Source organism: Sphingobacterium sp. UBA6317, assembly GCF_002440385.1.
Lineage (GTDB): Bacteria > Bacteroidota > Bacteroidia > Sphingobacteriales > Sphingobacteriaceae > Sphingobacterium > Sphingobacterium multivorum.
In genome coordinates this window covers 9,718-67,388 of record NZ_DJTD01000005.1, presented here as the reverse complement: position 1 = coordinate 67,388, position 57,671 = coordinate 9,718, and the positions used below count along the sequence as shown (strand labels likewise).

Annotated in this window: 59 protein-coding genes (1 of these 59 running past the window's edge); 39 read left to right on the top strand and 20 right to left on the bottom strand. The window is 39.1% G+C overall.

The features are described from left to right. On the bottom strand, positions 1-257 hold the 5' portion of the coding sequence (locus B3E92_RS00880) for a winged helix-turn-helix transcriptional regulator (protein ID WP_201303552.1). 40 nt of this gene lie to the left of the window's left edge; only the first 257 of its 297 coding nucleotides appear in the window; the start codon lies at positions 255-257; the stop codon falls past the left edge of the window. A gap of 142 nt (positions 258-399) precedes the next feature. Between B3E92_RS00880 and B3E92_RS00875 the strand changes: the two genes are divergently transcribed. After that, positions 400-999 (top strand): nitroreductase family protein, encoded by a 600-nt coding sequence (locus tag B3E92_RS00875; RefSeq protein ID WP_112376174.1) that lies wholly within the window; start codon positions 400-402, stop codon positions 997-999. Between the two features lie 41 nt (positions 1,000-1,040). On the opposite strand, the gene B3E92_RS00870 is transcribed toward B3E92_RS00875, so the two are convergent. The 3 genes from B3E92_RS00870 to B3E92_RS00860 all read right to left on the bottom strand — a co-directional run bounded on the left by B3E92_RS00870 (position 1,041) and on the right by B3E92_RS00860 (position 5,235). Further along, complete coding sequence (locus B3E92_RS00870) at positions 1,041-1,985, bottom strand: MBL fold metallo-hydrolase (RefSeq protein WP_286894901.1); 945 nt, start codon at positions 1,983-1,985, stop codon at positions 1,041-1,043. 63 nt (positions 1,986-2,048) lie between these two features. After that, positions 2,049-3,542 (bottom strand): hypothetical protein, encoded by a 1,494-nt coding sequence (locus B3E92_RS00865; protein WP_286894900.1) that lies wholly within the window; start codon positions 3,540-3,542, stop codon positions 2,049-2,051. Continuing rightward, positions 3,502-5,235: a TonB-dependent receptor gene (locus B3E92_RS00860; protein WP_286894898.1), complete on the bottom strand. Its 1,734-nt coding sequence runs from the start codon at positions 5,233-5,235 to the stop codon at positions 3,502-3,504. The genes B3E92_RS00865 and B3E92_RS00860 overlap by 41 nt, the downstream gene beginning before the upstream one ends. Positions 5,236-5,517: 282 nt before the next feature. On the opposite strand from B3E92_RS00860, the gene B3E92_RS00855 reads away from it, so the two are divergent. The 4 genes from B3E92_RS00855 to B3E92_RS00840 all read left to right on the top strand — a co-directional run bounded on the left by B3E92_RS00855 (position 5,518) and on the right by B3E92_RS00840 (position 7,636). Beyond that, entirely contained in the window at positions 5,518-6,030 is a 513-nt protein-coding gene (locus B3E92_RS00855) for a DUF4269 domain-containing protein (RefSeq protein WP_286894896.1), read from the top strand. A gap of 17 nt (positions 6,031-6,047) precedes the next feature. Beyond that, positions 6,048-6,605, top strand: a complete 558-nt coding sequence (locus tag B3E92_RS00850) for a Crp/Fnr family transcriptional regulator (RefSeq protein ID WP_070565449.1) — start codon at positions 6,048-6,050, stop codon at positions 6,603-6,605. Positions 6,606-6,682: 77 nt separating this feature from the next. Continuing rightward, on the top strand, positions 6,683-7,000 hold the full coding sequence (locus B3E92_RS00845; RefSeq protein WP_046674567.1) for a DMT family transporter: 318 nt from the start codon (positions 6,683-6,685) through the stop codon (positions 6,998-7,000). Between the two features lie 165 nt (positions 7,001-7,165). After that, positions 7,166-7,636 carry a hypothetical protein gene (locus B3E92_RS00840; protein ID WP_286894894.1) on the top strand — a complete coding sequence of 157 codons (471 nt, stop codon included), beginning with the start codon at positions 7,166-7,168 and terminating at the stop codon, positions 7,634-7,636. 91 nt (positions 7,637-7,727) lie between these two features. Here B3E92_RS00840 and B3E92_RS00835 read toward each other — a convergent pair whose 3' ends face one another. Further along, a complete protein-coding gene (locus B3E92_RS00835) occupies positions 7,728-8,459 on the bottom strand; it encodes a 3-keto-disaccharide hydrolase (protein WP_286753825.1) in 732 nt (243 codons plus the stop codon). Positions 8,460-9,142: 683 nt separating this feature from the next. On the opposite strand from B3E92_RS00835, the gene B3E92_RS00830 reads away from it, so the two are divergent. The 9 genes from B3E92_RS00830 to B3E92_RS00795 all read left to right on the top strand — a co-directional run bounded on the left by B3E92_RS00830 (position 9,143) and on the right by B3E92_RS00795 (position 18,279). After that, the gene (locus B3E92_RS00830; protein WP_256604641.1) at positions 9,143-9,265 is read left to right on the top strand and encodes a hypothetical protein; all 123 of its coding nucleotides are present in this window, start codon (positions 9,143-9,145) and stop codon (positions 9,263-9,265) included. 27 nt (positions 9,266-9,292) lie between these two features. After that, the gene (locus B3E92_RS00825) at positions 9,293-9,670 is read left to right on the top strand and encodes a DUF7674 family protein (protein ID WP_112376186.1); all 378 of its coding nucleotides are present in this window, start codon (positions 9,293-9,295) and stop codon (positions 9,668-9,670) included. Next, positions 9,671-9,748, top strand: a complete 78-nt coding sequence (locus tag B3E92_RS24305) for a potassium-transporting ATPase subunit F (RefSeq protein WP_084823209.1) — start codon at positions 9,671-9,673, stop codon at positions 9,746-9,748. A 141-nt stretch (positions 9,749-9,889) separates the two neighbouring features. Next, entirely contained in the window at positions 9,890-11,575 is a 1,686-nt protein-coding gene (gene kdpA / locus B3E92_RS00820) for a potassium-transporting ATPase subunit KdpA (RefSeq protein WP_286894893.1), read from the top strand. 26 nt (positions 11,576-11,601) lie between these two features. Next, positions 11,602-13,611: a potassium-transporting ATPase subunit KdpB gene (gene kdpB, locus B3E92_RS00815; RefSeq protein WP_286894892.1), complete on the top strand. Its 2,010-nt coding sequence runs from the start codon at positions 11,602-11,604 to the stop codon at positions 13,609-13,611. Between the two features lie 25 nt (positions 13,612-13,636). After that, positions 13,637-14,203 carry a K(+)-transporting ATPase subunit C gene (locus tag B3E92_RS00810; protein WP_070565439.1) on the top strand — a complete coding sequence of 189 codons (567 nt, stop codon included), beginning with the start codon at positions 13,637-13,639 and terminating at the stop codon, positions 14,201-14,203. Positions 14,204-14,250: 47 nt separating this feature from the next. Next, positions 14,251-15,336 (top strand): porin, encoded by a 1,086-nt coding sequence (locus B3E92_RS00805; RefSeq protein ID WP_286894891.1) that lies wholly within the window; start codon positions 14,251-14,253, stop codon positions 15,334-15,336. Between the two features lie 60 nt (positions 15,337-15,396). Then, positions 15,397-16,518 (top strand): histidine kinase, encoded by a 1,122-nt coding sequence (locus B3E92_RS00800; RefSeq protein WP_070565435.1) that lies wholly within the window; start codon positions 15,397-15,399, stop codon positions 16,516-16,518. 24 nt (positions 16,519-16,542) lie between these two features. Then, positions 16,543-18,279 (top strand): HAMP domain-containing sensor histidine kinase, encoded by a 1,737-nt coding sequence (locus B3E92_RS00795; RefSeq protein WP_070565433.1) that lies wholly within the window; start codon positions 16,543-16,545, stop codon positions 18,277-18,279. 127 nt (positions 18,280-18,406) lie between these two features. On the opposite strand, the gene B3E92_RS00790 is transcribed toward B3E92_RS00795, so the two are convergent. Further along, entirely contained in the window at positions 18,407-19,408 is a 1,002-nt protein-coding gene (locus B3E92_RS00790; protein ID WP_286894889.1) for an aldo/keto reductase, read from the bottom strand. A gap of 82 nt (positions 19,409-19,490) precedes the next feature. Next, complete coding sequence (locus B3E92_RS00785) at positions 19,491-20,399, bottom strand: helix-turn-helix domain-containing protein (RefSeq protein ID WP_286842605.1); 909 nt, start codon at positions 20,397-20,399, stop codon at positions 19,491-19,493. Positions 20,400-20,584: 185 nt separating this feature from the next. Here B3E92_RS00785 and arsC point away from each other — a divergent pair, with 185 nt between their 5' ends. The 6 genes from arsC to B3E92_RS00755 all read left to right on the top strand — a co-directional run bounded on the left by arsC (position 20,585) and on the right by B3E92_RS00755 (position 24,307). Further along, positions 20,585-20,938, top strand: a complete 354-nt coding sequence (gene arsC / locus B3E92_RS00780; protein ID WP_286894888.1) for an arsenate reductase (glutaredoxin) — start codon at positions 20,585-20,587, stop codon at positions 20,936-20,938. A gap of 700 nt (positions 20,939-21,638) precedes the next feature. Continuing rightward, positions 21,639-22,286 carry a hypothetical protein gene (locus B3E92_RS00775; protein WP_286894887.1) on the top strand — a complete coding sequence of 216 codons (648 nt, stop codon included), beginning with the start codon at positions 21,639-21,641 and terminating at the stop codon, positions 22,284-22,286. A gap of 33 nt (positions 22,287-22,319) precedes the next feature. Continuing rightward, positions 22,320-23,057 carry a DUF1266 domain-containing protein gene (locus B3E92_RS00770; protein ID WP_286894885.1) on the top strand — a complete coding sequence of 246 codons (738 nt, stop codon included), beginning with the start codon at positions 22,320-22,322 and terminating at the stop codon, positions 23,055-23,057. 1 nt (position 23,058) lies between these two features. Then, on the top strand, positions 23,059-23,256 hold the full coding sequence (locus B3E92_RS00765) for a hypothetical protein (protein WP_115045789.1): 198 nt from the start codon (positions 23,059-23,061) through the stop codon (positions 23,254-23,256). A 138-nt stretch (positions 23,257-23,394) separates the two neighbouring features. Continuing rightward, positions 23,395-23,769 carry a hypothetical protein gene (locus B3E92_RS00760; protein ID WP_286894883.1) on the top strand — a complete coding sequence of 125 codons (375 nt, stop codon included), beginning with the start codon at positions 23,395-23,397 and terminating at the stop codon, positions 23,767-23,769. 91 nt (positions 23,770-23,860) lie between these two features. Then, positions 23,861-24,307 (top strand): hypothetical protein, encoded by a 447-nt coding sequence (locus B3E92_RS00755; RefSeq protein WP_112376194.1) that lies wholly within the window; start codon positions 23,861-23,863, stop codon positions 24,305-24,307. A 1-nt stretch (position 24,308) separates the two neighbouring features. Here B3E92_RS00755 and B3E92_RS00750 read toward each other — a convergent pair whose 3' ends face one another. Further along, on the bottom strand, positions 24,309-24,758 hold the full coding sequence (locus tag B3E92_RS00750; protein WP_286894882.1) for a hypothetical protein: 450 nt from the start codon (positions 24,756-24,758) through the stop codon (positions 24,309-24,311). A 303-nt stretch (positions 24,759-25,061) separates the two neighbouring features. Between B3E92_RS00750 and B3E92_RS00745 the strand changes: the two genes are divergently transcribed. Beyond that, positions 25,062-25,496 (top strand): SRPBCC domain-containing protein, encoded by a 435-nt coding sequence (locus B3E92_RS00745; protein ID WP_070565417.1) that lies wholly within the window; start codon positions 25,062-25,064, stop codon positions 25,494-25,496. A gap of 45 nt (positions 25,497-25,541) precedes the next feature. Then, complete coding sequence (locus B3E92_RS00740) at positions 25,542-26,318, top strand: alpha/beta fold hydrolase (protein ID WP_286894881.1); 777 nt, start codon at positions 25,542-25,544, stop codon at positions 26,316-26,318. Positions 26,319-26,361: 43 nt separating this feature from the next. Here the strand turns inward: B3E92_RS00740 and B3E92_RS00735 are convergent, their stop codons facing one another. Continuing rightward, positions 26,362-26,562, bottom strand: a complete 201-nt coding sequence (locus B3E92_RS00735; protein WP_046674694.1) for a YqaE/Pmp3 family membrane protein — start codon at positions 26,560-26,562, stop codon at positions 26,362-26,364. Between the two features lie 284 nt (positions 26,563-26,846). On the opposite strand from B3E92_RS00735, the gene B3E92_RS00730 reads away from it, so the two are divergent. Beyond that, complete coding sequence (locus tag B3E92_RS00730) at positions 26,847-27,050, top strand: hypothetical protein (RefSeq protein WP_139144971.1); 204 nt, start codon at positions 26,847-26,849, stop codon at positions 27,048-27,050. Between the two features lie 106 nt (positions 27,051-27,156). Here B3E92_RS00730 and B3E92_RS00725 read toward each other — a convergent pair whose 3' ends face one another. Further along, positions 27,157-27,702 (bottom strand): hypothetical protein, encoded by a 546-nt coding sequence (locus tag B3E92_RS00725; RefSeq protein ID WP_115049336.1) that lies wholly within the window; start codon positions 27,700-27,702, stop codon positions 27,157-27,159. Between the two features lie 248 nt (positions 27,703-27,950). On the opposite strand from B3E92_RS00725, the gene B3E92_RS00720 reads away from it, so the two are divergent. Beyond that, complete coding sequence (locus B3E92_RS00720) at positions 27,951-28,397, top strand: GNAT family N-acetyltransferase (protein WP_115049334.1); 447 nt, start codon at positions 27,951-27,953, stop codon at positions 28,395-28,397. Positions 28,398-28,597: 200 nt separating this feature from the next. Here the strand turns inward: B3E92_RS00720 and B3E92_RS00715 are convergent, their stop codons facing one another. Beyond that, a complete protein-coding gene (locus B3E92_RS00715; protein ID WP_286894880.1) occupies positions 28,598-29,800 on the bottom strand; it encodes a transglutaminase-like domain-containing protein in 1,203 nt (400 codons plus the stop codon). Positions 29,801-30,125: 325 nt separating this feature from the next. On the opposite strand from B3E92_RS00715, the gene B3E92_RS00710 reads away from it, so the two are divergent. Both B3E92_RS00710 and B3E92_RS00705 read left to right on the top strand, forming a co-directional pair. Continuing rightward, entirely contained in the window at positions 30,126-30,923 is a 798-nt protein-coding gene (locus B3E92_RS00710) for a hypothetical protein (RefSeq protein ID WP_286894878.1), read from the top strand. 105 nt (positions 30,924-31,028) lie between these two features. Beyond that, positions 31,029-32,168: an acyltransferase family protein gene (locus tag B3E92_RS00705; protein ID WP_286894876.1), complete on the top strand. Its 1,140-nt coding sequence runs from the start codon at positions 31,029-31,031 to the stop codon at positions 32,166-32,168. A 136-nt stretch (positions 32,169-32,304) separates the two neighbouring features. On the opposite strand, the gene B3E92_RS00700 is transcribed toward B3E92_RS00705, so the two are convergent. From B3E92_RS00700 to B3E92_RS00690, 3 genes are all read right to left on the bottom strand, one after another. After that, positions 32,305-32,805 (bottom strand): hypothetical protein, encoded by a 501-nt coding sequence (locus B3E92_RS00700; protein WP_070565406.1) that lies wholly within the window; start codon positions 32,803-32,805, stop codon positions 32,305-32,307. A 47-nt stretch (positions 32,806-32,852) separates the two neighbouring features. After that, positions 32,853-33,536: a dihydrodipicolinate reductase C-terminal domain-containing protein gene (locus tag B3E92_RS00695; RefSeq protein ID WP_112376204.1), complete on the bottom strand. Its 684-nt coding sequence runs from the start codon at positions 33,534-33,536 to the stop codon at positions 32,853-32,855. Positions 33,537-33,676: 140 nt separating this feature from the next. Further along, positions 33,677-34,732, bottom strand: a complete 1,056-nt coding sequence (locus B3E92_RS00690; RefSeq protein WP_286753834.1) for an SDR family oxidoreductase — start codon at positions 34,730-34,732, stop codon at positions 33,677-33,679. 88 nt (positions 34,733-34,820) lie between these two features. On the opposite strand from B3E92_RS00690, the gene B3E92_RS00685 reads away from it, so the two are divergent. The 7 genes from B3E92_RS00685 (at position 34,821) to B3E92_RS00655 (ending at position 40,402) form a co-directional block, all read left to right on the top strand. Further along, positions 34,821-35,609: an AraC family transcriptional regulator gene (locus B3E92_RS00685; RefSeq protein ID WP_286894874.1), complete on the top strand. Its 789-nt coding sequence runs from the start codon at positions 34,821-34,823 to the stop codon at positions 35,607-35,609. Between the two features lie 140 nt (positions 35,610-35,749). After that, entirely contained in the window at positions 35,750-36,316 is a 567-nt protein-coding gene (locus B3E92_RS00680; protein ID WP_286894871.1) for a DUF6624 domain-containing protein, read from the top strand. A 32-nt stretch (positions 36,317-36,348) separates the two neighbouring features. Continuing rightward, the gene (locus B3E92_RS00675) at positions 36,349-36,936 is read left to right on the top strand and encodes a TetR/AcrR family transcriptional regulator (protein ID WP_286767099.1); all 588 of its coding nucleotides are present in this window, start codon (positions 36,349-36,351) and stop codon (positions 36,934-36,936) included. 139 nt (positions 36,937-37,075) lie between these two features. Then, on the top strand, positions 37,076-37,378 hold the full coding sequence (locus B3E92_RS00670) for a hypothetical protein (RefSeq protein ID WP_286753839.1): 303 nt from the start codon (positions 37,076-37,078) through the stop codon (positions 37,376-37,378). A 7-nt stretch (positions 37,379-37,385) separates the two neighbouring features. Further along, positions 37,386-37,616 (top strand): hypothetical protein, encoded by a 231-nt coding sequence (locus B3E92_RS00665; protein WP_046674596.1) that lies wholly within the window; start codon positions 37,386-37,388, stop codon positions 37,614-37,616. A 273-nt stretch (positions 37,617-37,889) separates the two neighbouring features. Continuing rightward, complete coding sequence (locus B3E92_RS00660; RefSeq protein WP_112376208.1) at positions 37,890-38,945, top strand: NAD(P)-dependent alcohol dehydrogenase; 1,056 nt, start codon at positions 37,890-37,892, stop codon at positions 38,943-38,945. Positions 38,946-39,103: 158 nt separating this feature from the next. Further along, positions 39,104-40,402, top strand: a complete 1,299-nt coding sequence (locus tag B3E92_RS00655) for a cryptochrome/photolyase family protein (RefSeq protein ID WP_204991070.1) — start codon at positions 39,104-39,106, stop codon at positions 40,400-40,402. Between the two features lie 79 nt (positions 40,403-40,481). On the opposite strand, the gene B3E92_RS00650 is transcribed toward B3E92_RS00655, so the two are convergent. Further along, positions 40,482-41,264 (bottom strand): alpha/beta fold hydrolase, encoded by a 783-nt coding sequence (locus B3E92_RS00650; RefSeq protein WP_204991071.1) that lies wholly within the window; start codon positions 41,262-41,264, stop codon positions 40,482-40,484. 221 nt (positions 41,265-41,485) lie between these two features. Here B3E92_RS00650 and B3E92_RS00645 point away from each other — a divergent pair, with 221 nt between their 5' ends. Continuing rightward, positions 41,486-42,040 (top strand): cysteine hydrolase family protein, encoded by a 555-nt coding sequence (locus tag B3E92_RS00645; RefSeq protein WP_046674600.1) that lies wholly within the window; start codon positions 41,486-41,488, stop codon positions 42,038-42,040. A gap of 85 nt (positions 42,041-42,125) precedes the next feature. On the opposite strand, the gene B3E92_RS00640 is transcribed toward B3E92_RS00645, so the two are convergent. Continuing rightward, on the bottom strand, positions 42,126-42,977 hold the full coding sequence (locus B3E92_RS00640) for a helix-turn-helix domain-containing protein (protein WP_286894870.1): 852 nt from the start codon (positions 42,975-42,977) through the stop codon (positions 42,126-42,128). Positions 42,978-43,537: 560 nt separating this feature from the next. Next, on the bottom strand, positions 43,538-44,299 hold the full coding sequence (gene map, locus B3E92_RS00635) for a type I methionyl aminopeptidase (RefSeq protein WP_112376211.1): 762 nt from the start codon (positions 44,297-44,299) through the stop codon (positions 43,538-43,540). Positions 44,300-44,636: 337 nt separating this feature from the next. On the opposite strand from map, the gene B3E92_RS00630 reads away from it, so the two are divergent. Next, positions 44,637-45,272, top strand: a complete 636-nt coding sequence (locus tag B3E92_RS00630) for an NAD(P)H-dependent oxidoreductase (RefSeq protein WP_070565384.1) — start codon at positions 44,637-44,639, stop codon at positions 45,270-45,272. A gap of 67 nt (positions 45,273-45,339) precedes the next feature. On the opposite strand, the gene B3E92_RS00625 is transcribed toward B3E92_RS00630, so the two are convergent. Then, complete coding sequence (locus B3E92_RS00625; protein WP_286894868.1) at positions 45,340-47,751, bottom strand: TonB-dependent siderophore receptor; 2,412 nt, start codon at positions 47,749-47,751, stop codon at positions 45,340-45,342. 248 nt (positions 47,752-47,999) lie between these two features. Further along, positions 48,000-50,237 carry a glycosyl hydrolase family 95 catalytic domain-containing protein gene (locus B3E92_RS00620; protein ID WP_286894867.1) on the bottom strand — a complete coding sequence of 746 codons (2,238 nt, stop codon included), beginning with the start codon at positions 50,235-50,237 and terminating at the stop codon, positions 48,000-48,002. A 515-nt stretch (positions 50,238-50,752) separates the two neighbouring features. Between B3E92_RS00620 and B3E92_RS00615 the strand changes: the two genes are divergently transcribed. The 4 genes from B3E92_RS00615 (at position 50,753) to B3E92_RS00600 (ending at position 57,469) form a co-directional block, all read left to right on the top strand. Further along, positions 50,753-53,509 carry a DUF1553 domain-containing protein gene (locus tag B3E92_RS00615; protein WP_286894866.1) on the top strand — a complete coding sequence of 919 codons (2,757 nt, stop codon included), beginning with the start codon at positions 50,753-50,755 and terminating at the stop codon, positions 53,507-53,509. A gap of 174 nt (positions 53,510-53,683) precedes the next feature. Then, the gene (locus B3E92_RS00610; RefSeq protein WP_286753847.1) at positions 53,684-55,183 is read left to right on the top strand and encodes a DUF1501 domain-containing protein; all 1,500 of its coding nucleotides are present in this window, start codon (positions 53,684-53,686) and stop codon (positions 55,181-55,183) included. Positions 55,184-55,187: 4 nt separating this feature from the next. Further along, complete coding sequence (locus B3E92_RS00605; RefSeq protein ID WP_112376214.1) at positions 55,188-56,060, top strand: sugar phosphate isomerase/epimerase family protein; 873 nt, start codon at positions 55,188-55,190, stop codon at positions 56,058-56,060. Then, positions 56,057-57,469, top strand: a complete 1,413-nt coding sequence (locus B3E92_RS00600; RefSeq protein ID WP_286894864.1) for a c-type cytochrome domain-containing protein — start codon at positions 56,057-56,059, stop codon at positions 57,467-57,469. Before B3E92_RS00605 ends, B3E92_RS00600 begins: the two co-directional genes overlap by 4 nt. Here B3E92_RS00600 and B3E92_RS00595 read toward each other — a convergent pair. Further along, positions 57,459-57,671 (bottom strand): hypothetical protein (locus B3E92_RS00595; protein ID WP_286894863.1); only part of this gene is annotated, 213 nt, incomplete at its 5' end. The genes B3E92_RS00600 and B3E92_RS00595 overlap by 11 nt on opposite strands.

The window sequence follows — 57,671 nt, the reverse complement described above, 5'->3', positions numbered from 1 at the left end:
CGTCCCCATTCTGCAATAGATTCTAATAGCGGAATAAGCGTCTTGCCGAATGGTGTAAGTTCGTAATCTACTTTCAAAGGAGCTTTTTCGGTATGTACTGTACGCTTTACTAAACCATCAGCCTCAAGTTCCTTTAATTGTAAGCTTAATGTACGCTCGGTAATTAATGCACATTCTTTTCTTAATTCATTATAACGTTTTTTTTCAATTAGATGAATCAAAATTACTGCTTTCCATTTTCCGCCTATGTATTTCATAGTTAGGCTGGTACTGCATGGGTATTGTTTGTTGTCTATCAAATACATCTGTTACTATCAAGTTTGACCGTTATTGCAAATATATAATACTATATTTAAGTTTGCAACTATAAAATATATAGTTAATTTAATCTTGTATGTTATGGCTTTTTTAGAAACTGCAAAGCAACGTTACACAACGAAAAAGTATAATTCAGAAGCGCTAATTCCGGAGGAGAAAATCGCTGAATTAAAGGAAATAATCCGATTGAGTCCATCTTCCATCAATAGCCAGCCATGGAAATTCTTCTTTGTCTCTTCTGGGGAGATGAAACAAAAACTCGCTGCCGCATCCTATTGGAACGCACAGAAGATAAATGAGGCAAGCCATCTGGTTGTCTTTAGCGCACTTACCGATGTAGATCGCTTTGAAGAGCAGATCGCAAACACGCTTCCAGAGGGATCGATTAATTACTATAAGCAATTTTTGCAGTCGAAAGGGGAGGTCCATGTTCAATCCTGGATGAAGCAACAGGTGTATCTTTCTTTGGGATTTTTCCTTGCAGCCTGTGCTGCAAATCATATTGACGCAACCCCAATGGAAGGAATTGAAAATTCCGTCTACGATGAAATACTGGAACTCGATGGCTATCAGACGCTGTTTGCAGTTGCTATTGGCTATCGACATGTGGAGGATGCAAATCAGCCTGCAATTACCGCAAAATCACGTTTGACAATTGCAGATATAATTGAAGAGTTCTAGGTAAAAAAGATGAAACCAATAGTGGTTTCATCTTTTTTACATTAGTTTAAACTTATCTTTTTGCCCTGTTCGGGGAAAACATAATTTATTTTAAGTGGATTATTGTTGAGCAATTCGTTTTTAATGATTTCAGGGTTGTTACCAGTTGGTTTTCGGTGTGTGACCACTATGCTTAGCCCTTCCAAGTTTTTTAGTCCCGTTTTTTCTTTGAGCTTTACGAGTTCTTCTAGCAGCAAATTGGGGGTTAGGTGACCGAAGAGTAAATTTTCTGGCTGATTATTTGGGAAGGAGACTTCAATCAATATGCTGTTTAATTGTTTATTTTTGATCAGTGGGGTAATCTTATTCCAGAGCTTATCTAGCTGATCGGATTTTTCCACCCGGTCCGCGCCAGTATCGCCGAGGTAAAGGAGGTAGTGATTATCATGGCGGACAAGTGCTGCACTACTTTTATATGGATTTACATGGCTCAGCTCATATGCCGTCAAAGATAATGCTGTATTTGGTACTTGCATTTCCAGCCCCTCCTGTAAACTGTTGTAATGATACTTTCCTAGTATGGGTTTTTGGCCCTGATCCCCAAAATTGATCCAGGTATCCGTGATGAAATAGTGATTTTGTAGAATTTGAAGGACCGGATCAATAGCGAAAATGTTCTTTTTGCTATCGGCAGGAGAATTAATAATAAGACCCGATAGATGATCGAGATGTCCATGGGAAATGAAATATCCCTTTATTTGGTTATGCAAAATTGTTTCGACCGATCCATTTAGACTTTTCAACACAATAGCTTTTCTAATCCCCGTATTTATGGTTCCGGCGTCGAGGCAAAGGAAGGCCGTATCTCTTGGAGTGCCTACTAAATAAGCAGAAAGATTGTCTTCTTGTTCGCCACCATCTATTCCCAGCGGGACAAGGTCAAAATGCTGTGCCTGACAGGTCATGGTCACAAGAAATGTAAAAATGGAAAGCGCTAGTTTTTTCATGATTATTAAACTAAAAACCCATCCGTTGTTATAGGATGGGTTCAAATTTACGTTATTTTTTGTTTATTGGTTGAATCGGTAACGTACACCCAGCTGAATTCTCCAGCGTGAAGTTTCATCCACACTGTTCGAGAAAGTGTTGGTTAAAGGAATCTGATTTGTTGCATCTAAATACGGGAATGAGAATGTTGGTTGTCCCTGCGCATTCAATCCTTTGTAATTTAAGATACCGTTCGCTTTGTTGGCAAATTGGGCAACTCCCCAGCTTTTGTTGATCATATTACCGAAATTAAATACATCAAAAGTAATCTGCAATTGATGTTTCTTTCCGCTGGTATTTAAAAATACATCTTGCGCGATGCGGATATCCAGTGTTCCGATCATTTTTCCTACCAATGCGTTACGTTTCGCGTATTGGCCTCTGTGCGCGTTCAGGTAATTGTCCTGATTAATGTATCCGTTCAATTGAGACCATAATTGATCAGCTGTCCGAGTGTCTTGCGCATTGTCGCCAACAAGTGCAATTTCAGCTTTACTATTTGGAATGTAGATCAAGTCATTACCAGACAAACCATCATTGTTCAGGTCACCGCCATAAGTATAAGAGTAGCGAGGCCCGTCCTGCAGTTGATAAAATAAGGAGAATGTCGTTCCTAAATGATCCAGGTATTCTTTACGGTAAGAGAAGTTGGCAATAAATCTATTTTTAACCAAATAAGTTGAATAAGATAGGTCAGCGCTATTTGGATTACCCGACACATAGCGATCACGCCACATGGATTGAGCAATAGATCCTCCATCGTTCACAGATCTTGAATCTGTATAGGTATAACCGATATTTGCAAAAAATCCACCTTTGAACTCTTTCGACAATGTTCCTGTCAAGGTATAACTATAACCTTTTGATGTATTGGACATCACAATGGCGTCGGAAATATTCGGATTTTCGGGAGTAGGTTGAGCAGCACCATAAATACGTGGAGTATTGTAACGCATACGGTTATCGGCACCAACTAAAGCTTTACCGTCCGTCGTATTTAGATTGACGTTACGGAAATAGACCGAATTGATATCTTTTGAATACATGGCTTCAAAAGTACCAATAACACCGCCTGGTAATTTTTGGTCAATGGCAAGGTTCGTTCTCCAAAGCTGCATAAATTTGAAGTTATTATCCGTTACCGCCAAGTTATAACTCGAGTTGTTGGCTGCAGTTTGGTGGTTCACATTGCGATAAGCATCTACATCAGGTGTAAATGGGCGGTTTGTAGGATTATTAATAGATTCAGAACCAAACATAACACCATTATTGCCGGCCTGATTAGAAATCCATACTAATGGCGGACGACCCGTAAAGATTCCCGATCCACCACGTACCTGCGTTTGATTTGTTCCATTGACATTCCAATTAAATCCAATTCGTGGCGACCAAAGAATTGCACTCTTTGGATATTTTGATACATCGATCTTTTCACCTTGATCAAAATTCAACTTGGTTACATTATCATTTTTCAGTTCATTGGGGGATGATATGCATACGTGCTGAAATTTCTGCATAAGGAAATGACCCATCAGGTAAAACAGAATATTGGATTTGGTATTTGGTTGCGTTGGAAACATTATTTTTTGCAGAGTTGTAGAAGTCATCTAAACTGGCAAATGTATAGGCTCCATAATAGTTCGGTGCAAATCCATTGGTGGTTTTGTAATTTTCAAAATTGGCTCCCAAGGTAATCTCATGCTTTCCGGCATAAATATTAAAGTTGTTGGTTGCTTGAAATACCTTCGTCTTTAAGCTATTAAATGCTGTAAATGGTTCGTAACCAAATGCTGTCATGCTACTACCGTCGGGGTTCATGATGTCTACCAAAGGAAATGGTTGGCCACCTTTCGACTCTCTATAGTCGTTCATGACATTGTATCCTACGGTCAATGAATTAGAATATTTGCTACTGATACGCGTACGTAATTCTAAATTCACATTGTCCATGTTGTTGTTTATACCGTAGCCTGCTGAGCTGAAAGGTAGGCCAAGGTTGGACGGTTGCCGATTATTTTTGGGCGCACCACTATTGGACGGTAAGATGTCGCGATAGGAACGAAAGTAGAAATATTTAGCGCTTAAGGTATTTTTTTGATCGATATTGTAATCTAATTTAACGGAAAATTTGTCACTGCGTGTATCCAAAGGATAATCTTGATAAGATCCAGGATTATACCCGATCGATTTAAGGTAGTTGGCTAGCTCATCAAGTTTCTCCGCAGATACGGTTGAAACATTCGGCCCCGTATTTCCTCCGCGTGAAGCTATAAAATTTGTTCCTGGGTCTGTTCTTCGCTCAAGCTCGCCGCTTGCAAAAAAGAATAGCTTGTTTTTGATAATTGGTCCCCCCACGGTAAAACCATAGCCTTTTAAGCTGAAGTTGTTGACTGGTGCTCTTAGTCCGGCCGAATTGTATTTGTTGACTAAATTCTGATTTCTGAAATAATAATTTAACGAACCTTGTACTTCGTTGGTACCACTTCTTGTTACGGCATTGATTGCAGCACCGGTAAAACCATTTTGTCTTACGTCATAAGGAGCAATGTTTACTGAAATCTCCTCAAAGGCATCCATATTGATAGGTTGCGAGTTTGTTTGGCTTCCGATGGTTCCTTGTAGTCCAAACGCGTTGTTAAATAGCGCGCCATCGATGGTAAAGTTATTGGCAAGGTTGCTTCTTCCTGCAAAAGAAGGATTACCGTACTGCATCGAAAATTGAGGGGTCAGTTTGACAAAGTCTGTAAAGCTTCGATTGAGTGTGGGTAGATTTTGAATCGCTGTGCGGGAAATGTTTTGTGCCGCACCTGTTCGGCCGGAGTTGAAGACTTTGCCCTGTCTCGTACCTACAACGACAGCTTCATCCAATACTTGCGATGCGGACTGCATCTGAATATCTAATGTTGAGCTTTGTCCCAAAGCCAGTTTCTCGATCTGCTTGATATTGGGTGAATGCCCAAGATAAGTTACAGTGATTTGATAAGGGCCACCAATTCTCATATTGGGGAGATTATAGCGTCCGTCACTTCGCGATGAAGTAACGTACTTTGTCCCAGAAGGTAAATGTATGGCTTCAATTGTCGCCCCATTGATTGGCGAATTTCCCTCTCTGACGGTTCCATTCAGAGCAGAGGTGGTTTCATTTTGCGCATAGGTAAGTGAGGTACCGATTGTGCTTAGCAAAATGCTGGTAATCAAATGTTTTCTCATTTGTTTTGTAGCTGTTTAAATGACTAGGTGATTTTTAAACCGCGATAAAGGTAGGAGAGTAGTATTGATTTTGTGTTAAGTAAATATTATTTAACGGTTTCCACTGTCGTAGGTATAAACCGTTTTTTATTATTGATAATTCAGTCCAATCTTGCTTGCGGCTATTTTTTAATTTTGATTATGTTTACGTTTTTTCTTTTGTTGTTTAGTATATTCAAACCTATTTAACCGGATTGGATTTTATCGTTACTTATGACCATAAATTTTAAAAACATAGATTATTTGAAGTCTGGAAACGACGTGCAGAAAAAAGCCTATCGGTTATTGACTGACTATCAAATTACTACTCTTCTTGATGCTTATGATCCGATTGTAGTTGGTACGATACCGATTCAGCTAGATGTGGGTGGGAGTGATATAGACATTATTCTTTGTGTCGACGATTTTGATGCTCTTGAAGAAATGCTGTCTCTTAATTTTTCGAAACATGCACATTTTCGGTTACAGCGGCCGGCCGATCGTGTAATCATCTGCCGTTTCACGATTGAAGAGCAGCTTTTTGAAATTTATGCAACGGATAAAGCAACTGAAATTCAGAATGGATACTTACATATGCTTAAAGAGCATGAAATTATTCAATTGAGGGGTGGAGAATTCGCTGAACAGGTCAGACAGCTCAAGAGGAGTGGGATAAAAACTGAGCCTGCATTTTGTCAGCTATTGGGAATTGAAGGCGATGCATATACAGAACTTCTAAAGTATAATCCAGCAGATAACACGATGAACTATGAATGATTTTAATCTATAATAGAATGAATCCCCTAGTTGAACAGTTCAAAAAATATGGCTATCTCAATGAAGCAATTGAGAAAGCGGTAGAAAATAGAACGCGTTATTTCTTTAAGAAAAAGGGCGAGCATTTTTTGAGAGAAGGGCAGCATTTATCCAGTTATTTTGTTTTAAGTACAGGATTACTACGAGCTTATTTTTTTAAAAACGGACGTGAAATGAACAGCTGGTTTGGTGAGGAAAACCAGATTTTTGGATCGATTTTACCCGTTTATACTGAAAAACCCTCTTTTGAAAATATTCAGCTTCTTGAAGATTCCGAGATCTATGCTATTTCTGTAGACGATTTAAATGAATTGTATAGAATTTATCCTGAACTAAATCTTATCGGTCGGAAGATTGCCGAGGAGGTTTGTATTATTCTTGAAGAACGGATTATGTCCCTGCATACCGAATCTGCAGTAGAACGATATCAATCGCTCATACGCTTACAGCCCAATTTGTTAAATAGAATTAATCTCGGTCATATTGCATCATATTTAGGGATTACACAAGAAACACTTAGTCGGATCCGGCGATAAGGTACGATTTTGATATAAGTCAAAAAATGCCCCTCATTTAGCGATTATCTTTGCTGTAGAAATTTAAACTATTGAAAATGAATTGGATTGCATTGATCATCGCTGGCATTTTTGAAATTGGCTGGCCGCTCGGATTAAAAATGGCTCAACAGCCAGATTCAAATAAATTGGGTTGGATCATATTGGCTATTGTTTCTATGAGCATTAGTGGAGGATTATTGTTTTACGCTCAAAAGGCAATTCCTATCGGTACAGCTTATGCCGTATGGACAGGTTTGGGAGCTGTGGGAACATTGATTGTTGGAATCTTTTTTTTCGGAGATTCTGCCAATATATTTAGGCTCCTTTCAGCAACATTGATCGTCGCTGGAATTATCGGTTTAAAAATATTCTAAAAAGCCACAGGAAATGCTATTTATGTTAGGGAAGATTTAAATAAATTATAAAGGTGAGCTCAATTTGCTTGACTAGAATGTTCAAAGTCGTTTGAAACGCACTTTTTTAATCAAAACTCCTTATAAAAGAGTAGGTTGGGATGATTTTTGCTTGATAATCAAATTATGAGGCGAGAACTAGCAGAAAAAATAGAATTGTATAGTAAAAGGTACGGCCTATTTATGCGGCCGGAGTATATTAGCTTTGCTCGGGACACGACAAGACTTTTGCTTCGCAATGAATGTCTCCGTGAAGGTGATATAAAAGCGTACCAAGACTATATTGCTTCGCATTATCCGGAAGATCTTCCCTGGGAAATGAAACAATATCAGGAAACGACCAAAGCATTGGAACGAATGAGTAAGGAAATGGCAATTGCTTGGGTGAATACGCATCAAATCAATATTTTCGAATCCGATATTTTTATCGATGATGAAGATTCAATTTTGCGCCCTATTCAGTCAAAGGATGAAGATATGTTTCGCTATAATTTTAATGCGTTGGAAGAACTCATCTACAATCACCAAAGACCAGAAGATCTATTTCGGCGGAATAGGGATTGTTTTTGGATAGATACAAGAATTGAATGGCGGTAGTAATACTTCTTGCGATATTTTTTATAATCGAGACGCTAAAACAATTTTTTGTTTTAGCGTCCAAGTCCTTCGCATATCTGAAGGACTTTTTTTATAAAAGCTTTATTTTTAGATTTCTAAACGATACGCCTCTCGACCAATCCTGCAGTGCTAATTTCCCATTGATATGCTTACCAAACTCCGGATAATCTTTGAAATTACTATGCTTTACTAAATCTTTCCATTTAGCTGAATTAAAATCCATTTCAGCGGTGATTTTTCCATTTAGGAAGAATGTAATTTTTCCATCTTTCTGAACGATACTGGATTCATTCCAATCATCTTGCGTTTTAATGTTGACAAAGTTTTGTTGCGGTAGAAATGTATAAAGACAGCCCGAACGCTTTAGCGGTTTATCAAAATCAGGATGGGAATCTGCCAACAGTTGGTACTCCGGTCCAGAATGGTAGGTCGCATTAATATCGGGTCTTTCCTGTACGTTGACAAAAACGCCACTATTTCCCTCTTTTTCCAGCTTCCATTCAAACTTAAACTCATAATTTTTATACTCTTTGTCCGATACCAAGTCGTATTTTTGGCTTTCACTGTTTGGGTCACAGTAAATTGTTCCATTTTTTACAATCCAGGCCGTGGGCGCATTTTTGCTATTATTGTACGTATGCCAATTGTTGAGCGTGCTACCATCAAATAAAAGTTGCCAGCCATTACTTTGCTCTTCTTCTGTCAATGTATTGGGACTGCTTTTTTCATTTTGACAGGAGAGTAAAATACAGCCCAGAAAGACCCATAAGGTGATTTTTTTGAAAAGGTTTAAGTTTATCATTGTTTTTATTTTTATAAGTGTCTTTTTAATACGTTTTCCCAACCAATATGTATTCCCTAAAATAATTTTTAATGTGAACTTTTGGAGACAATTTCATATTCCTTTGCAAATTTGTTACATAGTGCTTCTGCTAATACTTATCCCGAGGTTCACATATTCTCCCATTCATTCATGAATTTTCAAAATGTGCTGGCCCATCATTTTAAAAGATAAATCGGCTCAAGCCGTCTATACTTTTTTGGTCACCTTTCAAGCATAGATGACAAGGTACACATTATAATGATTTGATCACATTTTTAGCATAGTCATTCTCATTTTGATAAAATAACCTTATCAAAATGATAGGATTATCCAATTCTATTTTGTGACTTATTTTTTTATAGCATCTGATTAATAGTGTTTTATGATGTTTTTCGGCACAGTGGAACAGGATTTGGCTTATGGGGACAAATGAATGTAAATATGAAAACAGGACGGAAAAGAAAAGTATGTGGTAAGAGTCCGCCGAGGGGGACGATCGGCAAAGCTACTAGCATTAAATTCAAGTTTAAAAAATGAAATCGCAAGTCACTAATAAAGTTTAACAATGGTAATAACAATCATACTCATCATAACTGGACTATTTTTCTTCTGGTTATTCTATAAAATGGTCGACTTTTTCGGCAAAATATAAAATAAATAATATGAAAGAGAAGCAAGAAAATAAAGGCAGAGGTTCCGCTCATAATGTGTCGGGCGACCGTATAGCGAAGGTCATCGTAGTGGTATTGATTATTGCAATGATTTTTCAACTCTATATCGGGTAGATTTTGATACATAGTTTTACGAACAACATGAAAAAATTAAATCAATACGGTGCAGGTTTGTATATGGCGCTCCATTATAAAGAAATCCGATCAGAGATTAGTTTCCTATTACGGAAGCACAATTTTGCAGGAGCTTTACAGGCCGTTATTAATCATCTTCGGAGCTTAATAGTACTGCAAAGCACGGACAAAATTTGCCAGCATATTCATTTCCTCGGAATGATTTATGGACGAGGAAACAATTATGTAAAATACATTTTGGAAAATCTTTTTGTTAGATCTTTAGGAGGTCTTCGACGTATAAGTTCGGTCCATGCATGGGCAGAAATCGAAGCCCAGCTACCAACACCATTTTTAGAGGTCCTCAAAGGACAACAAATCCATAACCTTCTAATATCAAAGTAAATGACAGCTTTATTTATTGTAGCACTACTGGTTTTTACATACATCTGTTATGTACTCTTAAGGCCAGAAAAATTTTAATAACAAGATTACTCATTCGTCATTGTCAGCGATGAAACTGCGCTTTCAGTCAGTCCTTTTGGCATTACGAAGTCAAAAGAAGGGCTTAAAGTTAGCTGACGATTGATCATGATACACTTTTTATACAAATCAATTAAAGAAATGAATACAGAGATTCTTGGAATCATAGTGATGTTCATCGTAACATTACTACTCGGACTTCCCCTCGGGAAATATATAGCTAAGGTATATGGTAACGAAAAGACCTGGTTAGATCCATTGTTTCAACCATTGGAACGTTTTTTTTATCGAGTGACAGGAATTAATCCCAATGTTCAGATGACTTGGCAACAGCACCTCGTTGCTCTTCTGACAATTAATCTAGTGTGGTTCGTGTTGAGTATGGCTATCCTGATGAATATGGGAAGTTTGCCTTTAAATCCAGATGGAAATCCTGGAATGACTGCTGATTTGGCTTTTAATACCAGTATATCCTTTTTGGTTAACTGTAATCTCCAACACTATTCTGGGGAGTCGGGCGTGAGTTATCTAGGACAAATTTGGCTCATGTTTCTCCAATTCGTGACTGCAGGCGTGGGAATGGCTGCTGCAGTGGTTATTTTTAAAGCTTTTAGGGATAAAACAACAACGCAATTGGGCAATTTTTACGATTTCTTTGTGAAATCTTGCACCCGCATTTTACTCCCTATCTCGGTCCTGGTTGCTGCCATTTTCGTGTTCCAAGGCATGCCGATGACATTCGAAGGTAAGGACCGTATGATTACGGTTACTGGAGATACCGTACAGGTAAGTCGAGGACCAGTAGCTGCCTTTGTTCCAATTAAACATCTAGGAACAAATGGAGGTGGTTTTTTTGGTGCGAACAGTGCGCATCCATTCGAAAATCCCAATTATTTGACCAACATGGTGGAAATGATTGCCCAGTTTATTATCCCGATGGCGATGATATTTGCATTCGGCTTTTTTATTCGCAAGCGTAAATTTTCATGGATGATGTTTGGCGTGATGACCATTGGGTTTATCATCCTGACGATTCCAAATATAAAAATGGAAATGGCTGGAAATCCAGCGATCGCACAGATGGGTATTGATAAGTCTATGGGGGCTATGGAGGGAAAGGAAGTACGTATTGGTGCCGCAGCATCCGGCTTTTGGAGTATTGTCACAACGATGATTTCGACGGGATCAGTCAATTCTATGCATGATAGTTACATGCCCTTATCTGGTATGAACGAACTGATAGCCATGATGGTGAATGCCTTTTATGGCGGTGTGGGCGCGGGGATACTCAATTTCTTCATTTTTATTATACTTGCCGTTTTCATTAGTGGCTTGATGGTGGGGCGCACACCAGAGTTTATGGGTAAGAAAATTGAAGCGCGCGAAATGAAAATCGCCATGATTGTTGCTCTTGCCCATCCTTTTCTAATCCTTGTCGGTACAGCACTTGCGACAGCGTTTCCAGCCCAAGGTGCTTCTACATTGAATAACCCTGGATTCCATGGTTTTAGTGAAATATTGTACGAATATACTTCGTCCGCAGCCAACAATGGTAGTGGTTTTGAAGGTCTTGGAGATAATACCATTTGGTGGAACATTTCGACGGGTATCGTATTGTTACTCGGCCGATTTATACCGATTATAGGCCCAATTGCTATTGCTGGGTTATTGGCTGAGAAGAAATTTATACCTGAAGGCGAGGGAACGCTAAAAACTGATACAAGTACATTCGGTTTAATGGTATTCGCTGTGATCGCGATTATTGCAGCACTCTCTTTCTTCCCTGCGTTGGCACTGGGTCCAATTGCGGAATATTTTTCCATGTAATACGTAAAAATTAAAGAATTCTAAAAATGAGCAGTCAACAAACATTGTTTCAGAAAGAGCTTGTACAACAAGCGTTAAAGCAATCTTTCGTGAAGCTAAATCCTAAAATAATGTTCCGTAATCCAGTGATGTTTACCGTGGAAATCGGGACGTTGATTATGGCCGTGGTTTGTCTTTGGATAATGACCGGAGAAAAATCACAAGGTACACTTGGTTATAATTTTACAGTATTTCTTATCCTATTTTTAACCTTGCTGTTTGGCAATTTTGCGGAGGCAATTGCCGAAGCCCGCGGAAAGGCGCAAGCAGATAGTCTTCGGAAAACTCGGGAGGAAACTCCTGCAACCCTGCGCGATGGTGGGGTCGTTTCATCCGCTCAATTGAAAAAAAATGATGTTTTTGTTTGCCAGGCTGGTGATGTAATTCCATTGGATGGGGAAATTATCGAGGGGTTGGCGACAATAGATGAAAGTGCAATTACCGGTGAATCAGCACCGGTGATCCGCGAGGCTGGGGGCGATAAAAGTTCAGTTACAGGTGGCACCAAGGTTTTATCCGATCGAATTGTCGTGCAGGTAACGACAGAACCGGGTGAAAGCTTTCTGGATAAGATGATCGCACTGGTCGAAGGGGCAAGCCGCCAAAAAACACCTAACGAGATTGCCTTAACCATCCTTTTGGCAGGTTTTACACTTGTTTTTATTATCGTAACGGTGACCTTAAAACCATTTGCGGATTATGCCAATGTCGGTATCACCATTGCTTCGTTTATTTCACTTTTTGTCTGTCTGATTCCAACGACAATAGGTGGTCTTTTATCGGCGATTGGTATCGCGGGAATGGATCGCGCACTTCGTGCAAATGTTATTACAAAAAGTGGCAAGGCAGTTGAAACGGCGGGTGACATTGATGTCTTGTTGCTTGATAAAACTGGAACCATTACGATCGGAAATCGTAAGGCGACAAATTTTTATCCCGCCGATGGTGTCATGAAAGAAGCGCTGGTACGTGCAGCAACATTGAGCTCCATGGCGGATGAAACACCAGAAGGGAAATCAATTGTCGAATTGGCTGGTGTCAACCCATCGAGCTATAAGGTCGAAAACCCGGCATTCATTAAGTTTACCGCCGAAACCCGTAGCTCGGGAATAGACTTTGAACAGACACGTATTCGTAAAGGTGCAACAGATGCTATTCGAAATATCATTGTAAAGGCTGGAAATCTATTTCCTCAGGAAATAGATGAGCGCGTAAAGCTTATCTCTCAAAATGGGGGGACCCCATTGGTCGTAGCCGAGAATGAACAAGTACTCGGTGTCATAGAATTGCAGGATGTGATAAAACCCGGGATTCATGAACGCTTTGAAAGGTTGCGAAAAATGGGTATTAAGACTGTTATGGTGACAGGAGACAATCCGTTAACGGCCAAATATATTGCCGAAAAAGCTGGGGTGGATGATTTCATCGCCGAAGCGAAACCCGAAGACAAGATGAACTATATCAAAAAAGAACAGCTTGACGGGCGATTGGTCGCCATGATGGGGGATGGTACAAACGATGCTCCGGCACTTGCACAAGCGGATGTTGGTGTAGCAATGAATAGCGGTACGCAAGCTGCAAAAGAGGCTGGAAATATGGTCGATCTCGACAATGATCCGACCAAATTGATCGAGGTTGTGGAGATAGGTAAGCAATTGTTGATGACCCGGGGTACGCTGACAACATTCAGTATTGCAAACGATGTTGCCAAATATTTTGCGATTATTCCGGCCCTGTTTATTGCGGCAATACCGGCGCTTCAAGGTTTAAATATTATGCAGCTCAGTAGTCCACAAAGCGCCATACTATCGGCTGTCATCTTCAACGCAATTATTATCCCATTACTGATTCCTTTGGCATTAAAGGGAGTTGCATACAAACCTATAGGCGCAAGCGCATTGTTACGGAGAAACCTGCTCGTTTTTGGACTTGGTGGAGTGCTCGTTCCATTTATTGGTATCAAGGTCATAGACCTGCTGGTTTCGCTATTTATCTAATACATTTTTAATAATTAAAGCAAAGATGAAAACACATATATATCCAGCAATAAAGATTACAATAGTTTTATTGCTCCTGCTGTCAGTTGTATATCCGGCCCTTGTTTGGGCAATAGCTCAGATAGCACCTAATCATGGAAAAGGGGAAATGCTAGCGTACAACGGGCAAAAGTATTACAGAAATATTGGACAGGCCTTTACGCGTGATGATTACTTCTGGTCGCGTCCTTCCGCTGTTGGTTATAATGCAGCAGGATCGGGAGGAAGTAACAAAGGACCCTCTAATGGGGAATATCTTTCGGAAGTTAAGGCCCGTATTGATACGTTCTTAGTCCACAATCCCACCGTAAAACGCGAACAGGTACCGGTAGACATTGTTACAGCCAGTGGCAGTGGTTTGGATCCAGATATCTCGGTAGAGGCCGCAAAAATACAAATCGATCGTGTTGCGAAAGCAAGAGGTATATCGGTAAATAGCTTACAGTCTCTCGTTGATGCTCACGTTCAGACCCCTCTATGGAATATGTTTGGACCTCGCAAAATCAATGTCCTTGAACTAAATATTGCTTTGGACAAGATGGTTGAAAAATAAAATTGACCTGATGGGTCATTGATTTACACTTTACAAGAACGATATACATGAAAAAACTAGCGATGTTGGCCTGTTTACTCACAGGAGCAACACAATTATTTGCACAGCAAGATACAACTCAAAATACCCAATTGTCTATCAGTGGTTACCTTGAAGCATATTACCTTCGGGACTTTAACAACCCAATTGGAAATACACGCCCAGGCTTTGTATATAGTCACAACAGAACAAATGAAGTAAACATAAACTTGGCACTTTTAAAAGCTGCGTACGAAACAACAAATACACGTGCAAATCTTGCTTTTGGTGTCGGTACATATATGAATGCGAACTACAGTGCGGAACCCGGTGTCTTAAAAAATATTTACGAAGCGAATGCCGGTGTTCGTATCTCGAAAAAACATAATCTATGGATCGATGCTGGAATATTTTCATCCCACTTGGGCTTTGAAAGCGCTATAGGAAAGGATAATTGGACTGTAACAAGGAGTATTTTTGCTGATAATTCCCCTTATTTTGAAACCGGCGCAAAAATATCCTATACATCCGCATCAGGAAAACTATTTTTAAGCGGGCTTATTTTAAACGGATGGCAGCGGATTCAACGGGTGGATGGTAGCAGTTTACCTGCATTTGGACATCAATTAGTCTATAAACCGACAGCTAAATGGACTATCAATAGTGGTTCTTTTATTGGCAGTGATAAAGCGGATAGCGTCAGACAGATGCGCTATTTTCATAATCTATATGCCATTTATCAAATGAATGAAAAGCTGGGAATTACATTCGGATTTGATATTGGAGCGGAACAAAAAGCAAAAGGTAGCTCAACGTACAATGTATGGTACACGCCTGTGTTAATTGCACGATATGCGACGACCGAAAAATTTAGCTTAACAGCAAGAGGAGAATATTACAACGATAAGCATGGTGTAATCGTTTCGACTACGACAGATCAAGGTTTTCAAACGTTTGGCTATTCTTTAAATGCAGATTATGCAATTCTTCCCAATGTCGTTTGGCGCACGGAACTACGTAATCTCACCAATAAAGATGCTATTTTCCTTGATCGGACAAATAAGTTGGTGAAAAATAGTTTGACGGCTGTCACAGCACTTACAGTTAGTTTTTAAAACAATCGTTCCTGTCGTGTGTTGGATCGGCAGGAACTTTCTGAAATGAAAGGCAAAAAAATGGAAGAAAGGAAAAGCGCTGAACACTTTTTGGACCTTATCCGAAAATCGAGAAGAGGTCGCTTCAAACTTTATATCGGCATGAGTGCAGGCGTCGGAAAAACTTACCGCATGTTACAGGATGCCCATACACTTTTACAGGGAGGAATCGATGTGCGTATTGGCTATATTGAGACACATAATCGGAAGGAAACCCATCAATTGCTGGATGGTCTACCCGTTATAGCCCGACGCCATCTTTTTTATAAAGGCAAACAGTTAGAGGAACTGGATCTTTATGCTGTTTTGAATTCACATCCTGAGGTAGTCATTATCGATGAGCTGGCACATACCAATATTGAAGGTAGCAAAAATACCAAAAGGTGGCAGGATGTTATGGAGATTCTGGAAGCCGGGATTAATGTGATCAGCGCTGTAAATATCCAGCATATTGAGAGTTTAAACGAGGAGGTTAAAGCGATTACAGGGGTTGAAGTGCAAGAACGTGTCCCTGACAGTGTTATTGATTCCGCCGATGAAGTCGTTAACATTGACCTTACTGCAGAAGAACTTATCATCCGCCTAAAAGAGGGCAAGATCTATGACGCTTCAAAAATTCAGGCAGCACTTCAAAACTTCTTTAAAAGCGAACATATCTTGCAATTGCGGGAAATGGCGTTGAAAGAAGTGGCTTCCCAGGTTCAACGTAAAGTGGAGATCGAAGTTCAACCTCAACGATGGGTACGAAAGGAGCGTTTCCTGGCTTGTATAAGTTCCAATGAAATAAAAGCAAAAAACGTGATCAGAAAAACAGCGCGCTTAGCAGGATATTACAATAGCAGTTGGTTTCTGCTGTATGTACAGTTGCCAAAAGAGCGTGGCGATCGGATAGCCTTAAATAAACAGCGGCACCTGATCAATAACTTTAAGCTGGCGACAGAACTTGGTGGTGAAATTATCAAAGTGGAAAGTCATAGTGTGGCAAAAGAGATTATCGCTTTGTGCGAGCTCCGCAAGATCACCACAGTTTGTATTGGTAAACCACGATTATCTCTTTTAAGGATGTTACTTGCTAAGGATACATTTAGCAAATTGCTGACGCAACTGTCGACCGAAGACATCGACCTGATTATATTGTCATAATGATAAAGGTAAATTGTGAATAAGATGAAAATAAAAACGAAACTTACCTTTGGTGTAGGATCACTTTTTCTCATGATCTTTCTACTCGCCACTTTAAGCGGCTGGTATGTAAACCGGTTAAAAAAGGATACCGCAAATATATTGACAGCAAATTACAACACGCTGCTGTATGCCAAGAATATGTTATTGGCTTTGGAGGAAATTCCTGTTGAAAAAACTGCTTTTAAGAACTTCGAGGTCAACCTTGACAAACAACGGAGAAATGTTACTGAAGTCGGAGAGCAACAAACAACGAACGCGATTGCTGAACATTTTTTAAAACTGAAATATAAGCCCTTAGACATCACTATTATCTCGTCCATCAGAAAGGATATTGCTTTGTTAATGGAGCAAAATATGACGGCAATTTCTAGGAAGAGTATTGTTGCGGATCGCACCGCAGAACATGCAATTTTGGTCATTTCATTTGCTGGGGCACTCTGTTTTATTATTGCTTTTATATTGCTGGTCAATTTGCCGTCCAATATAGCTGATCCCATAGCAAAATTGACAGCGAGTATTCGACAGATTGCAGGACAGAACTACAAAGAACGAATTCAGGTACAGAGCGGAGGTGAGTTTGCTGAACTCGTCGCTTCATTCAATTCCATGGCAGAGAAACTTGAAGAATACGCTGAAAGTAAACTTGAAAAAATTTTAAAGGAAAAAAGTCGAATCGAGTCTCTTGTGGATCATATGCATGATCCGGTGATAGGCTTCGACGAAGAGCGACGTGTTATTTTTGTCAACGAGGAAGCGCTTCGCATCACCAATCTACATAAAGATCAACTTCTCGGAAGATCTGCTTTGGCGGTTTCAGATGAAAATGATCTTGCTAAAGATATTTTTAAAGACCTGTTCCTTCCCGTGGAGCAACGTGAAAAGAATGCTGTTAAAATTTATGCGGACGATAGAGAAAGCTATTTTGAGAAAGATGTTATCGATATCAATGTTTTGCCGACTGGTGAACTGGAATCAAAGTTTATTGGGCAGGTGGTTATCCTAAAGAATATTACGCCATTTAAGGAACTTGATCTTGCAAAAACAAACTTTATCGGCACCGTTTCTCACGAGTTCAAAACACCTATTGCTGCGATTCAGATGGGGGTTCAATTGCTGGAAAATGAACAAATAGGCCATCTGAATACCGAACAGCTCACCTTGTTAAACGGAATAAAAGAGGATTCTAACCGACTGCTTCAAATAACCGGTGAACTGTTAAATATGACCCAGGTTGAAAGTGGTTCCATCCAAATTAACTTACATACGACAGAAATACAGCCTATTATTGAATATGCTATCATGGCGAATCAATTTGCTGCGAATCAAAAAAATATACACTTTGTTATCGAGGTAGATCCCAAAGTGAAAGCTATATTTGCTGACAATGAGAAAACTGCTTGGGTTCTTACCAATTTTCTTTCCAATGCGATACGTTACTCGCATGAAGATTCGGTCATTCGTATAGGGGTGGAAAATAACGAACTTAAAACAAAATTTATCGTTACCGACAGCGGGCAAGGGATCGAGCCTAAATATCTGGATAAAATATTTGCACGCTACTTCCGTGTACCAGGGTCCAAAAAAGGTGGAACAGGACTTGGTTTAAGTATTAGTAAAGAGTTTATAGAAGCGCAAGGAGGCGAGATTGGTGTTGAAAGTGATTATGGCGCAGGAAGTTCTTTCTATTTTTCATTACGTACTGCTATTCCCGATAATTAATACATACTAATCGGATGGTGTCTGTTCCTATAGTGTATTATGACAACACGACAAAGTTGGATCAGATGAGAACAGTTTTTGAGATTATAAGTGGTGCCGGCGAGCCACTCATAATCTCAAAAATGGATTAATGGTTAACTAAAGCCATAGCACCTTCGCTGTATCGAGCTCCGATATTAGGGTATTTATGGAGTATTTCATCAATTGTTTTTAAATCATCATTCGATAATTGTATGTCAAGGGCGCCCACATTTTCTTCCAGGTATTTTCTTTTTTTAGTTCCTGGAATAGGAATGATGTCATTTCCCTGTGCCAGTACCCACGCTAAAGCGAGCTGTATAGGACTACAGTTTTTATCTTTTGCCAGTAGAGAGAAGTCGGCGACCAATTGTGCATTGTTCAAAGCATGTTCGCCTTGATTACGCGGTAAGGTTCTTCTAAAGTCGTCCGAAGCGAGATTTTCTAGATTTAAAGAATTTGAAAATAATCCACGCGCTAGCGGTGCATAAGGAATTAAACTTATCCCCAATTGACGTACAGTCTTTAGGATTTCTTTTTCTACATCGCGTGTAAGGAGCGAATATTCGCTCTGTAAAGCAGTTATAGGGTGTACGGCATTTGCTTTGATGATTGAGGCGGGGGATGCTTCGCTTAAGCCAAGATACCTCACTTTTCCTTCTTTAACCAATTCCGCCATAGCGCCTACGGTCTCTTCGATGGGAATATTGGGATCTACGCGATGTGCATAATAAAGATCTATGGTATCTATTCCAAGGCGTTTTAAACTTTTTTCCACCGCTAATTTTATCCATTCGGGCGAGCCATCGAAGTAGGTGTTTGCCGTACCACTTGGACCTGCTACTTCATCTTTAAAGCGAAACCCAAATTTTGTTGCAATAAAAACTTTGTCACGGTTGGGAACAAGTACTTTTGAAATAAGCTCCTCATTGGCACCGTTGCCGTACATATCTGCGGTATCCCAAAAATTAATGCCTAGGTCCAATGCTCTTTCCAATGTAGCAATGCTTTCTTTCTCGTCCGTAGGTCCGTATGCAAAGCTCATTCCCATACAACCTAATCCAATCGCAGAGAGTTTTTCATTTGTTGTTCCAAGATTTCTATATTTCATAATAATGACATTTTGTTTAATACAAAAGTACACATGGAATAAACGAAGGGAGTTAAGACAATCAAACAGATTGTTATACAATTCAAACAGTACCGCTTCGGACTTGGTTTGGGGACATCCCAGTTTGCTTTTTGAAGAAATTGGTGAAATAGGAAGGATATTCAAATCCTAGGCTGTAGGCAATATCCGATATATTCCAATTGGTATGCAACAACAAAGCTTTGGCTTCTTGGGCCACACGGTTTGCAATGTGTGTACTGGTGGTTTTGCCTGTGGCTTCTTTTACCGACCTGTTGAGGTGATTGATATGAACCGAAAGCGCATGAGCATAATCTGCAGGGCTTTTCAACTGTAGGCTAAGCTGAAGGGTATTGATTGGAAATTGTCTTTCTAACAGCTCAAGAAATAGTCCCGATACCCTGGTTGAAGCGTTGGTATAAGATCCAAAACTCGCTGCGGGACTCGATTTCATGGTTTCATGAATTAGAAGATGTAGATAACTTCGCAACATATCATCTTTATGAACGTAGCTTGAGTTCATTTCAACTATCATCTTCTGGAAGATTGCAGAAATTTCTGCTAATTGTGTTTCATCCGGAAAATAGATCGGATTGCTGCCTATCTTGAACAGCGGGGAGTCTTTTAGACTTTCTATCCGTTCACTATGCTGTATAAATTCCTCTGTAAATATACAATACCATCCTGATTGTTCTGAGGATTCCGGTTCCCAAGCATAGGGGACAACCGGATTCGCAAATAACATGGCCGGTTTATCGATTTGTATCCACTTATCTGCGTAATATAGTTTTCCACGCCCTATAATAAGGGAGGTTTTATAAAAATCACGGCGATTGTACGGAGATACGACAGTACAGGATTCTCTACTGAAAACATTGAAATGCCCAATTCCGGTATTATTTAGCGGCAAATCCAAATTAGTTAAACCTGGTTGCCTTTTGTAAAAATCTGTTACACTTTCGGCTGATTTCATATCACTAAATTAAAAAAAAGTGAAACAATCCTAGGTCATAAATGGATCAGTTTCTCAAAAATGAATTCCAATTTTTGGTTAGCTAATGGTATTTTATTTAAACTGTTTGTGATCTTGTTCGTATTTTTGCGTTATCCAATAATTGTTTTTCTTTATCACAAAGATACCCTTTACATGTTATGGCCATGATTAAAATTTATCATAATAAAAATTGTAGCAAGAGTTGTAATGCATTGGAAGTGCTACAGCATCAAGCTGTGGATATAGAAGTGCAGGAGTACTTAAATGATGTTCCAACCAGAGACCAGTTGATTGAATTATTGGGACAACTCAATTTAAAACCTTTGGAACTTATCAGAAAAGGAGAATCTGTTTTTCAGGAAAAATTCCAAAATCTTCATTTGACCGATGAGCAATGGATCGATGCGATGTTAGCGTATCCGATCTTAATTGAGCGACCTATCGTTGTAAAGGATGGTGTAGCCGTAATTGGTCGACCTATTGAAAAAGTTGTAACGCTCATTCTGGCTAAACAATAAGTTGGCTTGATCTTTGTAACTTCTTTTTTATGAAGCATTTTATGAATATATTGACAGCCTTGTTCGATATTTTTAAACTATTTGTCTGATCTAACTCATACTTATCTTCAGTGATCTGAACAGACTATTATTTGAGCAAATTAAGTTTATTGATGTCAAATAGGCTATCTATGGTTATGTTTACTTAATCAAGGGCTTGCTGACGTGTTCGGATGCAATATGCTGGTCATTTTTTTCTTATCATTTTCAAGGGCAACAAAGGGAAGATCAGACAGTACTCGGATTCTAACTTTCGAAAGTGCTTGTTCAGTGATTACTCAGTGCTTGTTCAGTGATCATTCAGTGTAGACTGAATAAACAATGATTGACTACTGTCTAAAAATTGATTTAAAACTGTTATTAGATACAATTTGGTATCAATGTATTTCAGTTTTATCCTTGATGTCTATGACCTACTCTAGTAAATACGGAAATCATACAGTCTACTTGTATTTAATTGGTTAAAATATTTGAAATTAACTATTGTCATGTTGTTTTCAAATATTGATTATTAAGCTACAAATATCGCTAAGTTTTGACCTAATATGGGTTGCAGATTTAATGGATGAATAATTATGTGCAGATTTACGGTGATCAATGAAAACATGGGATATGTTTTCACGATTTTACAGATTTAAATACTTCATTAAATATTTTTAGTTTGAAAAGAGTCCTCATTATCCTGTTCATATTGCTGGTTTCATTTTTAATTGCAGCGTTTTTTATAAAAGTCAACAAGAGGGAAACCTTACTCTATAAGATACAGCAGTGGGTTAGCTACGATGCAGCAGATTGGGAAAATTACGAAAAAAATAAGCAGCTATTGGCTTCCGGAGCCACCGAAGTAACGACGACAGAAGTGACGGCTGCCGAAGATGATCTATATCCGGTCTATACGAATCGCATATCGCCGGAATTTAGGGCTTTAGAAATCGAAAAAATTAAAAAAGCAGATTTTGGGCGATTAGTAATAGCAAAGTTACGACCCGATCATGAGGATGCACAAATTGCATTAATTCATCTCACAGTTCGTAAATTGACCGATGTGATAATCAATCAGAAGATTAATATTAAAGTTGGAACTTGTTTTGAAAACCCAAAAACAGCAGGTAATTATCGCTGTGTAAGTTGTATGATTTTACTTTACAATCGAGAGAAGAAAGATTGGGTTGAAGCTCCAAACGGCGAGAATTTCTTGAAAAATGCCTATGATTTCTACCAGGCGTCCGAAGGGGATATTTGGCAAGCACGCGAGCTGTCCATGAGAATCCCGTACGATTATGCGCTGGTAGCAAAATATAGTAAGTAAGATTTCTTTTAAGTAGTTAATATCAATACCGTTATGTTTAAATTTTTGAAAGAATTATTGAATGCGGCAAAGGAAGGTGTAAATGAAGCCAAAGATGAACTTACTTTGAAAGCCGAAGAGGAAAAAAGGGCGGGAAGTTTAGTACCTGATAACACTATACTTCTGAATATTCCTTATGAAGAACAGTTTGGTAATGCGCTAGGAGCCGCATTTAGAGTGATTGTTTTTGGGGATTGGTTTACAGTATTCGGAAGTACCGGAGATGATGGTAGTTATCCCATTCACTTATATCAATTTGGTAATTATCCAAGAATTGATCAATATAGAAGTGATTTTATCAAATTGCTAAAGAGAGATTTTGGTATAACGGATAGAGAAACTTGTCTTCAAATGTTGAGTTCATACTTTACGTTACTTGGGATAGAAAAGACAGGGACCGCATTGGAGGGAAAAAACGGTAAAATTGATGCATCCATTTGGGATATCTCCAAATCAGGGGTAAATGCCTTTGTTGTTGCTGTAGTAAGTCATATTACGACATCCGCAACGGACGTTGGATATTTACCAAAACCTGTGGCATTAAATGTTCTCAAGAGTTTGTCACTATATGCGAGAAAGCATTTTATTGATTGGTTGCAATTTTCAGATTATTTCCTGGAAGGAGAAGATCAAGTTGGTGTAAACAGTAAAATTGGAAAATCTTACTTGAAAAGGTATATTGGGTATCTTAAAGAAAAGAAAGGAAGTCCTTGGAATAATATCGCATGGTAGAATGGTAATCATTCCGTCTGAGTGTTGTCTCACGTGGCCTTCACATCCACTACATTTTACAGCTTTGGATTTGCTTTATCAATTTGAACAACAAATCGCTCAGAAACAACTCGGTGACCATAGGTATTTCGAAGGATTAGATGCTATCGAGAAAGATGAAGGGGGAATTCCGATGTTCTATCTGACTTGTGGAAGTTAATTTCTTTTTGTGGAATAAATGAATTCTAAAGGCATCATTTTGGTTCTCAGATGTGTGTTGATCGTTGTCATGTTGATAGAAGTCTATAGGAAAAATGTAGCTAAGAAATATTTATACGGTGTTAAAAAAAGCTATGAAATGAATGATCATTTTGAGACAGATAAATTAAGAAAACTGTCATCACGTCCCTTTTTATTTGGTATAGAAGATAATCTGCTAAGTGACGAAGATTATTTTTTTGATGAAAATTATTTCTACGCTGTCGGTCGAAGAGGCGGGGAAGGTAGATCCTTTAGGTTAGTGGATATCATTGCGCTTCGTAGGACATCGACTCAAATTAATAATCACTATATCTGGCAAGTCGTCGTTCAATTGGATAGTAAGGGACAGTCCATTTTCAGTTTTACGCATAACTATTCCCTCTGGAATAGGAATTTCTATGCTTTTTATCAAAAAATACGGGAACTAAATCCACATGCAATCAAATCAAAATGGAGTTTGTGGAGGATGTAACAAATTCAATTTCAGCGTTTGTTTTGTACTGAAAAAGTTGTCGTAACTAAAACCGTAATCTAATAACTTTTGTTATTTTAAGTAAAACGTTATGGGCAAATTACGATTATTGATCATGAGTGTGTTGGCAATTTTTATTTATGGAGCTTGTCAATTTCCTCAGCGCCCACCACAATCCAGTACAAATGAATCTAATCACAAGGCACAGGAATTACCTTCTAACGTAACCTTTTTTGGTGGTGGAAGATCTAAGGAAATGAATATGGTATCAGGGAAAACAGATACTATTTTCATTTCAGTCCATCAGGCAGATTCGGTTCTTATCAAAATAAAAACTCCCATAGATACAGCCAATGTACGAATTAGTCAGCTTTTTCTGCCCGATGGTTCTTCTGATGGTCCTTTTGGCAAGGAGTTTACCTATAGATTTAAAGATATTGGCCAATATCATATTACTGTGAATGAGAATAAAATGATAGGGAATCATTATTCAGGGCCATATATAGTGCAAATTGTGCCAATAGTTCAATCTTTCTAGGCTATTCGACATCACCTTTGTATTTAATCGTATTATTTACATAAAGCGCTGATTTTTTAGCATCGTATCTATAGTTATCCTTCTGATAAATGTCATTCTCAACTTTATCCAAGATAACGGTTTTTTTACTGTCATCAGGTAAGAATAATTCTAGCTTTGATTTGTCCTCGCTAAGGACAACAAAGGCACTAATGACAGCTTTTCCTTCTTCTTTCTCCGTTGGATTTAGGCGTAAGCCAACATTAAAGACCTGGATACATCCTTGTTTGATCTCACTCCAAGTTTGTCCTGCCGCGACCAAACAACCGTGCTCATCCTTGTTGCCGCCGATCGACGAGGTTGCTTCTTCCTTGCTTTGATCAACTGCTTCTTTGGATTCATTGTTCTTGGGAGTATTATTACAGGCCGTGAAAGTAACAAGACTCATTGCTATAAATGCTAATTTTCTCATTTGAATCGGTTTTTATATGTTCCATGAGGTTCGTACAATAAATATACCACAGTCATCAGTTTATTCTTTAATCGACCCACTACGTTAGATTTTCCTCCTTTAATTAGCTATAAAGTGTATCTCTACAGTATCGCAGAAAAATGTGTAGCGTAGGTCAATATTGTCATAGGACAAGTCGAATTTCTGTATAGTTTATTAATATTGTGATGTCGTTCAATGTAGCCTTTTATCTCAGTACATTGAACGGAATGATTTTAAACCGGTGTAGATAGATAAAAGGATTCTTATCATTTAAAACATCCTATGAAACATAAAGATCAACCTGTAAAAAAATTGGTTTCGGTTATTTTAGTTGAAAAGCAGCTAGCCGATGTTTGGAAATACTGGAATGATGCTGATGCCATTATGCAATGGAATATTCCATTTGACGATTGGCACTGTCCGGCTGCTGGTATCGATTTTAGGGAAGGAGGGATGTTTAATTTTAGAATGGAACAAAAAAATAGTCGCGAAGGATTTGATTATGTGGGTGTGTACGATGAGATTATTTGGATGGAGTCTATTGAAAGTAACAGTGGGGGAAGAAAGTGTATTGTGGAATTTCAGGCGATTGACAACAATACAATTATTCGCGAAACTTTCGACCCTGATCCGTTTACAAGTTTGGACCTGCAACAGTCTTTTACCGATGGGGTCTTGTTAAGTTTTAAAAAATTTATAGAAAACAAATCGCTGTAGAAGCGTGTTGCTAATGATAAAAATATAGACCATTTAGTATAAATTATGCGTGAAATAGAATCGAAAAGCGGTTATGCACCTGCTAACGGGATAAAACTTTACTACGAAATATTTGGCACAGGAAAACCTCTCGTTCTTATTCATGGTGGTGGCTCCTCCGGTTTTTCGGATTTTGAGGAGACTGTAAAAAGGTTGCATGATCAGTATCAGTTGATTTTGATAGATCTCCAAAATCATGGAAGATCCGATCATCGATCCTCAGCTGAAACATTCGAGCAGGATGCCAAAGATATTTTGGCTGTTCTAGATTTTCTTTCCATCGGAAAAGCTTCGTTTTTTGGCTTTAGTAATGGAGCGACAACCCTTTTGAAATTTGCGACGATGTATCCAGACAAGGTCGAAAAGCTGATAGCAGCATCTGGAAATACCAAAAGAGAGGGGCTTCTGGATGGTTTTTTTGAAAGTATGGAAGCGTCAACTATTAACGATATGCCGCCATTTCTGAAGGAGAATTTTATGAATCTGAACCCAGATCCAGAGAAGTTTAGAAATATGTATGAAAAAGACAGCCAGCGCATGATACACTTTCAGGATTTTGACGCCGAATCCTTAACGCGTTTGGCCTGCCCCGTATTTTTGCTAGGCGGAGACCAAGATGTTGTGAAAACGACACATTTAGCTGCTATGCAACAGCAGATTCCTGCTGCACGATTACTTATTCTACCGGCAAATCATGGCAACTATATGATGGCTGATTTTAATGGCGATGTCAACGTTGAACTGATTGATTTTACATTAAAACAAGTACAACAATTTTTGTAATCTAAATGATGTTCGGGTTATCGAATAACGGAGCCCTAATGATTTATCGGTAATTACGCATATTGCGTTCCAATTTACGCATGCGCTGTTCATTTTTCCCGTCAACACGCGATGCAACCGCCCATATGGCTGCGGGTATCCAACCAAGTATAGTTATCTGAAGGATCAAACAGAGAATGCCACTTAGAATTTTACCACGTAAAAAAAACGATAACCAAGGAAGTAAAACTGCTATTAGTATCATAAGTAAAAGGTTTATAAACATTAAAATACAAAATTACGGTATTCACTACTAAAAATTGCAAATAATATCAACTTAAGCAAAATAAGTAGTTTTTTTAGAATTGTAATGTATTGATATATAGTGCTTAGTGGTTTTGTCCTGTTAGCTTATGTAAATGTTAAGAAAACTTAAAACATGCTATTGGATAGCCAAATTTAAAAATTTTAAGGAGGAGTGGCACCAAAGTTGATGTTTCCCTGTCGAATATTTTAGATGCAGATTACATATAATAAATGACGGAAAACATGGGAAACGATAATAATATTATTGAGAATTTAAACAGCAAATATCATGGATATCTAGAAGATGAGGGGAAATGGCTCAATGAAGGATTTAAGAATATTTTCATCGATGGGGAACCAAGTAAAGCAAATCTGAAAACCTCGGTTTATCTGATGTTACCCCAAGAGATCAGAGAATATGTCGATCAGTTGTTACCCAACGATTGATTATAAAATTATACGAACAAGTAAATCAAATTAAAAGTTTACTAGGATCAGTTTGTCCTGATTTTAGTAAACTTTCTTCTTTAAAAAAAAGGACCAGTAAATCTTATTAAATGCCGAATTCTTTCACGGTTTGGCAAATTTGCTCTTTTTGTTTTCGGCTTAATACGTTCAACATGGTCAGGATTTCTTTACCTTGAAAAGTCTCAAGCTCAAGTCTCGGACCCAACCAATTGCTTTCAATAACGCGGATATTAACGATTTGAATGTAGGGCACGAATACCAGCGCATCCAGATCTGCCAAAGCCCACACACTCCCGGTCTTTTTTTCGATCCGTTTAAAATACAATCCTTTTTTATCTGTCCGGGCTCGGATAACTTTCCTGCTGTTTTTTAGAAGAAGGAAGCCGCCGATAATAAAAGATAAGTGGAGTAACAGCATAAATAATGAGACTAAAAAGCGAAATACGTCTTTAAAGTCAAGTACCATGGCGCTGAAATTCTCTTTAAGTGAATTATGAGGATGATAACCGATAAAACAAGTCGATATCCCCATTAAAATCAAAATACTGCCAATGATAATGGATCGCCAATTTGGTAGGTAATAATTGATAAAGGTTTCACTGTCTGTAGCTGCTAATTTTCTCCTTTTCATATCTAAATATAGGGACCTTATAAATTGACTGCATCGAAGAATTACAATTCGTTCAGAAGCATTTATAATTCGACAACTATTAGTTATAGGGGCATGAAGTCTGTTTTTGAAATTATTATGAACTTGTTTATTGGTCGCATCGAAATCCATGCTACCGAAGATTGGACCACTGTACATCTGCTATCTGGATGAGGTTGATACGAAAGAGTTAGGATACATTTGCACTATAAATCAAACTATTTAATGAAATGAATTATAACATTAGAAAGGCAAGTCTTGAGGATCTTGATCAAGCAGCAGCGTTATTCAATCTTTATCGAATTTTCTACAGACAGGAATCGGATTTGGAAAAAGCCAAAGAATTTTTGAGGGAGCGATTTTTGAACGGAGAGTCAGAAATCTTTTTGGCAATTCAGGGCGAACATGCGGTTGGTTTTGTTCAGCTTTATAAATTGTTTCATTATACTAAATTGCAGCGGCAGTGGTTGTTGAGTGATCTATTTGTGCATCCTGATCATCGGAGTAAAGGTCTTTCGGTTCGGCTTATAGATCGAAGTAAAGCTTGGTGTGAAGAGACTGGAGCTTGTGGTCTGATGCTTGAGACCGAGAAAACAAATGTTATCGGTAATAGTCTTTATCCGAGGTGTGGATTTGAATACGACGGCATGCATAACTATTATCATTGGTGGCGATAACTTTAATTGGATCGTCAGTGCACTCCAGCGCCTGGCGATCCAATTGGCAACTGAGATTAATTAGACGGCATCGACAGTCATTTTACCCCATTGGGCACTGCTGCCTGGATTAAGATTTTGAATCCGTGCTATCACTTCATCACCCACTGTTTTGTCAAAAATATTTTTCATAATTTCAATTTACGAAATAATAATCTACATTAATTGAAGTATAATATCACATTTAAAGGCTCATCGTTTACAGTTACTTTCTTTTCGGTAGGCCCACTTTTATTGCTGTACCTCAATGTATAAGACTGATTTTTTTTCACGATAAATGTTAAATGATCATTCGCATCCTGCAGTTTAGTAGCAGTCGAGCCTCCGCCAATTTGATCATTTCCTTGGAAGATATCTACATTGCATTTTGTTCTTCCTTCCGGTTGACATTGATCCTTACTGAGATACATGGTTACGTTTAGACGGGTGTAAGATTTGTCCTTCAATTGTTGGCTATATTGCTGATTGAATAGATCAATATAGCGCTGAGAAACATTATCGGCATACACTTCTGTTTCACTCCACGCCGGGAATGAGGTAGCTGCCGGTTTGTAGGAAGCCGCATAAATAGAATGTTCCTTGCTATTCGGATCGGCTTTACCCGCGTCTGCTAAAAACCAGCTGTAATTCAGGTCTTTGTCCGGATAATATTCAGTAAAATACCATTTACCATTAATCCACACCTCGACCCAACTGTGGTTACCACGGTTGTCATGCCAGTTTGGCGTTCCCGCAATCCGAGCCGGTATACCTACTGATCGCAATGCGTCGATCAATAAAATGGATAATCCGGTACAAGAAGCCATTCCTTGGCTTATCGATTCAGATGGATTTTGATCTGCTTTTTTTCGTTGCGTATTGTAATCGACTTTCACTTCATCTCTGATATTCTTATTTATGGCTACAATGGCATCTTTTATCGTTTTGCTATTTGTCACATATTTTGAGAAACGATCGTAGAAGTCACCACGCCAATCGTCGAGATCTTCAGAAAATACCCGATAGGGCAATACCTCATTTAGAAAAATTGAATCTGGAATTTCCTTTGCCCAGGAAAACGTTGATCTTGCCTGGTAAGCCTTTTCAATATTATGGATAAGATGATCACTCTTAATAGTCGTTAAATCATTCTTGGGCATATAAGCTATGAGAAAAGCCGCCCCTTCACGCATTTCTTTGGGTAGTTTCGCTAGTACTTTCTCTAATTCAGTGCGATTCATGCCGGCAGCTTTTAGTGCATTTTTGACCGGTTTTTGATACTGACTTGGCAACGAGGAAAGCTTGAAATCTTGTGCAGATACGTTGAAAAAAATGGCTGTAGACAAACAGCAGAAAACGAAAGAAAATACCTTTTTGAACATCATATGAGCTTGCTTGTTCTTGATCTATTTAAATTAACACAATTTGTATATTTCAAACATAGATAAATTGATTTTTATATGCAAGGATACGTTTTATAGTCTGACTAGTAGCTTGGAAGCCCAATTTACTTAGTGATGTTTCTGAATTTGAGCAGAAGGACTCCCAAATAGCAAGCGACCACGAATGATGTACTTTGGATTGCGCTGCACTTCTAAAAAGTCAAAAGGTGTTAATCCCGCACAATTTCATTTGCAAATGAATACAAATTTATTTTAGTTTGAAGATCTTTACGGCAAAGTAAAGATCATAACCCAAAAAATAATTTAAATGACAATTCCGATGAAGCCGTTTCATTTTCTATATTATAGTGTATGCTGTCTGATCCTTTTATCGGGTATGCTGTATTCCTGTCAATCGCAAGATCCAGACAGGGTGATACTTGAAAAATTGGATAGAACCTTTAATGCATCCAAATTTTATGGCCCCAAGATAAAAAGGAGCGAAGAGTTGCTGCATGCAGACGTTAAAAGTATGGATAAGAAAGAGTTGAAAGAAGTCTTTGAAACCGCCATATTTAAAAAGGATACGCTTGCTGTTTTTAATTCAGAAGGGAGTTTGCCAACACCATTTTATATCGAGTCTACTGCAGTCTGGGGAACACGAAAATTAAAGCCGGTCAGAGATTTCGGTTATCGTTACACCACGGTTTCTTACAATGAAGATAAGGACACCATAGCCATATTAAACGGAGTTCCTTTTCCAGCGTTGACAGTGGCAGAGGATAAAAATGGTGAATTTGCTTATCTATATGCACTGAAGACTTCAAAAAATAAAGATGATTTTCAAAATATTTACAACTATCTACAGAAGACGTTTACAAAATTGAAGGTTCAAGATGATGCTGGAAGTGATATAAAAGGTTGGGAAAATAAAGACTTTTACTATTTTTTGCATAAAAAAAATAGAAGGGAAGAACAGATTTTTTCATTTGGAGAAGATGAAGACGACAAGCCGACGACTACAGACATCACCGATATCCGTTTGGAAATTTATTCTAAAATTTACATCCAAAATATGCAAAAAGAGCAGGTTTACTTACCGGATTATATTCCCAGTGTTAATTAACAGCCTTTAAAAATGGAGCACCGGTAAACTTGTTACAAATCTGCATGGACGATTTTGTTTATATTTACGTCCTTGTAAAAAAATCAATCAAATCGTTTTGTTTTTATGTCCGATACTCAAATACCGACTTCCGTTTATGCAGATACCAAACCACATTATGCAGTACTTGACGGGTTACGCGGTGTAGCAGCTATAACTGTTGTTTGCTTCCATATTTTTGAAGCCTTTGCGACGAGCCATTTAGACCAGCGTATTAATCACGGTTATTTGGCCGTTGACTTTTTCTTTATGCTTTCAGGTTTTGTCGTGGGCTATGCTTATGACGATCGTTGGAAGACAATGACAATAAAAGAATTTATCAAGCGTCGGATAATACGTTTACATCCGATGGTTGTAATGGGTGCGATCATTGGAGCAGTCATGTTTTATTTTCAGGGATGTTCTGTTTGGGATGTGACTAAGGTGACATTTTCTTCGCTGGCAATCGCGACCCTTTTGAATGCCTTGTTGATTCCTGCCATTCCAGGGCAAGAAGTGAGAGGGCTTGGGGAGATGTTTCCATTAAATGGGCCGAGCTGGTCGTTGTTTTTCGAATACATCGGTAATATTCTGTATGCATTGATTATTCGTAGATTTTCAACCAAAGTATTGGTTGGGCTCGTTGTTTTATTCGGGATAGGGTTGGCGGCCTTTGCGATATTGGGACCTTTGGGAGATATCTGTGCTGGTTTTTCACTCACAGAAACGGAATTTACGGCGGGTTCACTTCGTCTTTTGTTTTCATTTACAGCAGGCTTATTCTTATCTAGAGTATTTAAGTCTTTACAGATCAAGGGCGCATTTTGGATTTGTAGTTTGATCCTAGTGTCACTTTTGGCTATGCCGCGCATTGGTGGTGCCGAGCAACTATGGATGAATGGTTTATACGACACGCTATGTTGTGTCGTGGTTTTCCCTTTACTCGTTGTGTTAGGCGCTTCTGGCAAGGGCGGTAATGGTATTACAAGTTGGCTTTGCAAGTTTTTAGGTGATATATCCTATCCTTTGTATATGGTACATTATCCCTTTATCTATCTATACTATGCTTGGGTTAAGAATGAAAATCTGAGTTTTGAAGAGTCGTTGCCTGGAGCAGCGGCTGTTGTGATCGGAAGTATTGTGCTTGCATACGGCTGTTTGAAGTTATACGATATACCCGTACGGCAATATTTGTCAAAACGATTTCTAAAGGCAAAAGGGAAATAGATGCTAGCAAACTAATCCTATTATTTATTATAAAATAAGAAAACACCATTTTTTGGTGTTTTTTTTATGCATGTTACCTAGGACAGTGATCTGTACATAGAGAAAATATCTTGTCATGTTAAATAACGCTTCAATGTCAGTCTTTTTCAAAAAAAACGTTGTTATATTTCGACGAATAAAATACCAAATAGAAGCCTAAAGGGCTTCGGTATACCGTTGGATCTGAAGCAAGAATATGATGAGCGGGGAAGTCCATCCACAGTTTTAAGCGTGCGGATTGGTAAGGACAGACTGTTTCGATCTTGCCTTTGTAAACTTTGGATACTTTACCCGCACTTACGACGTTGAAATAAATCGAATCGTTATCCTTTATGACAAAATTGTAGCTATTGTATTGCCAGTCAGCTTGTTTTCCTGGGAACAGGTCACGCTTTATGTGGTAGGTACCATAATAATCTTCTTTTTTTAGGATTTTTGGGCTCGTGATCCATTGAAAAAATTGAGACAAAGAAAAAAGTATAATTGCGCCACCGATCAGAGATAAAATTGCATACCCGAAGAATCGTCTTTTTGTGATAACCCCGCATAACAGCAGAATTATCAGCAACGGTATAAAGATAAATACTCCAAATCCCATATTTTTAGACGTAGTGTAGAAAGCTCTTTTCTAAATTGAAAGTTTAACTAAAGTAGCCCCATAGCTACCAAATCCAACACAGTATGCCTTCTATTGGCTAATTTATTGTTGACACATGCTTCAAGGATTTTTTTGACACCATTGGAATAAGAATCATGTCCGAGGACCTTGGTCTCAATTTTAATTTCATCATTTTTATCTTTGATCACAATCTGATGGTAGGCATGCTTTTCTAAGTAGGCAACGGGAATATGGATTTTATAAGCTTGCGTTTTTGCATCGCGAATAGAGATAACGCGTTCATGAGCGACATGTAAAGAATTGGCTATATGATAAGCTGTACCTGGTTCAGTAAGCTTGGAGGACTGATGAGACTCCATAATAGATATTTCGTAGTCTTTGAAATTATGACCAAATTGTTGAAGCATATGGAGTGTTTTTAGCAAAAGTATGGAGGTATTTGGGCAAATGACAAGTGGAAACGCTGTCTCGAGCTTTTCGGTCTCTAGCCCTGTAGACAGTTCAATGAATAACGAATCTGTACGTGCACAAAAATCAAGACAATCTTGCAACTCCCGACCCGATCCGGCATGTATAATGATCGATGGCGACGACGTTGTAATGGATGGCTGCCAAGGTAGAATTTCTACATTGGGGATGGAATAATCGGCTTCCAGTATCGCGTTTGCCAGTTTTCCTGATCCAACTACAAAGGCTTTTTTTGTATTCATATTGTTTGTTTTATCAAAACATCTGCTATCCTTTTGACTATGAAACGATAAAATGATACCGGATGAAATTGCAATGAAGTAAAGGTTATGCTTGAGCCGGGTAAGTTACAAAAATAGACGGTAAAATTTAATCTTTGCTATTATGGAATTATTCTTTTTTTACGCATTTCGTCAAAGAGCTGATAAAACATTTGTTCGGTGTCAATAAATTCATGAAAGCCGAGACGCCTTGCCTTTGTGCCATCGGCAAAAAAATCATAATCCCAAGAAAATACAAAATCGCCAAAAGGCCAAGCTGAAACTTGATCATAGCTATAGCTTAATAAATGCTTTTCTTTTAATTTTTGCCATATAGGCTCCTTATCTGCCATCATTGTGTTGAGTGATAGCGGAATAGGATCAGCGCTTTCCATATCAAAATAGGCCGCTAATTTGGGCCATAGTTCCTTCCAGCGGAAGAGATCGCCGTTGTTAATGTTGAAGGCTTGATTGGCCGCTTGTGGATTGGTCGAGGCCCATACCGTTGCTTTGGCTAATAGTGTTGCATCGGTCATTTCCATCAATGTCTGAAAAGCGCCAATTTTTCCTGGAAATCGAAGTGGAATACCGAGTTCTTTTGAGATAGATGCATATACAGCAATGAGCATCGCTAGATTCATGGGATTATTGGGGGCCGTTCCACCAACAACTGACGGACGCATCGCTGACCAAGTCCATTTCTTACCCTTTTGCAATTGTTCGAGGTATTGCTGTTGGCTGGTATTGAATTCCGGCGGCATATGTCCGGCATCTGATTCTTTGGCTGGTGTCTTGAAAGGGCCCAGATGAGCACCATATACTTTATACCCTTGCATTAAGCTGATGTGCTGAAGATCACTTGCTACCGGTTCCACCGCGGTCAAAACATTGCTTAGCATTTTCATATTGGGCTCCACTAGCTCAGCCCAGGTCGGTCTATCCTGATAAGCAACGTAGTAAATATGGGTTACGGTATCCATGTTGCCTAGCTTTTTGAGACAATCGGCTATATCCAATAAATCTACAGCGATAAAACGAACGTTAGCCCGATCGGCATTTGCTCGTCGTGATAAACCTATAATTTCCCATTCCTCCATCTTTTCAAGATAGTCTATGAGATTGTTGCCAATAACGCCATTGGCGCCAACAACTAAAGCGGTGTTTTTTCTAGTCTTCATCTTTCTATATTACTTATAGGGCCAAAGTTAGTTGGAAGCTTAGTGGGTTTTAATGTAAAAATCCAATATAATTAGGTATATTTCTGAAATGAAACGTTATCGTCAGTTTGAACCGGTGCTTATTTCAGGGTTTAAGATACTTGAATGGACTCATCCGGAACACAATCACAATCATTACGAGTTCATTTTTATTCGTGAGGGGACAGGGCGACATATTGTTAATGAGCATTCATTTCCTTACAAAGCAGGGTCGATCTTTCTACTAGGGCCAGATGACCAACATTATTTTGAAATCGAACAACTCACCCATTTTGTATATCTTAAGTTCACCGACGCCTACCTTGGTCGTAACAGTTCGGGTTCTACGTCCGCTATACAACAGCTGGAATATCTTATAAAAAGTAGAGAAACTCATCAGATGGGGTTTCAGTTAGTTGGAGAAGATAATGCGATAATAACACTGATCTTTGATACCCTTCTCTTATTAAGAAAAGATCAAATTGTAAATCAGGAGCTTATTTGGTTCCAATTATTCAGTGTTGTACATGTTTTGCAGCGGAATATGCCCGAATTGCGTAGCAATAGTTTTAAAAGCCGTGACCTGCAGGCCATGTTTTGTTATATCCATAAAAATATTTACGATCCCAATCGTTTACGGATACAAATAATGGCGGAGCATTTTAACATTGCCAACGATTATCTCGGTATTTACTTTAAACGTCAGGCAGGAATTACCTTACGCGAATATATTCAAAACTACCGCAATACATTAATACGTCAAAGAATAGCAACAGGAAGAGTTACCTTAAAGGAAATTGTCGCTGAATTTGGCCTGACTGATGTAAGTCACCTGAATAAGATTATACATAAAACGTAGTGTATTTCCGTCGATGTATTCAAATCAAATGTAATCTAGCAATAGTTGAGCAAAATAGCTTATGAATGTAATAGGTTACCGGCCGAGGCGGAAAGGATTTAGAGAAGTAAAATACGTATTAAAAATTTTAGAAAATTGAGATGTTATATAGAAATATTGCGGAAGAGATTATCCGATTAGCGCAGGACGACGAATCAATGCGGGAAAAGTTATTGCAGAGGGGAGAGCTTCATGGTGGATATCATGTGGAGATGGAAACAATTCACCGACGGAATGCAAAAAGATTACGTGAAATCATTGCCGAAATAGGTTATCCAACTATTTCAAAAGTCGGCGAAGCAGCTAGCAATTCAGCTTGGCTGATTGTTCAGCATGCGATAGGAGAACCTCAATTTATGCAAGATTGTTATCAGTTGCTTCTTGATAATATCTTGGACGTCAATCTCGCAAATCTGGCTTATTTGCACGATCGAATTCAGGTTTTCATAAGTAAGCCGCAACGTTATGGGACACAGTTAAGCAGCTGTGGCAGTATTTATCCCGTAGAAGATAAAAATGCAATAAACAGCTTAAGGAGCACAATGAACCTTTTACCCCTTAATCCTAAAGAAATGAATAAAATTGAAGATGTGGAGCGAATTCCATTTCTGGATCAAGAGAACGACACCTATAATGAGTGGCGAAAAAAAGTTGGCTGGATGAATTGATTTTTCGACATTTTTTGTAGATTTGTCGAGTAATGACAGGTCAACAAGAAAATATTAAAGAGGAAATTATCTTATCATCCATGAAAGTGTTTGAAACCTATGGATTTGCAAGGGTTTCCATGCAGGATATTTCAAAAGCTTGTGGAAAGGGGCGGAGCACGTTGTATTACTATTTTACCAGTAAGATGGATGTCTTTGATGCGATTGCGGAGTACTTATGTCAGCAAGTGTTTGAGGTCGCGAGTAGAACTTATAACAGGGAAGCTTCACTGGAAGATAATTTAGTTGGTTTTTTACAAGCAAAACTACGTCAGATTAATTTAATTACGAAACGCTTTCATCTCGCATTCGAAGATATGAAATCCGACCCAGCCTTGATGGTTTCAAAAACACGATACATGCTGGATGACGAGATTAAGCTGATTCGTGAAATGATTGAATTAGCCGTTAGGAAAGAAGAAATTCAGGCCTTGGAGGAAAAGGATGTCTTGTTTTTATCGGAAATGTTAGTGACAACATCACGTTGTTTTGAGCAGGAAGTTTTACTTTTTGATCGTTTTCCGGATTTTGAAGCGAGGCTTTCCTGGTTGACAAGTATATGTGTTAAAGGGCTGCGCTAGCCATTCGACAGGATAACGAGAAAAGTTATTGTAAATAATAGGGACGTATATCGTTCTTTTTTTAGAAGGTGGTTTCGACAAAAATACAAAATATGTCTATTTTGATTGATCGATTCTTTTTATACAGACAATAAACAGGATGACAACTATGGTGTTAAATGCGAAAGTAGGCAAGTCGGTGGATAGCTTTGCATCAGAAAGATGCGTTTTGGTCATGGTGGAGACAGAGGAAACGATCCGCCCTGAAATGATGGGGGTACTGGATCCCGATATTGATTGTTATTTATTGATACACAATGATGTGGAGCGCTTGGATAGCCTCGCTCTTGCGCTGGAAAATGAAAATAAAAAGGTTCGACTAGCCCGAGATTTTGAGGAACTGAAACAGATGCCTTTTTTGAACCACCAATTACAACAAATTGCCGTTAAAATTTTGAAATAATCTAAATATGTATAAAGTTGTTTATTCTTTATCTCGTAAGCTGAAGTGGAAAGCCAGCGAGATTTATCATTTTCTCTATCAGAGTTTCCCGGAGATAAAAAATATTGATTTATTGTTGGATGATCAGCAATTTTTGCTTGTCCTGCGGATTAGTACCCGATTGGAATTTTCTATTCTGAACATCTGCCAGAAACAGGGGTTGGCAATGCAATTTGTACAGGTAGAAGATACTGATTAATCCGTCTGTACAGGTAGAAAATCCTGACGAACCCGTGCGGTTTACAAAGCTTAGCTTATCGCAGATGTTCAAGCATGATGCGGTGAGCCGTAAAGAAACAGCAACTTGAGCTTTATGGCAACATAATTCTGAAAGTTGCTTTTTACTTTTGTTATCGTTCCTTCAAAACATTTTTTCCATCCATTGGTTAATTTTATCGTGCGGATGGAATCTGTGTTGTACATAGGAATTTTATGCAGTCATTTAAAACAGAAAACAACAATTTTATCAAGTATGAGTACATTTTCAATTAGAGCTTTTGGAACAAGTGCACCAACGGCCGATCTAAAACAGATGGATATTGAACGTCGCGAAGTGACGGAGAAAGATGTCGAGATTGATATCTTATTTTGTGGAGTTTGCCATTCGGATTTACATACAGCGCGAAACGAATGGGGTGGGACCGTTTATCCGAATGTACCCGGCCATGAAATTGTAGGGCGAATTACTCAAGTTGGCTCAGCGGTAACCAAGTTTAAAGTCGGCGATTTGGCTGGTGTAGGCTGTATGGTAGATAGTTGTCGCGAATGTGAAAGTTGTAAGGAAGGACTGGAACAATATTGTGAAAATGGAAATATTCAAACCTACAATGGACACGATAAGCACCTTAATAAACAGACATTCGGCGGTTATTCCGAACGCGTTGTAGTAGACCAGGATTTTGTGCTCCACATTCCTGAAAATTTGGATCTTGCAGCAACAGCGCCTTTATTATGTGCTGGAATTACCACTTATTCGCCTTTGAGGCATTGGAATGTGGGACCAGGAAAAAAAGTAGGTATCGTAGGTATCGGCGGCTTGGGACACATGGGGGTAAAAATAGCGAAAGCAATGGGAGCACAAGTTGTTGTCATTACAACGTCTGCGTCTAAAGTGGATGACGCCAAACGTTTAGGTGCCGATGAAGTGATCTTGTCAACTGATGCAGAACAAATGAAAGCGCATGCGGGAACTTTACATTTCATTTTAGATTGCGTTTCGGCACAGCATGACATCAATGCCTATTTAAGTTTATTGAAACGAGATGGTTCCCTTACTCTTGTTGGTGCTCCGGAGCATCCACTTCCTGTGGCTCCTTTTAGCCTGATTCCAACACGAAAGAGTTTTTCAGGTTCGATGATCGGGGGGATAGCCGAAACACAGGAGATGCTTGATTTTTGTGGTAAACACAATATTATATCCGACATAGAGCTGATTAAAATGCAGGATATCAATCATGCTTATGATAGACTATTGAAAAGTGATGTTAAATACCGGTTTGTTATTGACATGGCAAGTTTGAAAAACTAGCACAATAAAATTATTCAATGCTGAACCATCAAGGGGAATTTCAAGTACCTTTGATGGTTCAGTCTGTTTATAGAGGTATTTTTACCTAATTATTGAGTTAACCTTTTACCCTTTAAAATTGTTAACATGGGTAATGATGGTAAATATTGGTCGTTTTTATGGAAAAAAATAAAATTATTGTGTTTTGGTTTCGTCGTGATTTACGGCTGGATGATAATGCCGGGCTTGCTCGCGCGCTGGCTTTGGGTTATCCCGTATTACCTATTTTCATATTTGACGAGGAAATTTTGAAGCAATTGGAGGATAAAAGGGATCGACGTCTTCATTACATCCATCAGGCTTTAACCCGTATCAATACTATACTAGGGGAAAGTGGTGCAACGTTGAATACGTTCTATGGTAAACCTATCGCTATCTACAGGGACTTGGTTGAAAAATTTGATGTGCAGGGCGTCTATTGTAATCGGGACTATGAGCCAATGGCAATTGCGCGGGACAAAGAAATTTTTGAGTTCTGTCAAGCTAAGGGAATTCCCTTCAAAGCTGTGAAAGATCAGGTTATTTTTGATAAAGTAGATATCTTAAAGAATGATGGGACACCATATACGGTTTATACGCCTTATGCAAAAAAATGGCGTGAGAAATTACGTCCTGATGACCATCGTTCCTATACCTACGCAATGGAATCCTTCGTTCAGCAAAAGCATCAGCAGATCATTTCTTTGGAGAACTTAGGTTTTTTAGAGACCGATCTTAGCTTTAAAGAACCACACCTGGATGCTACTATCATTGATCACTATGATAAAACCCGCGATTATCCAGCGTTAATGGGCACTACTCATTTGGGGATAGCACTTCGTTTTGGAACAATCAGTGTACGTCGGTGTGTTACCTTTGCTTTCAAACACAATGCGACCTGGTTGTCTGAATTGATCTGGCGTGAATTTTTTATGCAGATTCTCTATCACTATCCGCATGTTGTTACCGAATCCTTTAGAAAGCAATACGACGCCATACAATGGCGGAACGATGAGGTAGAATTCCAGCAATGGTGTGAAGGACAGACCGGATATCCTTTAGTAGATGCGGGTATGCGCCAATTGAATACTTCCGGTTATATGCACAATCGCGTACGAATGGTCGTAGCCAGTTTTCTTTGTAAACACCTTTTGATTGACTGGAGATGGGGGGAGGCCTACTTTGCGCAAAAATTAAATGATTATGATCTGTCGGCCAATAATGGTAACTGGCAATGGGCCTCAGGCAGTGGCTGTGACGCAGCCCCGTATTTCAGGGTTTTTAATCCGACGCTTCAGGCTGAGAAGTTCGATAAAAATCAGGAATATATAAAGCAATGGGTTCCTGAATTAGGTACTCCAGCCTATTGTGAGCCTATGGTTGACCATCAGATTGCCCGTGATCGTGCGATAAAGACCTACGCAAAGGCGTTGAAATAATAGAATTGAATGTCTACATCTTACGAGAGGTTTTAAGGACCAACAAGTCGGAGTAGACATTCAATGTATCTCATTTTTATCAATCTAAAAACTCGGCAACGAATGCGTCGAATACCTGTGGATTTTCAGCTTGAACCCAGTGACCAGCATTAGGAATTGTTTTAAATACGGCATTTGGAAATTGTTCCCTGATCTTAATCTTATCTTCAGGTAATATGTATCTTGATTTTTCTCCTGGTAGAAATAATGTGGGGCCGTTGAATATTCCTGATTTTACCCCGACAGTAATAAACTCCGTATATTTATTTTTTAAAACATCCAGATTAAAGCGCCAATCTAATTTTCGATCTTCTCTGATATATACATTTTTCAATAAAAATTGGATAACACCCGGATCGCTCAAGTAGTGTTCAATCTTTACTTGTACATCTTTCCTGTTTTCTAGTGTTGTAATATCTACAGCAGATAGCGCGTCGAATATGTCCTCATGATGTGGAGGATAAGCTTTCGGAGCTATATCAGCGATGATCAGTTTTTCAATCTTTTCAGGATGGTCAATAGCAAATTGCATCGCTACTTTTCCGCCTAGAGAATGGCCCAATAGCAATACTTTATCTGCTCCAATGGATGCAATATAGGACAGCAGATCGTCTACCATAACTTCCACCGACATATCTTCACTATGGAAACTTCGTCCGTGATTACGAAGATCGAGTAGATGCACCTGTCTTTTCTCGCCAAAACTACGACCAAAGGATCCCCAGTTGTCTGCCATGCCAAAAAGCCCATGTAGGACAATTAATGGAGTGCCACCGTTATCTGCGCCATATATTTTGCTGTGTTGTAATTCTTTCAATGCCATGATATCTATTATTACGATTTATCACCTGTATGTGACGTGTATATGCAGCGAAGTTAGCTTTTGTTGGTGATTTTTTGATCGAAATTATGTAAAACATTACATAACTTTCTATCCATCCCGTCTTATCGCTCTTATCAAAATGGTAGTATTTGGTGATTTATTGGTAGGTCATCGCCGCTAAATCCAGCTTAATTTTGTATTAAACTTAATTCATAAAATAGATGAGAAATAGCGCATTAATAGTCATTGATATTCAAAACGAGTATTTTGAAGATGGCGGAATGGAACTTGTGGATCCCTTAAAGGCAGGGATGAACGCCAGAAGAGTGATCGACCAATTTAGGCGAGAAAAGTTACCTGTGGTTCATATCCAACATATTTCCTCAGATCCAAAAGCAATGCCATTCTTTATTGATGGCACAAGAGCTGCCGAAATTCATGAAAGCGTGAGTCCAATGCCAAACGAGCTAGTAATACGTAAACATTTTCCTAACAGCTTTAGAGAGACAGAATTATTGGATTACCTTCGCAGCAATAAGGTCGAGAAACTTGTTGTCGTAGGCATGATGACCCATATGTGTATCGACGCTACGGTACGCGCCGCTGTCGATTTAGGTTTTTCATGTACTGTAATTGCTGATGCCTGTGCAACGCGAGATCTTGAGATTAATGGTTCCGTAGTTGCTGCACTGGATGTTCAGCATGCCTTTCTTGCTGCTTTGGCGTTCTTTTATGCGCAGGTTCAGGATACCGAGACGTACTTGGCACGCTATTGATTTATAGGGAAATCGGGCCATGGGGAGGCCGATCTGCATGGCCCGATTTCCATAGCGACAATTTGTATAATAGATAATTCAACATTTACTTGAATTCCTGAATAAATGCACTTATGGTTTTTCCAGTTTGAGTTTTAAAAAAACGCATTAAATGATTGGGTTCTGAAAAGTTAAGAGCAAAAGCAATTTGATTAACGGAATGGTCAGAGTGGATCAGCAGATCCTGAATCTCAAATAGTAACCGTTGTCGAAGTAAGTGGGCAGCTGTGGTATTAAACTGTCCCTTAACGGCCTGATTTAGTGTAATCCTACTTATTCCCATAAGTGTCGCATATTCGTTTACCCGTTGTTTCTCCCGAATGAACTGTTCCATAAGCTCTTTGAATTGATAGGCGAAGTTATTTTCCGCTTTTTGGTTCGGAAGCATATTTAAGCGTGCATATTTTCGGTTTAAAGTTTGCAATAGGTAATAAAGTAAAGAACGAATAATATGGACACTATCTGCTTGGGTTTCCATGAGTTCAAGTTTAATTTCGGCGAGAAGACCTAAGAATTTTGACATATGTGTGTCATCTGCTATAATCTGTGGTACATAACTAAGCTGGTAGAAATATAATAGTTTGTATGTGAATAATTTATCCGAAAAGAAATCATTTAAAAACTCTTCCTGAAAAATCAATGTTGTAAACTCAAGGTGTTCAGGATCCAGTTCCCAGGTATGTTTCTGAAAAGCTGAAATAAAGATAATTGAATTGTCGGACAAGGAGAGGATCTCTTGCCCCAATATCAATCTGCCTTTCGCTTTTTTGAAAAATAGAATTTCAAAAAAGTCTTTATGGTAAGTTTCTTGATGTGTATAATCCGTTTCTATTTCGTTGAGGACATTCAACAAGAAGTCAACACCGCATTCTCCCTTATGGAATTTTATTGTTCTCAATCTAGATTACTTTAATCGATCAAAAATACTAAACTTTATAAGTTACACCAGCCGAAATACAAATATTATCGTAGCGTTTTATTCTGCATGTTTATTCAGGCAGCTGAGCAAGGAGTAAGGGTTGGAAGCGAAGAGTTTGGAACAAAGGTTTTCTAATGTTTGGTGTTTTTCAAAATAGTTTTCAAAACAGTTAAAAGACAATAGTTGAGGGAAATGTGAAGACGAGTGAAGCTGAATTTTGAACAGGAGAATAAAAATTTTATGAAAAGTGATTTTCATCACTTTTTTGCTGAGAAGAATAAGCTATTTTTACTGCTGTAGTCAGTTATCCAGTGGGATTAATCTTTGGGTTTGACAAAAATTATTTAGCCATAAAAATATATTATTTGGGGGTTTTCTCATTATGAGAGGCCCCTTAATTTTTTTAACAACCTCTATCCTGATGTAAAGGGTTGATGCACTATACCACAAGTTTGGAGTCTTATTTAAAGAAAATAGGTCTTTTCGATAGCTTTCAATAACTTGTTCGAAAAGACCTATAAGGATTTTCTTATTACGGGCTAGTAAATTGCATTCTGTACAGTTAATATAACGGGATAGCCATCGGTAACGAGAATCGTATGTTCGTGTTGTGCCATGAATCCACCTTTGTCACCAACCATTGTCCAGCCATCGTTGAGTTCGGTTGCGTAGGTGGAGGTCGTTGAAATAAAGGTTTCAATAGCAACAACGGTATTTTTTCGAAATCTTCGTTGGTCGAAGCGGTTTTTATAGTTAAGCAGTTCGTCGGGCTCCTCGTGCAGACTTTTTCCTACACCATGTCCGCCAAGGTTCTTGATGACTTTATACCCTCTTTTTTTAGCCTCAGTTTCGATTAGATGCCCAATATCGGCTATTTTCACACCACCACGAATATTATTGATTGCCTTTTGAAGAATTTCTTTCGATGCATTGACCAATTTTTCGTGTTCAAAGATGTCCTTTCCTATAACAAAGGAACAACCATTATCAGCCCAATATCCATCTAATTCGGCAGATACATCGATATTGATCAAATCGCCCTCTTGCAATATCCTTTCCGCCGTAGGTATTCCGTGGCAAAATTCGTTGTTTATACTGATACAGGTGTAACCTGGGAAACCATAAGTGAGAGCGGGAGCAGATTTTGCACCCATACTTTTTAATATTTCGGCTCCATATTCGTCAAGCTCCTTCGTGGACATGCCCTCTTGAGCATATTCTATCATAGCCTTTAAGGTGATGGCAACGGCATCGCTCGCTTTTTGTATGCCTGTTAGCTCAGTTTCATTCGTTATAGACATTGCTGATGTTTTTATTGTGGAGCACGTAAGCCCTGTTTTCTATTTTGTTAAGGTATTACCATCGAGAACAAATGATTCAAGGTCATTTTGTTATAACCGGATATAAACCAATACAAAGGTCTTAATAAAATTGAATAAAATAGGCATTTGTTTGCGATTAGAAGTAAATATGCTGTGTTTTGGCTTTAAAAGTTTAGTAATAAATGCTGACTGCCAGTCTGTTTTTGTCCTAGTTTTTATCGTTTTAGTTCTTGATTTTGATGTTTAGACATTTATTTTTTTATGTATCTTTATATAACTTTATGAAATTGCTATTGATCATTTAAATTAAAACAAAATGGCTTTATTGGATACTCTAGAATGGCGTTATGCCACAAAAAAATACGACCCTACAAAAAAGGTCGCTCAGGAAGATTTAGATAAGATTTTGGAGGCAGCACGGATGGCACCTAGCTCTTCTGGACTTCAACAGTTCCGTGTAATTGTGATTACGAATCAGGAATTAAAAGAAAAAATTGTGCCTGTGGCTTGGGGGCAACAAATAGTGGCTGATAGTTCACATCTATTGGTGTTCGCAGGATGGGATAGATACACCGACGAACGCATTGATAAAACCTTCGACAAGATGAATACCTTGAGAGGTTTACCTTTAGACAGCACTGACGAGTATAAAAATAGGTTGAAAGGCCAATTAGCAAGTTTTACAGAAGAACAACAAGCGGCACATGCGGCGAAGCAAGCTTATATTGCTTTTGGTTTGGCAATTGCGCAGGCAGCAGAACTAGGCGTTGATGCGACGCCTATGGAGGGTTTTTCAAATGCCGAATTGGATGAATTACTTGGTTTAGACAAGCTGGGATTGAAGAGTGCGGTTATGCTTCCGTTGGGTTATCGGATGGAAGAACAAGATTGGTTGTTGAAGCTGAAAAAATTTAGACTTCCAAAAGAGGAATTTTTGATTGAGCTCGCATAAATTGTAGTTCACGTTAGAAAAAGCGTTTCCACCATTGTCGAAACGCTTTTTTTATAGAAAAATATTTTTAAAATTGATAGGCAACACTTCCAAGTATATTTCTAGGCATTTGCGGGTTTACCGTTGTCCATCCTTTGAAATAAGTTTGATTTCCTAAATTGTTTGCTTTGAAGGCGAATTCAAAATGTTTAAATCCATAAGATAGACTCGCGTTCAGGAGTGTGTAAGACGGAAGGGTAAATGTGCCAGTTGCAACACTATTGGTAATTACATTTTCACTTGCATAATTCATGCCGATACCAAATCCTAGTCCTTTTAGTTTTCCTTGCTGTAAGCTATAGTTTGCCCAGATGTTGGAAAGATGTTTAGGCCCAGCTTCTGTCGGACGTAGGTTGTTGACATTCTTGTCTGCTTTAGTCATCTTACTATTGTTATAACTATAGCTCATAATGAGGTTTAGACCTTGAATAGGGGCCAATGTAACATCAAAGTCAACTCCCCGGCTCAAGCGCGTGCCGTCCTGTACACTAATATTATAGGTTTGTCCGTCAATGGTGACTATGTCAGGACGAAGCATATTATCTACTGAAATGTCATAGTAACTTGCTGTCAGGCCTAATTTGTTGTTTAAAAGGTCTAATTTGACTCCGGCTTCCCATTGTTTGGCTTGTTGGGGCTTGAAGTCTCCCGAGATGCTGGGATGTGGTTGTACAACTGGAGATACATTTTTAAACCCATTTTGATAATTGGCGAATAGTGATACCTGACCTTTTACAGCTTCATAAACCAAACCGAAACGGGGTGAGAAAGCAGTTTGATGGTAAGTCCCAGTCGTTGTGTCTTTATCGAAGTTGTAGGTTCCTTTATTATCAAAATAATCCATACGCAACGCTAGGTTTAGATGTAGCTGCGACGTGAGATCCAATACATTTGAAACATAGGCTCCCAATACTTGATTTCGACCTCTATTGTTCGTTTTGGCTGCCGTTGAAGCGCTTATGGCTGCGTCAATGGTTCCTGCATTAAATTTATAGTAATCTGGATCATCTATTGCTGTGTTGATCTGGTCTACAAGGATATAGGGCGAATTATGTGTTTCTGTTTGCTGGTATAAATAATCCAGACCGACAAGTAGTCTATTGCGAAGCTCGCCGATATGAAAATCACCAATAAAGTTCTGTTGAGCATTGATATTTTTTGCAGCATAATTTTGTTTACCAGCATATCTGTTAATAAGTGTGTCATTGCTGTTTTGTAGGTACATCACATATTGAAAGTAGCCATCTGCCTTCCGGTTGTTCCAGTTTACAGTGGTGTTGGACGTCCACCGCTCATTAAACCGGTACACTACATTTCCGCGGAGGTTGGTGGTTGGGTTTTTGAATGTGACGTCGTTAGCAGTATAGGACTTATCAAAATCGAATTGAAGTGCCTCGGGGGTTCTGGCAAATAATTGACGTGAACGATTGAGAAAAACCATCAGTGGATTAGTAGCCTTGTTTTGGTAAAGTTCAACATCGAGTTGGATATCCAGTTTCTCGTTTGGTTTATAGGTTAGTGAAGGTGTAATAAACACCGACTTATTAAATCCTGCGTCTTGATAGGTACCTGTATGGGATAATGCTGTATTGATTCGTCCGAGCAATTTTTTATCTGCTGTTAATGGGCCATATATATCTGCCGTAAGGCGATGTTGTGCGAAACTTCCAAAAATATAATTTACCCGACCGCCCACGGTATCTAAAGGTTTTTTCGTAATATTATTGATTAATCCACCGAAACCAACAGCCGCGCCGCCATATAATGAACCAGAGGGCCCTTTAATCACTTCAATTGTTTCGAGATTCGCAGGGTCTGGACTTGTACTGGAAATACCGACTACACCATTAATCATGGCTGCCTGCGTACTAAAACCGCGCAACGTGTAGTAACTAACACCGTCTCCGGGCCGTCCAGTCGCCGACCAAAGCTTATCAATTCCTGAAACGTTGGCTAATGCATCATCATAATTTGTATTCACCTGACTTTTTAGCAACTCTTTGGTAACGACAGCATACGACTGTGCGTTCTCCATATTTTTCAGTGACATTTTGGAAACATATAAACTCTGTTTCCGAGTAAATTTGTTATTTCCTTTACCATTAATAACGATCTCTTGCAGTGTCGATTGATTTTCAATTAAGTAAATATCAGGAACCCTATTTTTACCATCCGTAATTTCGACTTCCTGCTCATGTGGTTGAATACCTATGGCTGATATGGCTAATTTTGCCTGACCCGGCTTAAGTGATTTAAATTGATATGAACCATTAGATCGTGTAGAAGTTGTTATGTTTTGCGGTTGTAGTCTGACGGTTATCCCTTCAATGGGCTTTCCGTCAGACGAAAGGATTTTACCCAGTATTTCTGCTTTGTGCTGTGCTTGCGCAAGTAGAGCTCCTGGGACAAGCAACATAAGGTAGATGATGATGCGATTCATTGAATATTTTATTTAGATTAATTATAAACAGAGGTAAAGTTATTGGTCCTATTGCATTTTTCAAAGGATTATCTATTATTTTTTATAATCATTCTAAATAATGTAATGTAACAATGCAAAGAACCCAAATTATCGCTTCGGATGATTTGGGTTCTTTGCATTGTTTGCACGCTATCAGCTGACTTAAATTGACTGTATCGGTACTGTGTAAGGTGTTTTTTTAATTTGGTAAGGCAAATCCATTGTTTTTATAGGCTACATAGGTTGACTGTTTGTCCCTTTTTTAATTTCACATATTGTATGGTGTTATCTCTCTGTATGAGCTTCTTAGTGCTGATGTGCATGAGTGCCTTGGGTTCAAAAATTCGAAAGGTACCATCTTCGGTAGCAGTTATTTTCAGCAGAACAATTTTATTTTCTTTTTTTTCAGCGCTTACGATAAATCCACCCATCGTTCTCAAATTTTTGAAAGACGCTGTTGCCCATTCAGCAGGTAAAGCCGGAAAAACTTCTACATAGTTATTTTTGCTCTGAATGAGCAATGCGTGTATTCCTTGTGCAAATGCAAAGTTACCTTCTAAGGTAAATGGTCGATACGTAAAGTCTGAATATTGCCCGCCTTTTTGGTCGCCATTCAAATGAAAGGAATTCGAGGAACAAAAGTTCTGCGCAAATTTTCGAAGATTGGTTACGGCTTCCTTTCCTTGTTTAGCGCGCGCGTGTAAACAAGCCATCCATGCAAAGGAATAACCAACCCACGCACGTGTACCCAGTTTTTTAATGTGATCTAGGGAGCTCTCAATGAGCTCTTTTTCCTGCGGATTATTGATGTCTAATAAATCCAATGGATAAATTGCCATATAGGGAGACATGTGACGGTGGGAATGTTTCATTGGAAGATTTACAGCAACCTGTAGCCCAGTTTCATCGGTCGCATAGTGAGGTAGTTGCGCCTTGCATTTTAACCAATTCTCTGCTTCTTGCGGTTTGCCCATTGCTGTACTCACCTCTGTAGCAGCCTGGAAAAGAAAATGCGCTAAACTAAGATCGAAATTAGTCCAATTGTCAAACCATGCTGATACACTATTGTCGTTGTATTCGGGACTGCTGCTCAAGGGCAGGTAACGGCGTTCATTTTTTAGTGTGGTTATATTTTTAAGGTAAGTTGCAGATTCCATGATATAGGGATAGGCTTGTTCTTTTAGAAAGGTTTTATCCATGCTATATTTCCATTGCCAATAAAAATGCTGGGCCGCCCATGCACCAATAGTAGGAGAAAGAGAATACTGAATCCATCCACCCATAGGGTCTCCATTTAACGTGAGGACACCGGGTACATTCAGCCCATCGACACCAAAATATTGCTTTGTAAAGTCCTTGTTTTTTTTGCGGATCTTCCAGAGCCAATCCGTATAGCTTTTGGCTTCGGCCAATCTATTTCCCGAATAGGCTGGCCAGTAGCTTAATTGTGTATTAAGGTCATTGTGAAAGTCGCCTTTCCAAGGAGGAAGACCACCATTATCCGCCGTCCACACGGCCTGAAGCGTAATTGCTGGAGCACCTTCTCTTGCGACAGCACCGAGTTTATACATATCAAGATAATATTGTTTTTCAAGATTTTTATCAGGAATGGTTATACTTGATTTGGACCAATAGTTTGACCACCAATGCAAATGGCTTGCTTTTTCTTCGGTGTATTTTTTGAGGGAAAGTGCAGATGGGGTTGCCTTTTGATCATTGACGATTGTCCAATAACCAATCAGCTTTTTAGTTGATATTTTTTCCCACCTCAATACAACTTCAAAAAAATGATCATCATACGTATTTTGGTGCAGCACTTCATAGTTGCTGGTGCGGATTATATTTCCTTGCTTATACCCTAATCTTGCTAAATCTTGACCTTCGACAACGCTTTTGTTTTCGTCTTTGTTTGCGTTATTTTCATATTGATGTGGAATTAATTGAGGTAAAAGGTCACTAACATTGTTTCCTGTGATTTCAAAATAGCCAAATGGTTTATAGGCATGTATGAAGGTTTTTAATATCCTACCATCTTTAAATCTAAGAATATTGGTGGCCTGTTCCAGATCAAGTACGTTTGAAACGACAGTGCCAAATTTCGCCAAGTCAAAGAACAGCGACGCTGCTGGAAGCTTAGTAGGATAGGGGGATCTGTCATAAGGAGCGTCTCCCCACTGTTGTACAATGCCGTAGCTGTTGTTTTTTATTTGTTGTTGGACCCAATTGAAATTGTGGTTTTCTATTGCAAAGGCCTTTCTTTCGTCCCATAGATCTGCGCGATCAAGTGAAAATCGAATCGTATTGTCTTTTTTCCAAATCAGTGCACCCAATTGACCATTTCCCAAGGGAATGGCTTCATCCCATCGCGAAGCCAACTGATCGAAATGGAGGTTGTTGTCAGATGTTGGTTGCCCGAAAGAGAACAGGGTAAACGAACAGCATAGTATTAAATAGAGATATTTCATAATTGAAAGGGTTAGCTTGTAAATTTAAAACTCTGGATGGGGAGGTACTGACACTATTGTTACTTTTTTGCATACTATTTTAGCAAAGCGATGGCCCTGATCCTGGAATCACGTTTAAGCAAATTTAACTGAGATGTATGCAGTGTATGAAATCAAAAAAGTGAGTTCGTATCGAAATTGTTATACTTTTTGAGACGAAAGAATATGGTATAAAAGTACCGTTTTTAGGGACTGCAGTTTAACCGAAAAGAGTACATCATGCTGTTTTAAATCAATCTTTTGAGCAAGTGGGAATATAGTATCCAGAAAATCTTGCAAGAGCAAAGGGTAATATTGTTTATGTTTCTGTTAATCCAGTTTTAGTATAATCCAGTGTTGTTATCTAATTTTATCCTACTCGAAACTAGCACATTTATCGGATAGTTTCGGCTCCACTTAACGAAAAAAACAATCATTATTTATTTCGTTGTAGTGCGTAAACCTAAAATGTTATAGAGTAGATATATCCCAATGCTATGAGAAAAAAGATTGTGGTGCTAACATTATTGGCGCTTGTGCTTATTGGTACGAGCATTTTGACCTTTGGAAAGAAAGAGCCAATTGATTTTAGCGCTGATGTTAAACCGATATTGAATAAACATTGTATCACATGCCATGGTGGGGTTAAAAAAAATGGCGGACTAAGTTTTCTTTTTGAAAATGAGGCTTTCGCCAAAGCCGAGTCTGGCAAACCAGCAATTATTCGTGGCGATGGCGAACATAGTGAACTGGTAAAGAGACTGATTTCCGATGACCCTGAATTGCGTATGCCTTACAATGCCCCTAAACTGAACGATGATGAAATTGATATACTCAAAAGATGGATCGATGAAGGTGCCAAATGGGGAGAGCATTGGGCATATACAACGCCCAAGGAGACTGAGGTACCTAAACCTTTTTCATTGCTCGGCATATTTGGTGTCAAACCTAAAGGGGTGAATAATACGATTGATTTTTTTGTTTTGGATAAGATGAAGGAGAAGAAATTATCCTTTGCTGATGAGGCCGATAAAGCACTGTTGTTACGGAGAGTGTATTTAGATCTGATTGGTATTCCACCCACGTTGGCAGAAATTCAAGCCTTTGAAGCAGATCAGCGTGATGATGCTTATACCTTGCGTGTAGATAGTTTGCTGGCGTCGCAGAAATATGGCGAAAAGTGGGCGAGTTGGTGGTTGGATATGGCGCGATATGCAGATACGAAGGGTTACGAGAAGGATGGTTCGCGCACGATATGGTCCTATCGGGATTGGGTCATTAAGGCCTTGAACAAGGATATGCCTTATGATGAATTTACGATTGAACAGCTCGCTGGGGATTTGCTCCCGGAGCCAACCAAGGATCAACTTATCGCAACCGCCTTCCATCGCAATACCATGAATAATGATGAAGGGGGGACCGATAGTGAGGAATTTCGGATGGCTGCGGTTTTGGATCGCTTAAATACAACCTATCAAGTATGGTTGAGTACAACCTTCGAATGCGTGCAATGCCATAGCCATACTTATGATCCCTTTAAATTTGAAGAGTATTATAAATCGTTAGCTTTTTTTAACAACACCAGAGATGAAGACACCCAAGGTGATCATCCTAAACTTCGTTTTTATACGGCACAAGATGAGAAGCGAATTGACAGTATAAAAAGGTGGTTGTCGACGACAGGAAATACAAGCTTGGTAAAATCAACAGATCTATTCCTTCACACTCTTGAACCCAAAATACATGCGCATTACAGCGATCAAATAGTAGATGGTGCGCTTTATGATACGAAATGGTTGGGGGTTAGAACTGGAGGATCGGCTCGGTTAAGGGCAATAAACTTGGATAATAAACAGCAATTTTTTATGAATTTCTGGACAGGCGCGGTAGGTGGAAAATTAGAAATTCACGTGGATAAACCTACAGGACCAATTCTCGCCGTTATTGATTTGCCGAGTACAAATGGAAGACAGGTTATTCAGTCTCCCATACTCCCGACTCGCGGTGTACATGACTTATATCTGCTTTTCAAAAATCCATCTGTGGCGCATGGGCAGCCGATCTGCATGATTGAATGGTTTGCATTTCGTGAGAACTTTCCACATGAAAAGTCACTGGATAATATGAATTTTCAAAAGACTTTTCTCCAGTTGGTCAACATGCAACCCGAAGGTGTGCCAATCATGATTGAAAATCCCAAAGACATGCATCGTAAAACAAATGTATTTATACGTGGTAACCGTCTGTCTCTGGGGGCGGAAGTACAGCCTACAGTTCCGGCTTCACTGAATAGTTTCCCGAAAGGCGCTCCGCGCAACCGTCTGGGGTTTGCGCAGTGGATTGTCAGTAAGGAAAACCCCTTGACAGCACGAACCTTAGTTAATCGCGTATGGGCACAGCTATTTGGCCGGGGCCTAGTTGAACCATTGGGAGATATGGGCACTCAGAGTATCCCGCCAATTCACCGAGAGTTATTGGATTACCTTGCCCTAGATCTGATGAATACCAAAAAGTGGAGCGTTAAAAAACTGATCCGCGAGATTGTCTTATCCGGAACGTATAAGCAGTCCTCTAGCTTGAACAATTCCAATTTTGAGAAGGATCCACAGAATTATTATTTGGCAAGGGGACCTCGGTTTAGATTATCTGCCGAACAGATTCGTGACCAAGCTTTAGCTGTAAGTGGATTGCTCAGCAACAAAATGTATGGACCAAGTGTAATGCCCTACCAACCTGATGGGGTATGGATGACTGTATATAGCGGTGAGTCCTGGGTGAAAAGTGCTGGAGAAGATCAATACCGAAGGGGCATCTATACGTTTTTAAAGCGTACGAGTCCTTATCCGTCTTTTGTTTCTTTTGATGCTTCTAGCAGGGAGGTTTGTTTGGTCGACCGTATTCGCACCAATACACCGCTGCAAGCGCTTGCCACATTAAATGATCCTGTTTATCTCGAAGCGGCTAAACATCTGGGGGCTATTATGGAGAAAGAGGGAAATGGAAACCTTAGAAATGGTATTCGTGTCGGTTATAAACGTGCCATGTTGAAGGATGCCGATGAAAAGAAACTCAAAGAGCTGGAACATCTTTATCAAAAGGCATTGGTTGATTTCAGCAAAAAACCTGATTCGGCAGCCAAATTTTTGAATGAAGATTTAGCAAAAAGCAATGTAAAGGTCCTGCCTTCAAAAGCTGCCTACATGCTTGTTGCGAATGCAGTGTTGAATTTGGACGAATTTTTAACGAAATCATAAATATTGAAATGATAAATATGGACCGAAACTTCTGAATAAGGACTATCGTATGAAAACGAAGTCTTTTATTGAGAAGGTTAGACCTATAAAATAGTAAGAATATAAACCGAAATGAGCTAAAGCTGCGCACTAAAATTTTAGAGACACAGCCCGTTCATACGTAATGATAGTCAGATGAAAGACCTAAATAAGCTAATAAAAGAAGCGCAACAATTTGAATTGCAGGCTGTCACCAGAAGACATTTTCTAAAAGATTGTGTGGCCGGTATCGGCGGTATTGCTTTGGGGAGTTTGTTAACGAGTTGTAATGGATGGGGACAGTCAAAATCAGCAGAAAAGTTGGATCTGAATGCACTCAATCCACTTGTGCCCAAGCCACCTCATTTCCCAGGTAAGGCTAAAAGTGTCATTTACCTGCATATGGCTGGCGCTCCATCACAATTGGAGTTATTTGATTACAAGCCTGCCTTGCAGAAATTACATAATCAACCTTGTCCGGAGTCCTTGCTTGCAGGAAAGAAATTTGCTTTTATTCGTGGGATTCCAAAAATGCTGGGACCACAGGCTACTTTTAAACAGTATGGAGCAAGTGGGGCTTGGGTATCAGATCATTTGCCTCATTTTAGTAAAGTCGTTGATGAAGTGAGTTTTCTGAAGGCTGTGCATACCGATCAGTTCAATCACGGCCCGGCCCAATTGTTTATGCATACAGGAAGTGCCCGTCTCGGTCGCCCTAGCATTGGTTCATGGGTAACTTATGGTCTGGGATCTGAAAATAGCAATTTACCCGGTTTTGTTGTGTTAACATCGGGAGGTAAAACGCCTGATGCTGGTAAAAGTGTCTGGGGAAGTGGATTTTTACCATCGGTATACCAAGGCGTTCAATGTCGTTCAAAGGGTGATCCCGTATTGTACATTGCCGATCCTGAAGGAATGGGAAGGGGTATGAAGCGTGATTTGATTGATGCCATAAATAGCGTCAACAAAACAGAGTATGATACCTTTAAAGACCCCGAAACCTTGTCGCGGATCGCACAATATGAGATGGCTTATAAAATGCAGGTAGCCGTACCTGAAGTGATGGACATCAATAATGAACCGGCTTATATTCACGAATTGTACGGAACAGAGCCTGGTAAGGAATCGTTCGCCAATAATTGCCTATTGGCTCGGAAACTCGTAGAACAAGGGGTACGATTCGTTCAGTTATTTGATTGGGGCTGGGACAGTCACGGTACTAATCCAGCAGATTCGATTGATCTCGGTTTTAGAAATAAATGCCGAGAGATTGATCGACCTATGACCGCATTGATTATGGATCTAAAGCAACGTGGTTTGCTGGAAGAAACACTGGTGGTGTGGGGCGGGGAATTTGGGCGCACACCGATGCAAGAAAATAGGGACAACAGCGACATGCCATTCCTGGGACGTGATCATCATACCGATGCCTATACCATCTGGATGGCAGGTGGAGGAGTTCGTAATGGTATAAGTTACGGTCAAACCGATGATATCGGGTTCGCCGGGGTAGAAGGGCGTAGTTCTGTACACGATGTCCATGCGACCATGCTTCATCTTTTGGGTTTTGATCATGAGAAATTTACATACGATTTTCAGGGAAGGCCATTCCGATTGACAGATGTGGAGGGTGAACTGATTCAAGCTATAATTTAAAAAAATGAAACAATTTCTAGTATTAATTTTATTTATGAGCAGTTTTCTATCCATGACTGCCCAGCAGTTGCACATTAAATATTATTGCACCAATTGGGGAAATAGTGATTCCTGGGATACGTTCTGTCTCCGTGTGAAAAATGCAGGTTACGATGGTGTTGAATCTTGGTTACCTGGTAGTCCCAAAGAGCGCAAAGAGATGATCGATGCATTACATAAACATGGATTGAGTTTAGGGTTACTTTCAGGGGGATCTGGTGGAACTTATGAGGAATATAAAGAAAGTTTTAAGCGTAATTTGGATGAAGCAGCACAGCTGAAACCCGATTATATTAATTGCCATACAGGTAAAGATTATTACTCGTTTGAACAGAACAAAACATTGATTGAGCTTGCTGATGCAGCTAAAAATAAGTACCATATCCCCGTTTATCATGAGACTCATCGCGGAAGATTTAGTTTTGCAGCCCATGTAACAAAAGAATATTTAGAGAAGATTCCGACGTTACAACTTGCGTTGGATATTTCGCATTGGTGCAATGTACACGAATCAATGCTTTCTGATCAGACCGAGGCCGTAACAAAGGCACTGTCCAGAACTGAGCACATTCATGCACGCATTGGGCATCCCGAAGGACCACAAGTCAACGACCCCGCCGCTCCTGAATGGAAGAGTATTGTTGCACAACATTTGGCCTGGTGGGATAAAGTTGTTGCTAAACACAAGGAAAACGGGATGAAGTTATTAACCATAACAACCGAGTTTGGCCCAGCGGGTTATTTACCCACATTGCCATTTACACAACAACCGGTGGCCGATCAGTGGTCAATCAATGTCTATATGTTGCATTTACTCAAAGACAGATATAAAGAATGATGGTTTTCTTTGATGAATTATTGGGCTTTTCGGGACGATTTCATCCTCTTTTGGTCCACCTACCGATCGGCATATTGTTGTTGGCTTTTGTTATGGCAATTATTGCGCAGTTTAAAGGCGGAGCTATGTATTTGCCTGCTATTAAGCTCTCCTTATTCCTAGGGACCATAGCTGCCATAGTGGCTGCTTTATCGGGTTATCTGCTTTCACGAAATGGAGGTTATGAGGAGGATGTACTGAGCTATCACAAGTGGTTAGGAATTGTCGTGGCGTTGAGCAGCTTATTATTGTGGTTTCTCTATCGTAAAGAATCTTCTGCTGCATTTCGCTTTTGGCTTTTTTTTCTCGTAGTAATCATGATTGGGGTCACTGGACACTATGGTGGAACATTGACGCATGGAAAGGGCTACTTTGTCGAAGCTATGCCAGTGGCACTAAAAAAGCTGTTTAAAACGGAAGAAGACAAAGAGGAGGTTCTTATCGTTCAAAATGCACAGGAAGCAGATGCCTATAATGGAATTATTCAACCTATTCTTAAACAGCGTTGTCAAAGCTGCCATGGGAAAAAAAAGCAGGAAGGGGGGCTGGCATTGGATACAAAAGAGAATTTGTTAAAAGGAGGAGAGAATGGCACAGTACTGCATGCAAGCGATTCGAAAAAGAGTGAATTATATGCCAGGTTGGTATTACCTGAGGGACATAAGAAGCGAATGCCACCTAAAGGTCGTACGCCGATAACTCCTGATCAGATCAGACTGATTGCCTGGTGGATAGATCAAGAAGCCAATTTTGATAAAAAAGTGCGTGAAATACCACAAACGGAGGAAATCGCTCATTTGTTGAAAAAATTGGAAACAGGGGAAAAAGACACTCCATCGGTATTATATGCAGATTTACCTGCAGCGCCAGCTTTGCCAAAAGATAAAATCGATGCTTGGCAGGCTAAGGGTATTAAGATCATCCAAGTTGCAAAAGATAATAACTTTGTGTTGGTTAATGCCATTAATTATCCTCAATTTAATGATAAGGACCTACAGGAATTATTAAGTATTAAGGATAATATTGTACAGCTGAAATTAGGAAATACAGCTGTTACAGATCTTGCTTTCTCAATATTTTCGGCAATGCCGAGTCTTTCCCGCCTACATCTAGAAAATACAGAAATTTCCGATGCCGGATTGAGCCAGTTGAAAGGTCTGTCAAAATTAACGTATTTAAATCTGACGGGAACAAAAGTTACCTCAAAAGGTCTGTCAAAACTGAACGACCTTCCGAGTTTAAAAAACGTCTATCTCTATAAAACCGCAAATCAGGAAGTCGCTACGATAAAGCAGTTGAACGCTAAGATTAAGGCAGATACCGGTAATTATAGTTTGCCTTTTATTGAAACCGATACAATCAGGTTTTGAGCTGTTGTTGGAATTGCTGGCTATACGCTGGAAATCCGCAATCCGAATGAAATATTATTGTATAATTTAACGATTGGGCCGACATGGACAAGTAATTTAAGGAAAATAAACAGGATTTTTTAGCAGATGTGAAGCGAATGTATAAGGGGAATGAGACAAAATGCGCTAGAGTAGGATAGGAGGAATAGGAATAGGAATAGGA

Excerpts from the sequence above, each read along its gene's own strand:
- B3E92_RS00875 (WP_112376174.1), top strand. The coding sequence starts at position 400 with ATGGCTTTTTTAGAAACTGCAAAGCAACGTTACACAACGAAAAAGTAT.
- B3E92_RS00870 (WP_286894901.1), bottom strand. The coding sequence starts at position 1,985 with ATGAAAAAACTAGCGCTTTCCATTTTTACATTTCTTGTGACCATGACC.
- B3E92_RS00865 (WP_286894900.1), bottom strand. The coding sequence starts at position 3,542 with ATGCAGAAATTTCAGCACGTATGCATATCATCCCCCAATGAACTGAAA.
- B3E92_RS00860 (WP_286894898.1), bottom strand. The coding sequence starts at position 5,235 with ATGAGAAAACATTTGATTACCAGCATTTTGCTAAGCACAATCGGTACC.
- B3E92_RS00850 (WP_070565449.1), top strand. The coding sequence starts at position 6,048 with ATGAATCCCCTAGTTGAACAGTTCAAAAAATATGGCTATCTCAATGAA.
- B3E92_RS00845 (WP_046674567.1), top strand. The coding sequence starts at position 6,683 with ATGAATTGGATTGCATTGATCATCGCTGGCATTTTTGAAATTGGCTGG.
- B3E92_RS00840 (WP_286894894.1), top strand. The coding sequence starts at position 7,166 with ATGAGGCGAGAACTAGCAGAAAAAATAGAATTGTATAGTAAAAGGTAC.
- B3E92_RS00835 (WP_286753825.1), bottom strand. The coding sequence starts at position 8,459 with ATGATAAACTTAAACCTTTTCAAAAAAATCACCTTATGGGTCTTTCTG.
- B3E92_RS00830 (WP_256604641.1), top strand. The coding sequence starts at position 9,143 with ATGAAAGAGAAGCAAGAAAATAAAGGCAGAGGTTCCGCTCATAATGTG.
- B3E92_RS00825 (WP_112376186.1), top strand. The coding sequence starts at position 9,293 with ATGAAAAAATTAAATCAATACGGTGCAGGTTTGTATATGGCGCTCCAT.
- B3E92_RS24305 (WP_084823209.1), top strand. The coding sequence starts at position 9,671 with ATGACAGCTTTATTTATTGTAGCACTACTGGTTTTTACATACATCTGT.
- kdpA (WP_286894893.1), top strand. The coding sequence starts at position 9,890 with ATGAATACAGAGATTCTTGGAATCATAGTGATGTTCATCGTAACATTA.
- kdpB (WP_286894892.1), top strand. The coding sequence starts at position 11,602 with ATGAGCAGTCAACAAACATTGTTTCAGAAAGAGCTTGTACAACAAGCG.
- B3E92_RS00810 (WP_070565439.1), top strand. The coding sequence starts at position 13,637 with ATGAAAACACATATATATCCAGCAATAAAGATTACAATAGTTTTATTG.
- B3E92_RS00805 (WP_286894891.1), top strand. The coding sequence starts at position 14,251 with ATGAAAAAACTAGCGATGTTGGCCTGTTTACTCACAGGAGCAACACAA.
- B3E92_RS00800 (WP_070565435.1), top strand. The coding sequence starts at position 15,397 with ATGGAAGAAAGGAAAAGCGCTGAACACTTTTTGGACCTTATCCGAAAA.
- B3E92_RS00795 (WP_070565433.1), top strand. The coding sequence starts at position 16,543 with ATGAAAATAAAAACGAAACTTACCTTTGGTGTAGGATCACTTTTTCTC.
- B3E92_RS00790 (WP_286894889.1), bottom strand. The coding sequence starts at position 19,408 with ATGAAATATAGAAATCTTGGAACAACAAATGAAAAACTCTCTGCGATT.
- B3E92_RS00785 (WP_286842605.1), bottom strand. The coding sequence starts at position 20,399 with ATGAAATCAGCCGAAAGTGTAACAGATTTTTACAAAAGGCAACCAGGT.
- arsC (WP_286894888.1), top strand. The coding sequence starts at position 20,585 with ATGATTAAAATTTATCATAATAAAAATTGTAGCAAGAGTTGTAATGCA.
- B3E92_RS00770 (WP_286894885.1), top strand. The coding sequence starts at position 22,320 with ATGTTTAAATTTTTGAAAGAATTATTGAATGCGGCAAAGGAAGGTGTA.
- B3E92_RS00765 (WP_115045789.1), top strand. The coding sequence starts at position 23,059 with ATGGTAATCATTCCGTCTGAGTGTTGTCTCACGTGGCCTTCACATCCA.
- B3E92_RS00760 (WP_286894883.1), top strand. The coding sequence starts at position 23,395 with ATGAATGATCATTTTGAGACAGATAAATTAAGAAAACTGTCATCACGT.
- B3E92_RS00755 (WP_112376194.1), top strand. The coding sequence starts at position 23,861 with ATGGGCAAATTACGATTATTGATCATGAGTGTGTTGGCAATTTTTATT.
- B3E92_RS00750 (WP_286894882.1), bottom strand. The coding sequence starts at position 24,758 with ATGAGAAAATTAGCATTTATAGCAATGAGTCTTGTTACTTTCACGGCC.
- B3E92_RS00745 (WP_070565417.1), top strand. The coding sequence starts at position 25,062 with ATGAAACATAAAGATCAACCTGTAAAAAAATTGGTTTCGGTTATTTTA.
- B3E92_RS00740 (WP_286894881.1), top strand. The coding sequence starts at position 25,542 with ATGCGTGAAATAGAATCGAAAAGCGGTTATGCACCTGCTAACGGGATA.
- B3E92_RS00735 (WP_046674694.1), bottom strand. The coding sequence starts at position 26,562 with ATGATACTAATAGCAGTTTTACTTCCTTGGTTATCGTTTTTTTTACGT.
- B3E92_RS00730 (WP_139144971.1), top strand. The coding sequence starts at position 26,847 with ATGGGAAACGATAATAATATTATTGAGAATTTAAACAGCAAATATCAT.
- B3E92_RS00725 (WP_115049336.1), bottom strand. The coding sequence starts at position 27,702 with ATGAAAAGGAGAAAATTAGCAGCTACAGACAGTGAAACCTTTATCAAT.
- B3E92_RS00720 (WP_115049334.1), top strand. The coding sequence starts at position 27,951 with ATGAATTATAACATTAGAAAGGCAAGTCTTGAGGATCTTGATCAAGCA.
- B3E92_RS00715 (WP_286894880.1), bottom strand. The coding sequence starts at position 29,800 with ATGATGTTCAAAAAGGTATTTTCTTTCGTTTTCTGCTGTTTGTCTACA.
- B3E92_RS00710 (WP_286894878.1), top strand. The coding sequence starts at position 30,126 with ATGACAATTCCGATGAAGCCGTTTCATTTTCTATATTATAGTGTATGC.
- B3E92_RS00705 (WP_286894876.1), top strand. The coding sequence starts at position 31,029 with ATGTCCGATACTCAAATACCGACTTCCGTTTATGCAGATACCAAACCA.
- B3E92_RS00700 (WP_070565406.1), bottom strand. The coding sequence starts at position 32,805 with ATGGGATTTGGAGTATTTATCTTTATACCGTTGCTGATAATTCTGCTG.
- B3E92_RS00695 (WP_112376204.1), bottom strand. The coding sequence starts at position 33,536 with ATGAATACAAAAAAAGCCTTTGTAGTTGGATCAGGAAAACTGGCAAAC.
- B3E92_RS00690 (WP_286753834.1), bottom strand. The coding sequence starts at position 34,732 with ATGAAGACTAGAAAAAACACCGCTTTAGTTGTTGGCGCCAATGGCGTT.
- B3E92_RS00685 (WP_286894874.1), top strand. The coding sequence starts at position 34,821 with ATGAAACGTTATCGTCAGTTTGAACCGGTGCTTATTTCAGGGTTTAAG.
- B3E92_RS00680 (WP_286894871.1), top strand. The coding sequence starts at position 35,750 with ATGTTATATAGAAATATTGCGGAAGAGATTATCCGATTAGCGCAGGAC.
- B3E92_RS00675 (WP_286767099.1), top strand. The coding sequence starts at position 36,349 with ATGACAGGTCAACAAGAAAATATTAAAGAGGAAATTATCTTATCATCC.
- B3E92_RS00670 (WP_286753839.1), top strand. The coding sequence starts at position 37,076 with ATGACAACTATGGTGTTAAATGCGAAAGTAGGCAAGTCGGTGGATAGC.
- B3E92_RS00665 (WP_046674596.1), top strand. The coding sequence starts at position 37,386 with ATGTATAAAGTTGTTTATTCTTTATCTCGTAAGCTGAAGTGGAAAGCC.
- B3E92_RS00660 (WP_112376208.1), top strand. The coding sequence starts at position 37,890 with ATGAGTACATTTTCAATTAGAGCTTTTGGAACAAGTGCACCAACGGCC.
- B3E92_RS00655 (WP_204991070.1), top strand. The coding sequence starts at position 39,104 with ATGGAAAAAAATAAAATTATTGTGTTTTGGTTTCGTCGTGATTTACGG.
- B3E92_RS00650 (WP_204991071.1), bottom strand. The coding sequence starts at position 41,264 with ATGGCATTGAAAGAATTACAACACAGCAAAATATATGGCGCAGATAAC.
- B3E92_RS00645 (WP_046674600.1), top strand. The coding sequence starts at position 41,486 with ATGAGAAATAGCGCATTAATAGTCATTGATATTCAAAACGAGTATTTT.
- map (WP_112376211.1), bottom strand. The coding sequence starts at position 44,299 with ATGTCTATAACGAATGAAACTGAGCTAACAGGCATACAAAAAGCGAGC.
- B3E92_RS00630 (WP_070565384.1), top strand. The coding sequence starts at position 44,637 with ATGGCTTTATTGGATACTCTAGAATGGCGTTATGCCACAAAAAAATAC.
- B3E92_RS00625 (WP_286894868.1), bottom strand. The coding sequence starts at position 47,751 with ATGAATCGCATCATCATCTACCTTATGTTGCTTGTCCCAGGAGCTCTA.
- B3E92_RS00620 (WP_286894867.1), bottom strand. The coding sequence starts at position 50,237 with ATGAAATATCTCTATTTAATACTATGCTGTTCGTTTACCCTGTTCTCT.
- B3E92_RS00615 (WP_286894866.1), top strand. The coding sequence starts at position 50,753 with ATGAGAAAAAAGATTGTGGTGCTAACATTATTGGCGCTTGTGCTTATT.
- B3E92_RS00610 (WP_286753847.1), top strand. The coding sequence starts at position 53,684 with ATGAAAGACCTAAATAAGCTAATAAAAGAAGCGCAACAATTTGAATTG.
- B3E92_RS00605 (WP_112376214.1), top strand. The coding sequence starts at position 55,188 with ATGAAACAATTTCTAGTATTAATTTTATTTATGAGCAGTTTTCTATCC.
- B3E92_RS00600 (WP_286894864.1), top strand. The coding sequence starts at position 56,057 with ATGATGGTTTTCTTTGATGAATTATTGGGCTTTTCGGGACGATTTCAT.